This window comes from Extensimonas perlucida (assembly GCF_007655255.1).
Classification (GTDB): Bacteria; Pseudomonadota; Gammaproteobacteria; order Burkholderiales; family Burkholderiaceae_C; genus Extensimonas; species Extensimonas perlucida.
In genome coordinates, this window is record NZ_VMYE01000015.1 from 1 (window position 1) to 57,170 (window position 57,170).

The 57,170-nt window shown below is 66.0% G+C and carries 49 protein-coding genes, 1 tRNA gene and 1 pseudogene (1 of these 51 running past the window's edge); 30 read left to right on the forward strand and 21 right to left on the reverse strand.

Annotation, left to right across the window (positions count from 1 at the left end; translation table 11 throughout):
* Positions 1-180: 180 nt before the first annotated feature.
* Positions 181-444 (forward strand): annotated as a pseudogene (locus FK527_RS12170) (transposase); the annotation flags it as partial.
* Positions 445-553: 109 nt separating this feature from the next.
* Here the strand turns inward: FK527_RS12170 and FK527_RS12175 are convergent.
* Positions 554-1,555 (reverse strand): pseudouridine synthase, encoded by a 1,002-nt coding sequence (locus FK527_RS12175; RefSeq protein ID WP_246072783.1) that lies wholly within the window; start codon positions 1,553-1,555, stop codon positions 554-556.
* Positions 1,556-1,835: 280 nt separating this feature from the next.
* On the opposite strand from FK527_RS12175, the gene FK527_RS12180 reads away from it, so the two are divergent.
* On the forward strand, positions 1,836-2,996 hold the full coding sequence (locus tag FK527_RS12180; RefSeq protein WP_144734195.1) for a porin: 1,161 nt from the start codon (positions 1,836-1,838) through the stop codon (positions 2,994-2,996).
* Between the two features lie 163 nt (positions 2,997-3,159).
* Here the strand turns inward: FK527_RS12180 and FK527_RS12185 are convergent, their stop codons facing one another.
* Both FK527_RS12185 and FK527_RS12190 read right to left on the reverse strand, forming a co-directional pair.
* Entirely contained in the window at positions 3,160-4,863 is a 1,704-nt protein-coding gene (locus tag FK527_RS12185) for a long-chain fatty acid--CoA ligase (RefSeq protein ID WP_144734198.1), read from the reverse strand.
* Between the two features lie 34 nt (positions 4,864-4,897).
* Positions 4,898-6,610 (reverse strand): long-chain fatty acid--CoA ligase, encoded by a 1,713-nt coding sequence (locus FK527_RS12190; protein WP_144734201.1) that lies wholly within the window; start codon positions 6,608-6,610, stop codon positions 4,898-4,900.
* A gap of 224 nt (positions 6,611-6,834) precedes the next feature.
* Here FK527_RS12190 and FK527_RS12195 point away from each other — a divergent pair, with 224 nt between their 5' ends.
* The 5 genes from FK527_RS12195 (at position 6,835) to FK527_RS12215 (ending at position 11,412) form a co-directional block, all read left to right on the forward strand.
* Complete coding sequence (locus FK527_RS12195) at positions 6,835-7,848, forward strand: sulfate ABC transporter substrate-binding protein (protein WP_144734204.1); 1,014 nt, start codon at positions 6,835-6,837, stop codon at positions 7,846-7,848.
* A 102-nt stretch (positions 7,849-7,950) separates the two neighbouring features.
* Entirely contained in the window at positions 7,951-8,796 is an 846-nt protein-coding gene (cysT, locus tag FK527_RS12200) for a sulfate ABC transporter permease subunit CysT (RefSeq protein WP_144734387.1), read from the forward strand.
* A complete protein-coding gene (gene cysW, locus FK527_RS12205) occupies positions 8,793-9,692 on the forward strand; it encodes a sulfate ABC transporter permease subunit CysW (RefSeq protein ID WP_144734207.1) in 900 nt (299 codons plus the stop codon). The genes cysT and cysW overlap by 4 nt, the downstream gene beginning before the upstream one ends.
* Before the next feature lie 7 nt (positions 9,693-9,699).
* The gene (locus FK527_RS12210; RefSeq protein WP_144734210.1) at positions 9,700-10,836 is read left to right on the forward strand and encodes a sulfate/molybdate ABC transporter ATP-binding protein; all 1,137 of its coding nucleotides are present in this window, start codon (positions 9,700-9,702) and stop codon (positions 10,834-10,836) included.
* 57 nt (positions 10,837-10,893) lie between these two features.
* Positions 10,894-11,412 (forward strand): disulfide bond formation protein B, encoded by a 519-nt coding sequence (locus tag FK527_RS12215; RefSeq protein ID WP_144734213.1) that lies wholly within the window; start codon positions 10,894-10,896, stop codon positions 11,410-11,412.
* A 22-nt stretch (positions 11,413-11,434) separates the two neighbouring features.
* Here the strand turns inward: FK527_RS12215 and argA are convergent, their stop codons facing one another.
* Genes argA through FK527_RS12230 form a run of 3 tightly spaced genes read right to left on the reverse strand, consistent with a single transcriptional unit; the run spans position 11,435 to position 13,563 of the window.
* The gene (argA, locus tag FK527_RS12220) at positions 11,435-12,781 is read right to left on the reverse strand and encodes an amino-acid N-acetyltransferase (protein WP_144734216.1); all 1,347 of its coding nucleotides are present in this window, start codon (positions 12,779-12,781) and stop codon (positions 11,435-11,437) included.
* A 15-nt stretch (positions 12,782-12,796) separates the two neighbouring features.
* Positions 12,797-13,210 (reverse strand): PIN domain-containing protein, encoded by a 414-nt coding sequence (locus FK527_RS12225; protein WP_144734219.1) that lies wholly within the window; start codon positions 13,208-13,210, stop codon positions 12,797-12,799.
* Positions 13,210-13,563, reverse strand: coding sequence for a hypothetical protein (locus FK527_RS12230; RefSeq protein WP_144734222.1), 354 nt, complete (start codon positions 13,561-13,563; stop codon positions 13,210-13,212). The genes FK527_RS12225 and FK527_RS12230 overlap by 1 nt, the downstream gene beginning before the upstream one ends.
* Positions 13,564-13,738: 175 nt before the next feature.
* Here FK527_RS12230 and hrpA point away from each other — a divergent pair, with 175 nt between their 5' ends.
* The 14 genes from hrpA to FK527_RS12300 all read left to right on the forward strand — a co-directional run bounded on the left by hrpA (position 13,739) and on the right by FK527_RS12300 (position 34,895).
* On the forward strand, positions 13,739-17,770 hold the full coding sequence (gene hrpA, locus FK527_RS12235; RefSeq protein WP_246072790.1) for an ATP-dependent RNA helicase HrpA: 4,032 nt from the start codon (positions 13,739-13,741) through the stop codon (positions 17,768-17,770).
* Between the two features lie 216 nt (positions 17,771-17,986).
* On the forward strand, positions 17,987-18,079 hold the full coding sequence (kdpF, locus tag FK527_RS12240) for a K(+)-transporting ATPase subunit F (RefSeq protein ID WP_144734228.1): 93 nt from the start codon (positions 17,987-17,989) through the stop codon (positions 18,077-18,079).
* Positions 18,076-19,863, forward strand: a complete 1,788-nt coding sequence (gene kdpA, locus FK527_RS12245; RefSeq protein WP_144734231.1) for a potassium-transporting ATPase subunit KdpA — start codon at positions 18,076-18,078, stop codon at positions 19,861-19,863. Before kdpF ends, kdpA begins: the two co-directional genes overlap by 4 nt.
* A gap of 16 nt (positions 19,864-19,879) precedes the next feature.
* Positions 19,880-21,943: a potassium-transporting ATPase subunit KdpB gene (kdpB, locus tag FK527_RS12250; RefSeq protein ID WP_144734234.1), complete on the forward strand. Its 2,064-nt coding sequence runs from the start codon at positions 19,880-19,882 to the stop codon at positions 21,941-21,943.
* 13 nt (positions 21,944-21,956) lie between these two features.
* The gene (kdpC, locus tag FK527_RS12255) at positions 21,957-22,532 is read left to right on the forward strand and encodes a potassium-transporting ATPase subunit KdpC (protein WP_144734237.1); all 576 of its coding nucleotides are present in this window, start codon (positions 21,957-21,959) and stop codon (positions 22,530-22,532) included.
* A gap of 75 nt (positions 22,533-22,607) precedes the next feature.
* Positions 22,608-23,603, forward strand: a complete 996-nt coding sequence (locus tag FK527_RS12260) for a magnesium and cobalt transport protein CorA (protein ID WP_144734241.1) — start codon at positions 22,608-22,610, stop codon at positions 23,601-23,603.
* A gap of 25 nt (positions 23,604-23,628) precedes the next feature.
* Positions 23,629-26,364, forward strand: coding sequence for a DUF4118 domain-containing protein (locus FK527_RS12265; RefSeq protein WP_144734244.1), 2,736 nt, complete (start codon positions 23,629-23,631; stop codon positions 26,362-26,364).
* Between the two features lie 25 nt (positions 26,365-26,389).
* Entirely contained in the window at positions 26,390-27,082 is a 693-nt protein-coding gene (gene kdpE / locus FK527_RS12270; RefSeq protein ID WP_144734247.1) for a two-component system response regulator KdpE, read from the forward strand.
* Between the two features lie 234 nt (positions 27,083-27,316).
* Positions 27,317-28,153 carry a GNAT family N-acetyltransferase gene (locus FK527_RS12275; RefSeq protein ID WP_144734250.1) on the forward strand — a complete coding sequence of 279 codons (837 nt, stop codon included), beginning with the start codon at positions 27,317-27,319 and terminating at the stop codon, positions 28,151-28,153.
* Entirely contained in the window at positions 28,153-29,046 is an 894-nt protein-coding gene (locus tag FK527_RS12280; protein WP_144734253.1) for a UDP-2,3-diacylglucosamine diphosphatase, read from the forward strand. Before FK527_RS12275 ends, FK527_RS12280 begins: the two co-directional genes overlap by 1 nt.
* Positions 29,047-29,210: 164 nt before the next feature.
* A complete protein-coding gene (gene ppk1 / locus FK527_RS12285) occupies positions 29,211-31,409 on the forward strand; it encodes a polyphosphate kinase 1 (protein ID WP_246072785.1) in 2,199 nt (732 codons plus the stop codon).
* Positions 31,406-31,870 (forward strand): SixA phosphatase family protein, encoded by a 465-nt coding sequence (locus FK527_RS12290; protein ID WP_144734256.1) that lies wholly within the window; start codon positions 31,406-31,408, stop codon positions 31,868-31,870. Before ppk1 ends, FK527_RS12290 begins: the two co-directional genes overlap by 4 nt.
* 140 nt (positions 31,871-32,010) lie before the next feature.
* Positions 32,011-33,399: a phosphomannomutase/phosphoglucomutase gene (locus FK527_RS12295; protein WP_144734259.1), complete on the forward strand. Its 1,389-nt coding sequence runs from the start codon at positions 32,011-32,013 to the stop codon at positions 33,397-33,399.
* 50 nt (positions 33,400-33,449) lie between these two features.
* Positions 33,450-34,895, forward strand: a complete 1,446-nt coding sequence (locus tag FK527_RS12300; RefSeq protein WP_246072788.1) for a 3-deoxy-D-manno-octulosonic acid transferase — start codon at positions 33,450-33,452, stop codon at positions 34,893-34,895.
* A 14-nt stretch (positions 34,896-34,909) separates the two neighbouring features.
* Here the strand turns inward: FK527_RS12300 and rsxB are convergent, their stop codons facing one another.
* Both rsxB and FK527_RS12310 read right to left on the reverse strand, forming a co-directional pair.
* Positions 34,910-35,581 carry an electron transport complex subunit RsxB gene (rsxB, locus tag FK527_RS12305; protein ID WP_144734262.1) on the reverse strand — a complete coding sequence of 224 codons (672 nt, stop codon included), beginning with the start codon at positions 35,579-35,581 and terminating at the stop codon, positions 34,910-34,912.
* 5 nt (positions 35,582-35,586) lie between these two features.
* Positions 35,587-37,263 (reverse strand): polyhydroxyalkanoate depolymerase, encoded by a 1,677-nt coding sequence (locus FK527_RS12310; RefSeq protein ID WP_144734265.1) that lies wholly within the window; start codon positions 37,261-37,263, stop codon positions 35,587-35,589.
* Between the two features lie 510 nt (positions 37,264-37,773).
* Between FK527_RS12310 and FK527_RS12320 the strand changes: the two genes are divergently transcribed.
* From FK527_RS12320 to FK527_RS12355, 8 genes are all read left to right on the forward strand, one after another.
* Positions 37,774-39,603 carry an FAD-dependent oxidoreductase gene (locus FK527_RS12320; protein WP_144734273.1) on the forward strand — a complete coding sequence of 610 codons (1,830 nt, stop codon included), beginning with the start codon at positions 37,774-37,776 and terminating at the stop codon, positions 39,601-39,603.
* Complete coding sequence (locus tag FK527_RS12325; protein WP_144734276.1) at positions 39,600-41,501, forward strand: 2-oxoacid:acceptor oxidoreductase subunit alpha; 1,902 nt, start codon at positions 39,600-39,602, stop codon at positions 41,499-41,501. Before FK527_RS12320 ends, FK527_RS12325 begins: the two co-directional genes overlap by 4 nt.
* The gene (locus tag FK527_RS12330; RefSeq protein WP_144734279.1) at positions 41,498-42,553 is read left to right on the forward strand and encodes a 2-oxoacid:ferredoxin oxidoreductase subunit beta; all 1,056 of its coding nucleotides are present in this window, start codon (positions 41,498-41,500) and stop codon (positions 42,551-42,553) included. Before FK527_RS12325 ends, FK527_RS12330 begins: the two co-directional genes overlap by 4 nt.
* A gap of 63 nt (positions 42,554-42,616) precedes the next feature.
* Entirely contained in the window at positions 42,617-43,138 is a 522-nt protein-coding gene (gene parS, locus FK527_RS12335) for a type II RES/Xre toxin-antitoxin system antitoxin (RefSeq protein WP_144734282.1), read from the forward strand.
* A gap of 67 nt (positions 43,139-43,205) precedes the next feature.
* Positions 43,206-43,685, forward strand: coding sequence for an RES family NAD+ phosphorylase (locus FK527_RS12340; RefSeq protein ID WP_144734285.1), 480 nt, complete (start codon positions 43,206-43,208; stop codon positions 43,683-43,685).
* Positions 43,686-43,814: 129 nt separating this feature from the next.
* Positions 43,815-44,204 (forward strand): holo-ACP synthase, encoded by a 390-nt coding sequence (gene acpS, locus FK527_RS12345; RefSeq protein ID WP_144734288.1) that lies wholly within the window; start codon positions 43,815-43,817, stop codon positions 44,202-44,204.
* Between the two features lie 68 nt (positions 44,205-44,272).
* Positions 44,273-45,361 (forward strand): beta-N-acetylhexosaminidase, encoded by a 1,089-nt coding sequence (gene nagZ / locus FK527_RS12350; RefSeq protein WP_144734291.1) that lies wholly within the window; start codon positions 44,273-44,275, stop codon positions 45,359-45,361.
* Between the two features lie 116 nt (positions 45,362-45,477).
* Positions 45,478-45,553 (forward strand) — tRNA-Asn (locus FK527_RS12355).
* Between the two features lie 137 nt (positions 45,554-45,690).
* Here FK527_RS12355 and FK527_RS12360 read toward each other — a convergent pair.
* The 13 genes from FK527_RS12360 to nifH form a co-directional block, all read right to left on the reverse strand.
* Positions 45,691-46,107, reverse strand: a complete 417-nt coding sequence (locus tag FK527_RS12360) for a nitrogen fixation protein NifQ (RefSeq protein ID WP_144734293.1) — start codon at positions 46,105-46,107, stop codon at positions 45,691-45,693.
* A 39-nt stretch (positions 46,108-46,146) separates the two neighbouring features.
* Positions 46,147-46,461, reverse strand: coding sequence for a ferredoxin III, nif-specific (gene fdxB / locus FK527_RS12365; protein WP_144734296.1), 315 nt, complete (start codon positions 46,459-46,461; stop codon positions 46,147-46,149).
* A 29-nt stretch (positions 46,462-46,490) separates the two neighbouring features.
* Entirely contained in the window at positions 46,491-46,691 is a 201-nt protein-coding gene (locus tag FK527_RS12370; protein WP_144734299.1) for a CCE_0567 family metalloprotein, read from the reverse strand.
* A gap of 2 nt (positions 46,692-46,693) precedes the next feature.
* On the reverse strand, positions 46,694-47,188 hold the full coding sequence (locus tag FK527_RS12375; protein ID WP_144734302.1) for a NifX-associated nitrogen fixation protein: 495 nt from the start codon (positions 47,186-47,188) through the stop codon (positions 46,694-46,696).
* Complete coding sequence (gene nifX, locus FK527_RS12380) at positions 47,185-47,595, reverse strand: nitrogen fixation protein NifX (RefSeq protein ID WP_144734305.1); 411 nt, start codon at positions 47,593-47,595, stop codon at positions 47,185-47,187. Before nifX ends, FK527_RS12375 begins: the two co-directional genes overlap by 4 nt.
* 31 nt (positions 47,596-47,626) lie before the next feature.
* Complete coding sequence (gene nifN / locus FK527_RS12385) at positions 47,627-49,078, reverse strand: nitrogenase iron-molybdenum cofactor biosynthesis protein NifN (protein WP_144734308.1); 1,452 nt, start codon at positions 49,076-49,078, stop codon at positions 47,627-47,629.
* Positions 49,079-49,100: 22 nt separating this feature from the next.
* Positions 49,101-50,564, reverse strand: a complete 1,464-nt coding sequence (nifE, locus tag FK527_RS12390) for a nitrogenase iron-molybdenum cofactor biosynthesis protein NifE (RefSeq protein ID WP_144734311.1) — start codon at positions 50,562-50,564, stop codon at positions 49,101-49,103.
* 176 nt (positions 50,565-50,740) lie between these two features.
* A complete protein-coding gene (locus tag FK527_RS12395; RefSeq protein ID WP_144734314.1) occupies positions 50,741-51,097 on the reverse strand; it encodes a hypothetical protein in 357 nt (118 codons plus the stop codon).
* A 106-nt stretch (positions 51,098-51,203) separates the two neighbouring features.
* Positions 51,204-51,689, reverse strand: coding sequence for a hypothetical protein (locus FK527_RS12400; protein ID WP_144734317.1), 486 nt, complete (start codon positions 51,687-51,689; stop codon positions 51,204-51,206).
* Between the two features lie 38 nt (positions 51,690-51,727).
* Positions 51,728-52,045 (reverse strand): hypothetical protein, encoded by a 318-nt coding sequence (locus FK527_RS12405; protein ID WP_144734320.1) that lies wholly within the window; start codon positions 52,043-52,045, stop codon positions 51,728-51,730.
* A 20-nt stretch (positions 52,046-52,065) separates the two neighbouring features.
* A complete protein-coding gene (nifK, locus tag FK527_RS12410; RefSeq protein ID WP_144734323.1) occupies positions 52,066-53,625 on the reverse strand; it encodes a nitrogenase molybdenum-iron protein subunit beta in 1,560 nt (519 codons plus the stop codon).
* A 122-nt stretch (positions 53,626-53,747) separates the two neighbouring features.
* Entirely contained in the window at positions 53,748-55,211 is a 1,464-nt protein-coding gene (nifD, locus tag FK527_RS12415; protein WP_144734326.1) for a nitrogenase molybdenum-iron protein alpha chain, read from the reverse strand.
* Between the two features lie 87 nt (positions 55,212-55,298).
* Positions 55,299-56,183 (reverse strand): nitrogenase iron protein, encoded by an 885-nt coding sequence (gene nifH, locus FK527_RS12420; protein WP_144734329.1) that lies wholly within the window; start codon positions 56,181-56,183, stop codon positions 55,299-55,301.
* A gap of 499 nt (positions 56,184-56,682) precedes the next feature.
* Here nifH and FK527_RS12425 point away from each other — a divergent pair, with 499 nt between their 5' ends.
* Positions 56,683-57,170, forward strand: the 5' portion of a protein-coding gene (locus FK527_RS12425; RefSeq protein ID WP_144734332.1) for a hypothetical protein. Its footprint extends 121 nt past the window's final position; only the first 488 of its 609 coding nucleotides appear in the window; its start codon is at positions 56,683-56,685; the stop codon falls past the right edge of the window.

A 57,170-nucleotide genomic window follows, 5' to 3' on the forward strand; every position in this document is an offset into this window, starting at 1 on the left:
GGCTCACGGTGGGCGCCTTGCCGGGAACCGGCGGCAAGTCGGGAGCCGTCAGGCCAATCGCTTGAACCCCTGGCTTCTCATCGACGCTGACCGTGTAAATCGGATTCGGCCGCCCATCATGAACGGCGAGCCTGTCAGAAACTTTGTGTGTGAGGCATAACATTGCCACAAGGAGCATGTATGCCAAGCAAGACAAAGACAGCCGCAGCAGCGGACAAAGTGACGCATCCGGCCATCCCGGTAGAACTGCTGGAAGAGTTGATTCCTGGGCCGGTGACGCCGGCGCAGCTCGAAGACGTTTTCCAGCGGTTCAAGAAGGCCTTCATCGAACGCGCACTGGGGGCCGAGCTGAGCCAGCATCTGGGCTACGCGACGGGCCACGCCAAACCCGCAGGCGTAACCAACCACCGCAATGGCAAGAGCGCCAAGACGGTATTGACGGACCTGCGCTATGTCTATGAAGAGATCCTAAGCTTGGCCGAGCTCCTCAACCCACGCTCGCTCACCAGCCATGGGGACGCTTGGATCGGAAAAAACGTTCGTAATAAACGAGTTAGCGACCGGGTGCTGTTCCCATCGCCCGCTCCAAACCAACATTTCGTTTGTCTTCGCCCAAAGTGCCCGCAGGCCCTTGCTGCGGCCCTGCGTCCAACGGTAGCAATTGGCGCCGACTCTCGAAGCAGCGCGGCGCACCCGTGAACGGGTCGGTAAAGTGCAGGGTGCGCGCGAGCAGCTGCAGCGGACGAGAAAAGTCTCCCTCGGGCGGGTCGTTGACCTCGGGGTAGAACGCATCGTGGCGCAGCGGCAGGCCCAGCGCGGCCATGTGCACGCGCAGCTGGTGGCGTTTGCCGGTCACGGGCTCGAGCCGGTAGCGTGCCCAGCGGCCCGCCACTTCGAGCAACTCCATGCGCGTGCAGCTGTTGGGCGCGCCCGGCACCTCGTGCATGCGAAAGAACTGCGGGCTTTCCTCGAGGCGGCTGTGGTGCTCGCGCGGGAAGGCCAGGTCCGCACGCCAGCCAGCCACGGCCTCGTACTGCTTGGTGATGCGCCGCTCGCGAAACAGCGCCTGGTACACCCCGCGCGTGCGCTGCTGCACTGAAAACAACACCAAGCCGGCGGTGTCGCGGTCTATGCGGTGCAGCGGCGAAAGCTCTGCCAAGCCGAGCCGGCGTTTGAGGCGCACCAGCAGGCTGTGCTGCACATAGCGCCCGCCCGGCGTCACGGGCATGAAATGCGGCTTGTCCGCGATGAGCAAATGCGCGTCCTGGTAGAGCACCTCTTCGGTAAATGGAATCTCCGGCTCCGACTCCAGGTGGCGGTAATAAAAAATGCGCAAGCCGGGCTCGAAAGGCCGCTCCGGCGTAACCGTTGCACCGCGTTCATCGACCACTTCACCGGCCTCCATGCGCTGCTGCCACGCGGCGCGGCTGAGCGCGGGCAGGCGCTCGGCCAGGTGGTCCAGCATGGTGCCACTGCCGCGTGAAGGCAGCGCCAAGCAACTTGGACTCACGCCTGCACGCATGGGCAAAGGGGCAGGAGGGCGTTGGCGGGACATGGGGCGGAGATTGTAGGAAGCCTGTGCATGTGTTGTTTTTGTGACAAATCTTCTGCCGACCTAGGGATTGCCCCAGCATGCCTGGGTTGGAGGATCGCCTATCTTCGCGGTGTCAATTTTTGCCTGCGCTCTCCGGGATCGGGCGTGTTGCAGTGGCCCACAAGGTCTGCATCGCTAAGCCTGACCTGGTCTCCTCCCAGAGCAAGTGGCGCGGTCAATGATTGTTCATCCATAGGTTTTTTCCAAGCAGCGTTCTCTCTCAGAAAGGCAGGAGACATCAATGAAACATACCCAAAAATTCCAGCGCAGCGCTCTGATGGCAGCCGTCTTGGCGGCAAGCGCCGTGGGTGCGCAGGCGCAGTCGGCTGCATCCAACGTCCGCATGTACGGCGTGCTCGACGTGGGCGTGAGCACGTTCTCGCGTTCGGCCACCGTGGACAAGCGCCTCACGAAGATGAACACCGACACCAACAGCTCTTCGATCTGGGGTATCACGGGTTCCGAAGACCTGGGTGGCGGCCTGGCCGCGCAGTTCGGCCTCGAAGCCGGGCTCGATCCGAAAAGCGGCGGTGCCACGGGTGGCGCCGCCACAGGTGCACAAACCCCGGTTGCCAACGTGCTCTGGCGCCGGGGCTCCTGGGTGGGCCTCAAGAGCAACAGCTGGGGCTCGCTGCGCCTTGGCCGCGACTACACCACGCACACCCTGGCGCAGCTCGTCAACGGCACGGGCATGCCCGACGTCGCGATCAACTCGAGCACTGCCAACCTCATGGTGGCACAGGGGATCGGCAACGATTTCTGGAACAGCAACATGATCCGCTACACGAGCCCGAGTTTCGCGGGTTTCGATGTGGGCGTGCAGTACATCCTGGGCGAGCAGCCGGGTGATTCTTCGGCCGGGCGTGGCATGGGTGGTGTGGTCAGCTATACCCAGGTACCTTTCAAAGTGGCGCTGAGCTACACCAAAAACAATGGCGTCAATGATCCCTCTCAGGGCGCTTTAGGCAACCACGCGAACGACGACGTTCATTACTGGATCCTGACGGGTTCTTATGATGTGGGCAAATACCGTCTGGCTTTCCTGTACGACAAGGTCAGCAACAGCAACAAGATCCCCTATGGCTGGCTCGATTCCAAGGCTTGGTTGATCGGCGGCAACTATGCCTTTACGCCTGAGTTGCGCGTGGGCCTGCAATACAGCGAAATCAATGCCAGCGACGACGCGGTGGCTGGCACGACTTATAAGAAAAAGAGCAAGTACACGGTCATCACCGCGCACTACAGCCTGTCCAAGCGCACTTATCTGTTCTCCACCTTCGGCCACGCGGACAACGGTATCGCTCCGATCCAACCTTTGTGGGGCGGCAGCCAGGGCGGTCAGCAAGCTGTGAAGGGTGACAGCATCAACGGCTTCGTCGTAGGTATGGTGCACCGCTTCTAAGCGACGGCGCTCTTTTTTACTGCGAACCACTCCTTGCCAGCGCTTCCGGGGCAGCCCGGGCGCTGGCTTTTTGTTGGGGGTGGCGTGGGATGGGGAAAATCCACCGAGCTTGCCTGCGTCGCGGTCGCGCTCGGTGGGTCTTGAAACGTATCCGGACTGATTTTTACGACGCTTGCTGCTCTTTTTCTTGCAGCAGTCGCCACATCACCTTGCCGCTGCCGCTCTTGGGCAGGGCGTCGACGAATTCGACGATGCGCGGCACCTTGTAGGCGGCCATGTGCTCGCGGCACCAGGCGATGATGTCTACGGCGCCGACCTTGCCGCGGTATTCCTGGCGCAGCACGACCACAGCCTTGACGGTTTCGCCGCGGTAGCTGTCGCGCGCGGCGATCACGCAGGCTTCGGCGATTGCGGGGTGGCGGAACATGAGCAATTCGACCTCGGCGGGCCAGACCTTGAAGCCGCTGGCGTTGATCATGCGCTTGAGGCGGTCGGTGATGAAGAAGTAGCCGTCCTCGTCCATGCGGCCGAGGTCCCCCGTGCGGAAGAATCGCTTGCCTTCGAACTCGAAGAAGGCTCTTTCAGTGGCCTCGGGCTGCTTCCAGTAGCCACTGAAGACCTGCGGGCCGTGGACGATGATCTCGCCGGATTCGCCTATGGGTAACTCTTGCAAACTTTCCGGGTCCACGATGCGCGCATCCGTGCTCATGAATGGGATGCCCAGGCATTGCTGCTTGGGATGGTCGGGTGGGTTCGAGTGTGAGGGCGCGGCAGTTTCGGTGAGGCCATAGCCTTCGGAATAACGCAATCCATACTGGTCCAGCAGGCGCTGTGCCACGGCTTGGGGCATGGCGGCGCCACCACCGCCGATATAGAGCAGGCTAGAGAGATCGTATTGCGCAAAGTTCGGGCTTGCGAGCAGGTCTATGACCATGGTGGGGATGTTGGTCCAGCTGGTCACGCGCCAGCGCGAAATCAAACGCCCCGCGAGGTCGCGCTCCCAGCGCGGCATGACCACGATTGTGGCGCTGCTGTAGATGGACGAATGCATCATGCTCACCATGCCCGTGATGTGGAACATGGGGACGACCGCGAGGGTGACGTTCTCGGGCGTGCTCGTGCCCCAAAAGCTGCCGGCCACGGCGTTGTGCATGAGGGTGCGGTGCGGGTGCATGCAGCCCTTGGGCATGCCCGTGGTGCCGCTGGTGTAGGGCAGCACGGCGAGGTCATGGGGCCCGACCTCGAGCGCGGGTGGCGCGGCGCTGCACGCGAGCGCCTGCGCCCAGCCGTGCACGCTGCCGCCTTCGAGCGCGGGCAGCGGGTGCTGCGCGGTGAGCCAGCCGGCCCAGGCAGCGGGCGGCGCGTCGGGGCCGGTGACGCCCGCGTCGAAGGCGTCGGTGTAATGCGTCACGAGCAGGTGCTGCAGGCGCTGCGCGGGCGCCAGGCCGTTGCTGGCCTTGGCGAGCTCGGCGGCCAGTTCGGCACTCACGATGGCCGTGCGCGCTTCGGAATCCTGGATGTAGTGCTGCAGCTCGTCGGCCAGGTTCATGGGGTTGACGGGAACGACGACGGCATTCGCGCGCAGGATGGCGAAGTGCGCGAGCACCAGCTGCGGGCAGTTTTGCATGAGCAGGATCACCCGGTCGCCCTTGCGCACGCCTATCGAATGCAGATAAGCCGCCAGGCGCTCGGTGCCGTCGCGCAGCGCGCGGTAGCTGGTCTGGCGGCCGAAGAAGATCAGCGCGGCTTTGTCGGGGTAGCGGCGCGCGCTGACGGCGAGGTTATCCCACAAGGATGTTGCGGGCGGCGTGATGGCGTGGGGCAGGCGGCGCGGCCAGTGTTTGTAGTGGAGACGGGTGGTTTGCATGGTCAGTGATGCATTGCGGGGCTGAGGTTCGTCTTCATGGTTTGTTTTGCTCGGCTTCCTGTAGCAGGCGCCACATCACCTTGCCGCTGCCGCTCTTGGGCAAGGCGTCGACGAATTCGACGATGCGCGGCACCTTGTAGGCGGCCATATGCTCGCGGCACCAGGCGATGATGTCTTCGGCGCTGACCTTGCCGCGGTATTCCTGGCGCAGCACGACCACGGCCTTGACGGTTTCGCCGCGGTAGCTGTCGCGCGCGGCGATCACGCAGGCTTCGGCGATCGCGGGGTGGCGGAACATGAGCATCTCGACTTCCGACGGCCAGACCTTGAAGCCGCTGGCGTTGATCATGCGCTTGAGGCGGTCGGTGATGAAGAAGTAGCCGTCCTCGTCCATGCGCCCGAGGTCGCCCGTACGAAAGAATCGTTTGCCTTCGAGCTCCACGAAAGCCTGCGCCGATGCCTCGGGCTGCTTCCAGTAGCCGTGGAACAGCTGCGGGCCGTGGATGATGATTTCGCCTTGTTCGCCGATGGGCACTTCCTGCAGCGTTTGCGGGTCCATGATGCGCGAATCGGTGCTGAGCCAGGGAATGCCCATGCACTGCAGTTTGGCCTCGTCGGGCGGGTTGAAGTGCGAAGGCGCGGCGGTTTCGGTCAGGCCATAGCCTTCGGCAAAGTGCAGTTGGAATTTTTCGAACAGGCGCTGCGCCACGGCTTGCGGCATGGCCGCGCCGCCGCCGCCGATGAAAACCAGGCTGGAGAGGTCGTATCGATCGAGATGGGGGCTCGCCATCAGGTCTATGACCATGGTCGGGATGTTGAGCCAATGCGTGACACCGTAGTGCGAAATCAGATGGCCGGCGAGGTCGCGGTCCCAGCGCGGCAGGAGTACGACGGTGACGCTGCTGAAGATGGAAGCGTGCAAAAGTGCCACCATGCCCGTGATGTGGAACATGGGTACGACGCCCAGCGACACGGTTTCGGGCGTCATGGTGACCCACAGGCCGGTGGCTTCGACGTTGTGCATCACGCTGCGGTGGGTGTGCATGCAGCCTTTGGGCAGGCCCGTGGTGCCGCTGGTGTAGGGCAGCATGGACAGGTCGTCGGGCCCGATCTCGAGCGCGGGTGGCGCGGCGCTGCACGCGAGCGCCTGCGCCCAGCCGTGCACGCTGCCGCCTTCGAGCGCCGGCATCGGGTGCTGCGCTGTGAGCCAGCTCGCCCAGGCAGCGGGCGGCGCGTCGGGGCCGCTGACGCCCGCGTCGAAGGCGTCGGTGTAATGCGTCACGAGCATGTGCTGCAGGCGCTGCGCGGGCGCGAGGCCATTGCTCGCCTTGGCGAGCTCGCTGGCGAGCTCGGCGCTCACGATGGCCGTGCGCGCTTCGGAATCCTGGATGTAGTGCTGCAGCTCGTCGGCCAGGTTCATGGGGTTGACGGGCACGACGACGGCATTTGCGCGCAGGATGGCGAAGTGCGCAAGCACCAGCTGCGGGCAGTTTTGCATGAGCAGGATCACCCGGTCGCCCTTGCGCACGCCGATCGAATGGAGATACGCCGCGAGGCGTTCGGTGCCCTCGCACAGCTCGCGGTAGCTGGTCTGGCGGCCGAAGAAGATCAGCGCAGGCTTGTCGGGGTAGCGGCGCGCGCTGACCGCGAGGTTGTCCCATAGCGAGGTTGCGGGCGGCGTGATGGCATGGGGCAGGCGGCGCGGCCAGTGTTTGTGATGCGGGCGAAGAGTGGTGGTGCTGGTCATGGGTGTTGGCTCCGAATGAAGAACGGGGTGAATCTGACTTGGTAGGCTAGACCGACATGGACGCGGCAGGCATCAGGGTTGCCCCTGATGTCGCGTCACTTTGGAGACCTTTTCGACCTTCTTTATGCTTTTTTGGGGATTTATTAACAAAAATATATTCGTTTGTGTTTGAACGGGTGCTGCGGACAATGCGTCGATCGCAGATTCCAGCAGGTAGCGCAGACATGATTTCGCTTCGTTTCAGAGCCCTCAAAACCATTCTGGCCAGCGCAGCGCTGGCCGCCAGCACGCTCGCGGCCGCGCAGCAAAGCCTGCTCAACGTGTCTTACGACGTGGCGCGCGAGTTTTACAAGGACTACAACGCTGCGTTCGTCGCGCATTACAAAAAGACCACGGGCCAGGACGTGAAGATCGACCAGTCGCACGGCGGCTCGAGCGCGCAGGCGCGCGCCGTGGCCGACGGGCTGGCCGCCGACGTGGTGACCATGAACACGACCACCGACGTGGAGTTTCTGGCCAGCCAGGGCGTCGTGGCCAAGGACTGGGCGCAAAGGTTCCCGCACAACGCCGCGCCCACGGCTTCGACCATGCTGTTTCTGGTGCGCAACGGCAACCCCAAGGGCATCAAGGACTGGGAAGACCTCGTCAAGCCCGGCGTGCAGGTGATCGTGGTCAACCCCAAGACGGGTGGCAATGGCCGCTACGCCTACCTCGCGGCCTGGGGTGCGGTGCGCGAAAAGGGCGGCAGCGAGGCGCAGGCGGCTGAGTTCGTGGGCAAGCTGTTCAATAACGTGCCCGTGCTCGCCAAGGGCGGGCGCGATGCCACGGCGATATTTTTGCAGCGCAACATCGGCGACGTGCTGATCACCTTCGAGTCCGAGGTGCTGTCCATCGACCGCGAATTCGGCGTGGGCAAGGTCGATGCGGTGTATCCGTCGGTCAGTATCGTGGCCGAGAACCCGGTCGCGGTGGTCGAGCGCACGGTGGCCAAGAAGGGCACGGCGGCGCTGGCCAAGGCGTATCTGGACTATTTGTATTCGGACGAGGCGCAGGAGATCGCGGCCAGGCACGCGATCCGCCCGCGCTCGGAAGCCGTGCTCAAAAAATACGCCGCCACCTTCAAGCCGATCCGCCAGTTCACCGTGGCCAAGTATTTCGGCAGCCTCTCGCAGGCGCAGAAAGTGCACTTCAACGACGGCGGCCAGTTCGACAAGCTCTACACGCCGGGCGCGCGCTGAGCCGCTGGACACAGATCACGTTTGCACATGCTTGCTGCGCATTCCACACTGGCGCCCGAAGCGGGGGCTGAATTTCGCTCCGGGCCGCGGCCTGCTGCACCCATGCCGCGCGCCGCGCGCCGCCGGCCACGGCGCGTGCTGCCGGGCTTTGGCCTGACGCTGGGCTACACGCTGTTTTATCTGAGCGCGATCGTGCTGCTGCCGCTCGTGGCGCTGGTGACCAAGTCTTTCACGCTGAGCTGGGAGCAGTTCTGGCTCGCCGTGAGCGCGCCGCGCGTGCTGGCCTCGTACCGGCTGACCTTTGGCGCGTCGCTGATCGCTGCGCTCGTGAACCTGGTGTTCGGCCTGCTGATCGCCTGGGTGCTGGTGCGCTACGCTTTCCCGGGCAAGAAGATCGTCGATGCGCTCGTCGATCTGCCGTTTGCGCTGCCCACCGCCGTGGCCGGCATCGCGCTTACGGCGCTGCTCGCGGGCAATGGCTGGGTGGGGCAGTACCTGGAGCCGCTGGGCATCGTGCTGGCGTTTCGGCCCGCGGGCATCGTGGTGGCGCTGATCTTCATCGGCCTGCCTTTCGTGGTGCGCACGGTGCAGCCGGTGCTGCAGGACATGGAAAAGGAACTCGAAGAGGCCGCCGCGTGCCTGGGCGCATCGCGCTGGCAGACCTTCAGCAAGGTGATTCTGCCCACCATCGCGCCGGCGCTGCTCACGGGCTTTGCGATGGCGTTCGCGCGTGCCGTGGGCGAGTATGGCTCGGTGATCTTCATTGCGGGCAACATGCCCATGGTGTCCGAGATCACGCCGCTCATCATCATCGGCAAGCTCGAGCAATACGACTACGCCGGCGCGACCGCGGTGGCCGTGGTGATGCTGCTGATCTCGTTCGTGCTGCTGCTGCTCATCAACGCGCTGCAGGCCTGGCAGCGCCGGCGCGCGGGGGTGCTGGCATGAACCCGGCAGCGGCTTCCTTGCGCACTGCCGCGCGCGCCCACAGTGGCACCACCGAGGCGCCTTGGGTGCGCTGGGCGCTGACGGCGCTCGCGCTCGGCTTCATGGTGCTGTTTTTGCTGCTGCCGCTGGCCGCCGTGTTCACCGAGGCGCTGCGCCAGGGGCTGAACGCCTACCTGGCGAGCCTGCGCGAGCCCGATGCCTGGGCGGCGATACGCCTGACGCTGCTCACGGCGGCCATTGCCGTGCCGCTGAACCTGGTGTTTGGCGTGGCCGCGGCCTGGTGCATTGCGAAGTACGAATTCCGCGGCAAGGCGCTCTTGACCACGCTGGTGGACTTGCCGTTTTCCGTCTCGCCCGTGGTGGCGGGGCTGACGTACGTGCTGCTGTTTGGCGCGCAAGGCTGGTTCGGGCCGTGGCTCGCAGAGCACGACATCAAAATCATTTTTGCCGTGCCGGGCATCGTGCTGGCCACGGTGTTCGTGACCTTTCCGTTCATTGCGCGCGAGCTGATTCCGCTGATGCAGGCGCAGGGCAGCGACGAGGAGCAGGCTGCCATCGTGCTGGGCGCCTCGGGCTGGCAGACCTTCTGGCATGTGACGCTGCCCAACATCCGCTGGGGGCTGCTGTACGGCGTGATTTTGTGCAATGCGCGCGCCATGGGCGAGTTTGGCGCGGTGTCGGTGGTGTCGGGGCATATCCGGGGGCAGACCAACACGATTCCGCTGCACGTGGAGATTCTCTACAACGAATACCAGTCGGTAGCGGCGTTTGCCGCGGCCTCGCTGCTCGCGCTGCTGGCCCTGGTCACTTTGGTCATCAAGACCTGGGCCGAGCACCGCAACGAACGCGCGCTGCGCGCGGCGGCGGCCCTGCCGCCCGAGCGGCCCAACACATAGACTTTCCATGAGCATCGAAATCCGCAACATCAGCAAACGTTTCGGCGACTTTCAGGCGCTGCGCGACGTGAGCCTGGACATCGCCTCGGGCGAACTCATCGCGCTGCTGGGCCCCTCGGGCTGTGGCAAGACCACGCTGCTGCGCATCATCGCGGGGCTCGAGACGCCCGACGCGGGCAGCATTGCCTTTGCCGGGCAGGACAGCACCGACGTGCATGTGCGCGAGCGCAAGGTGGGCTTCGTGTTCCAGCACTACGCGCTGTTTCGCCACATGACGGTGTTCGAGAACGTGGCCTTCGGCCTGCGCATGAAGCCGCGTCGCGAGCGCCCGAGCGAGGCGCAGATCCGCGCCAAGGTCATGGACTTGCTGCAGCTCGTGCAGCTCGACTGGCTCGCCGACCGGCATCCCGCGCAGCTCTCGGGCGGGCAGCGCCAGCGCATTGCCCTGGCGCGCGCGCTGGCCGTGGAGCCGCAGGTGCTGCTGCTCGACGAGCCCTTTGGCGCGCTCGATGCCAAGGTGCGCAAGGAGCTGCGCCGCTGGCTGCGCCGCCTGCACGACGAGCTGCACGTGACCAGCATCTTCGTCACGCACGACCAGGAGGAGGCGCTCGAAGTGGCCGACCGTGTGGTGGTCATCCACCGTGGCCGCATCGAGCAAAGCGGCTCGCCGCAGCAGGTGTGGGAACACCCGGCCAGCCCCTTTGTGTATGGCTTTCTGGGCGACGTGAACCTGTTCCACGGCCGCGCGCACGCGGGCCTCGCGCACCTGCAGGGCATGCAGATCGAAGTGCCAGAGCACGCGCAAGCCGACAATGCCAAGGCCTACGCCTACGTGCGTCCGCACGAATTCGACGTGCAGCGTTACGCGCCCGGCGCCGAGCCAGCGGATGCGGGCCGCACGCGCGGCATCGTGGCGCAGCTGGAGCGCGCCATCGTCGTCGGCCCGATCGCGCGGCTGGAACTCGTGCCCAGCGACGAACACCAAGCAGTGCAGAATACGCCCCCCGGGGCGCAGCCGCAGCACGTGATCGAGGCGCAGATCCCCGCGCAGCAGTTCCACGACATGGGCCTGCGCGAGGGTGAAGCGCTGCTGCTCACGCCGCGCCGCGCCCGGGTGTTTCTCGAAGAGGCCGCGGGGATTTGACGCCTTGCTTCATGGCGTTCATTGCGCCTGCGGCGGGCCGATACCACAAGGACGCATATGTTTTGGAACTGGATAGACGCCGCGCCGCGCCGCGTGCTTGCGCTGCTGGCCGCGGTGTGCGTGGCCATGCTGGGCTTTGGGCTGTACCTGCAGTACGGCGTGGGCCTCACGCCCTGCCCGATGTGCATCGTGCAGCGCTACGCTTTGATATTGGTAGCTGTTAGCGCAGGAATGGCGGGCGCTAGAGGCCAAAAAGGCTGGATATTTTCGTGGGCCGCGCTGGGCTTGCTTGCGGCGGGCTTCGGGGCTTTCGTGGCGGCGCGCCAGAGCTGGCTGCAGTGGTATCCGCCCGAGGTCGTGAGCTGCGGGCGCGACTTCTACGGCATGATCGAAAACTACCCGCTGAGCCGCGCCCTGCCCATGATCTTCCGCGGCTCGGGCGACTGCACGGCGGTCGATTGGACTTTTCTCGGCGGCTCGCTCGCGAACTGGGCCTTCGTGGGCTTCGTCGGCCTGGGCGTGGCTTTGCTCGCCGTGCTCGCGCGCGTGGGGCATTGGCGCTTGAAATCCCGCTGAAAGGGGCGCCGGTTTTTGCGTTTCAGAGCTTTTTCACGAGCACCTGGCTGCGCCGGTCCCAGTTGTACTTGCGCTTGCGCGCCTCGGGCAGCCAGTCCGGATCCACGGGCTGAAAACCGCGTTTGAGGAACCAGTGCATGGTGCGTGTGGTGAGCACGAAGATGCTTTGCAGCCCCATGGCGCGGGCGCGCTGCTCGATGCGCTTGAGCAGCTTTTCGCCGTCGCCCTGACTCTGGCTTTGCGGCGAGACGGTGAGCGCGGCCATCTCGCCCGTCTTGGCCTCGGGGTAGGGGTAGAGCGCGGCGCAGCCGAAGATCACGCCGTCGTGCTCGATGATGGTGTAGTGGTCTATGTCGCGCTCGATCTCGGTGCGGCTGCGCTTGACCAGCGTGCCGTCTTTTTCAAAGGGCTCGATGAGCTGCAGGATGCCGCCCACGTCGTCGGGCGTGGCCTCGCGCAGCGCTTCGAGCTTTTCATCGACGACCATGGTGCCTATGCCGTCGTGCACGTAGATTTCGAGCAGCAGCGAGCCATCGACGGCAAACGGGATGATGTGGCTGCGCGCCACGCCGCCCTTGCAGGCTTTGATGCAGTGCTGCAAATAAAAGCCTATGTCGGTGGGCTGCTGGGGCGGCGGCAGCCGCGCGAGCAGCGCCTCGGCGTCGGCCAAAGGCAGCTCGGTGTCTATGGGGTTGTCCTCGCTCTCGGGTTCTTCGGGGTGCACGCGGATACCGGGGATTTCGGTGATGAAGATCAGCTTGTCGGCCTGTAGCGCCAAGGCCACGCTGGTTGCCACCTCTTCCATCGCCAGATTGAAGGCCTCGCCCGTGGGCGAGAAGCCAAACGGCGACAGCAGCACCAGCGCGCCCATGTCGAGCGTGCGCGTGATGCCTGCCACATCGACCTTGCGCACCACGCCCGAGTGTTGGAAGTCCACGCCATCGACGATGCCCACGGGCCGCGCGGTGATGAAGTTGCCCGAGAGCACGCGCACCGTCGCGCCCGCCATGGGCGTGTTGGGCAGGCCCTGGCTGAACGCGGCTTCGATCTCGTAGCGCAGCTGGCCCGCGGCCTCTTGCGCGCAGTCGAGCGCGACCGAGTCGGTGATGCGCATGCCGTGCGAATATTTGGCCTCGTGCCCCTTGGCGCGCAACTGCTCGTTGACCTGCGGGCGAAAGCCGTGCACGAGCACGATCTTCACGCCCATGGCCTGGATCAGCGCCAAGTCCTGCACGATGCTTTGCAGCTTGCCCGCGGCAATGGCCTCGCCCGTGAGCCCGATCACGAAGGTCTGGTGGCGGAACTTGTGGATGTAGGGCGCGACCGAGCGGAACCAGGGCACGAAGGTGAAGTTGAAGACGGCGGACATGGGCGGTGGGGCAAATCAGAGGAAAGGATTTTCCACCACGAGCTTGCCAAAGCGTTGCCCGTGCTGGCCGTCCTCGGTCAGCAGCAGGTCGGCGTTGGCGCGCAGTGCGGATTCGAGGATCAGCGCGTCCCGCCATTGCAGTTGGTAGCGTTCGGCGAGTTGCGCTGCGGCGAGCACGCTTTGCGCCGTGCTGCCCATCACGTAAAAAGCGCTCAGGCGCTCGAGCTGCTGCAGGGCCTCGGCGGCGGGCAGGGGTGGGCGCAGTTTGCGCGTGGTGATTTGGTAGAACTCTTGCAGCACCTGGGTGCTGAGCACGACCGTGTCGCGCGCGCAGGCCTGCGCGATGCGCGCGAGCGCGGCCTCCTGGCGCACGCGGTGGCTCGCGTCCATGGCATAGACGAGCACGTTGGTGTCTATGAAGCAGATCATCAGGCGGCGTCGCCGGATGCGCCGGCAGGATCGGGCGTGGCCGAAGGCGTGGTGGAAGATGCGTTGGAGGATGCGTTGGAGGATGCGCTCGCAGATGCGGCGGAATCGGCAACTGCGGGATAAGGCCGCTCGTGCGCATCGGCGCGCGTCCAGCGTGCGCCTTCGCGGTTTGCCTGGCTGCGCCGCGCCGCTTCGATGAAGGCTTGTGCGGCGGCGCTTTGCCGGTCGTTGCCCAGCGCGTATTCGGCGAGGAATTCGCGCACCTTGGCGCTCACCGAGGTGCCTTCTTGGATGGCGCGCACACGGGCCATTTTGATGATGGATTCTTCCAGGGAGATGGTCAGATTGGCCATGGCAAGCAGCCCCGCGCAAAACACATGAACACGTGAAGCAGTGTAGCACGTGAATTCGTATGTTCTTCGTATAATCGCGCCCGTGCACGCTCCATCTTCCCCCAGCGCCAGCCGGCCGGCGCTGCAAATCGAATTCCCCGAGTCTCTCCCCGTATCGGCGCGCCGCGACGAGATCATGGCCGCCATGCAGGCGCACCAGGTCATCATCGTGTGCGGCGAGACGGGCTCGGGCAAAACCACGCAGCTGCCCAAGATGGCGCTGGCCTTGGGGCGCGGCAAGTGCAACGCCGCGCCGGGGCAGCGCGGGCGGCTCATAGGCCACACGCAGCCGCGCCGCATCGCCGCGAGCAGCGTGGCGCAGCGCATCGCCGAGGAACTGCACACACCGCTGGGCGAGGTGGTGGGCTACAAGGTGCGCTTTCACGACCGGCTCTCCAGGGATGCCTCGGTCAAGCTCATGACCGACGGCATTTTGCTGGCCGAGACGCAGACCGACCCGCTCTTGCAGGCCTACGACACCATCATCATCGACGAGGCGCACGAGCGCAGCCTGAACATCGACTTTCTGCTCGGCTACCTGCGCCAGATATTGCCGCGCCGGCCCGACCTCAAAGTGGTGGTGACCTCGGCCACCATAGACGCCGAGCGCTTCGCGCGGCACTTTGCCTCGGCCCAGGGGCCCGCGCCGGTGATCGAGGTGTCGGGGCGCACCTACCCGGTCGAAATCCGCTGGCGCCCGTTCGAGGACAGCCGCGACTACGGCCTCAACGACGCGATCGCCGACGGCGTCGATGCGCTCTGGGCGGGCAATGCGCCCGGCGACATCCTCGTCTTTTTGCCGGGCGAGCGCGAAATCCGCGAGGCCGCAGACCACCTGCGCAAGCACCTCGCGCACCAGCCGCTGCTGCGCAATGCTGAGGTGCTGCCGCTGTTTGCGCGCCTGTCGCAGGCCGAGCAGCAAAAAATCTTTGCACCCCACGGCCAACGGCGCATCGTGCTTGCGACCAACGTGGCCGAGACCTCGCTCACCGTGCCAGGCATAAGATACGTCATTGATGCAGGTACGGCGCGCGTGAAGCGCTACAGCTTCAGAAGCAAGGTGGAGCAGCTATTGATCGAGCCCATCAGCCAGGCCGCGGCAAACCAGCGCGCCGGGCGTTGCGGGCGCGTGGCCCACGGCATTTGCCTGCGGCTCTATGACGAGGCCGACTTTCAGAGCCGCCCGCGCTTTACCGACCCCGAAATTTTGCGCAGCTCGCTCGCGGGCGTGATTTTGCGCATGGCTGCGCTGCGCCTGGGCGACGTGGCGCAGTTCCCTTTCCTCGACGCGCCCTCAGGCCGCGCGATCGCCGACGGCTACCAGTTGCTCAGCGAGCTCGGTGCGGTCGATGAAGCGGGCGCGCTCACGCCCATGGGTGAGCAGCTCGCGCGCCTGCCGCTCGATCCGCGCGTGGGCCGCATGATTTTGGAGGCGCGCGAGCGCCAGGCGCTCGACGAGGTGCTCGTGATCGCGGCGGCGCTGTCCGTGCAGGATGTGCGCGACCGCCCGCTCGCCGCGCAGCAGCAGGCCGACCAGGCGCACGCCAAGTTCGACGACGACAAGAGCGAATTCAGCAGCTACCTCAAGCTCTGGCGCTGGATCCACGAGGCGCGCGGCGGCAGCCTGCCCACGCTGCCCTCGGCGCGCGCCCAAGCCAAACAGCAAGCCGCCGCAGCGCGCCAGGGCCGGGGCGCGCACGCCGCGCTGCCCGTGACGCAGCGGACGCTGGCGGCGGCAGCGGCACCGTCCGCAGCGCCTGCGCCCGCCGAAGCCGCTGCGCACCCCACGCACAAACTCAGCCACCGCCAGTACGAGGCGCTCTTGCGCCAGAACTTCATCAGCGTGCGCCGCCTGCGCGAGTGGCGCGACATCCACAGCCAGCTGCTCACCGTGGTCACCGAGCACGGCTGGCACCTCAACACGCAGCCCGCGAGCTACGAGCAAGTCCACTGCGCGCTGCTCAGCGGCCTGCTGGGCAACGTGGGCGTCAAGAGCGACGAGGACGACTGGTATCTGGGCGCGCGCGGCATCAAGTTTTACCGCCACCCGGGTGCGCACTTGTCGAAAAAGCCGGGGCGCTGGATCGTCGCGGCCGAGCTGGTCGAAACCACGCGCCTGTATGGCCGCGGCATCGCGGCGATCGAGCCGCAGTGGCTCGAACAGCTTGGCAGCCATTTGCTCAAAAAACAGCTGCTCGACCCGCACTGGGAGAAAAAACGTGCCGAGGTCGTCGCCTTCGAGCGCGCCACGCTCTACGGCATCGTCGTCTATAGCGGCCGGCGCGTGAACTTCGGCAAGGCCGACCCGCACGCGGCGCGCGAGATTTTCATCCGCGAGGCGCTGGTCGCGGGCGAGTGGGATACGCGCCTGCCTTTTCTGGCCGCGAACCGCAAGCTGATCGCGCAGGTGCAGGAGCTCGAACACAAGGCGCGCCGCCAGGACGTGCTCGTCGATGAGGAGCTGATCTACGCCTTTTACGACCAGCACATCCCGCCCGACATCTGCAGCGGCGCCGAGTTCGAAGCCTGGTGGCGCACGGCGAGCCGCGCGCAGCCCGACTTGCTGCGCCTCACGCGCGAGGAGCTCATGCGCCACGAGGCCGCGGGCATCACGGGCAATGCCTTTCCGCGCAGCGTGCGCCTGGGCGGCGTCGATTGCGCGGCCAGTTACCTGCACGCGCCCGGCGACCCGCGCGACGGCATCACCGTCACCGTGCCACTGTTCGTGCTCAACCAGGTGAGCGAGGAGCGCTGCGAGTGGCTCGTGCCCGGCATGCTCAAGGACAAAATCCAGGCGCTGCTCAAAAGCCTGCCGCAGCGCCCGCGTTCGCGCTTCGTGCCGCTGCCCGAGTCTGCCGCGCGCCTGGCGGCCTTGCTCGGCACGCCCGAGCGCTTCGGCCAGGGCAGCCTGATCGACGCGCTGCTGCGCGAGGTGCGTGAGCAGACCTCGCTCGACGTGCAGCGCGCCGACTTCAAGCTCGACATGCTCGCGCCGCACCTGTTCATGAACTTTCGCGTGGTCGACGAGCACGGCCGCCAGCTCGGCCAGGGCCGCAACCTCGGCGCGCTCAAGGCCGAGTGGGGCGCGCAGGCGCGCGGCGCGTTCCAGGCGCTCGCGGCGCTGCGGCGTGCGGCGCCAGAGCCCGCTGCTGTGCCCGCGCCCGAAAAATTAGAGCCAAATCGGCCTCAAGCCAAGGTACAGCAAGCACAAGCAGCTAGCAAAAAAGGAGTTTCCGCCGCGCCGGTCGCGGCGCGCCCATCCGCCAGTGCCGCTGCCGCCGCTGCGCCAAGCCCCGAGCAGGCCGCGCGCGCTGGCGAACGCTACACCGCCTGGACTTTCGGCGCGCTGCCCGAGCTCATGGAGATCCGCCAGGGCGCGCAGACCCTGATCGGCTTTCCGGCGCTGATCGACGTGGGTGACGCCGTGACCATCGAAGTCTTCGACGAGCCCGAACTCGCTGCGGCCAAGCACCGCGCGGGCCTGCGGCGCCTGTTTGCGCTGCAGCTGCGCGATGCGCTCAAGTACCTCGAAAAAAACATCCCCGATCTGCAAAAAATGGCCATCGCCTACCTGCCGCTGGGCACGCAGGAGGAGCTGCGCGCGCAGATCATCGACCTGGCGCTCGAGCGCGCCTTCCTGCTCGAGCCGCTGCCCACCGACGCCGCGGCCTTCGCGCGCCGTCTCGAAGAAGGCCGCGCACGCCTCACGCTCATCGCCAACGAAGTCGCGCGGCTCGCGGGCGCGATCCTGCTCGAATACGCGAGTGCGCTGCGCAAGCTCAAGGACACGAAAAACGCCCCCGAGGCGGTGCAGGACGCGCAGCAGCAATTGCAGCGCCTGCTGCCCCAAAATTTCCTCGGTGCCACGCCCTGGGCGCAGCTCGCGCACTTTCCGCGCTACCTCAAGGCCATCGTGCTGCGCCTGGAAAAGGTGCGCAGCGACCCCGCGCGCGACGCCGCCAAGCTCGCCGAGCTGCGCCCGCACGAGCAGCGTTACTGGCGCCTGCTCGCCGAGCGCAAGGGCCGCGCCGACGCGCGCATGCAGGAGCTGCGCTGGATGCTCGAAGAGCTGCGCGTGAGCTTTTTCGCGCAAGAGCTGCGCACCCCCCAGCCCGTGAGCCTCAAGCGCCTCGAAAAACTCTGGGCGCAGGTGAGCGGGGCGGTGTAGCGGCTTCGGACAGGTCTTCTTGATGTCTTCTTGACACGCCCCGCGCGTAAATTTTCATCATCTTGACGCCCGGCTCCATAGCATCCTCATAGCCCGTCTTCGCACGGGCCAAGGAGGATGAAAAATGGACATCGCATATCTCGCACTCATGGCCCTGATGTGGCTCGCGCTGGTGGGCCTGACGCTGGGCTGCGCCAAGCTCGGAGGGCTCGAGCAATGACCTGGACCTATGTATTGGGCGGCATCATCGCCGTGGGCCTGCTGGTCTATCTGGTGGCTGCATTGCTGCATCCGGAGGACTTCTCATGAGCGCGCATGCCTGGACTTTGCTCGGGGTGTTCTTGGCGGTGCTGCTGCTCGCTGCGGTGCCGCTCGGGCGCTACATCGCCGACGTGATGGAGGGCCGCGGCTTTGCCGTGCGCCTGGGGGCCCGCCTGGAGGCTTTGCTGTACCGCGCGAGCGGCGTGCGGCCGCACGAGGAAATGGGTTGGAAGTCCTACGCGCTGGCCATTTTGCTGTTCAACCTGTGCGGCTTCGTGGCGGTGTACGCGCTGCAGCGCCTGCAAGCCTGGCTGCCGCTCAACCCGCAGTCCATGGCCAACGTGAGCGCGGACTCGGCCTTCAACACCGCCGTTAGCTTTGTCACGAACACCAACTGGCAGGGCTATGCGGGCGAATCCACGATGAGCTACCTCACGCAGATGCTGGGCCTGGCCGTGCAGAACTTCCTTTCCGCAGCCACCGGCATCGTCGTCGTCATCGTGCTGATCCGTGGCTTTGCGCGACGTACGGTATTGACGGTGGGAAACGCCTGGGTGGACTTGACGCGCGCCACGCTCTACGTGCTGCTGCCGCTGGCGCTGCTGTTCGCCGCGTTCCTGATGGGGCAGGGCGTGATCCAGAACTTCGATGCCTACCGTGAGGTGGCTACGGTAGAGGTCACGCACTACGATGCTCCGAAGCTGGATGCCCAGGGGCAACCGGTGCTGGACGCCCAAGGTGCGCCCGTCACCGAGCCCGCCGAAAGCCGCACGCAGACCTTGCCCATGGGGCCGGTCGCCTCGCAGGAGGCCATCAAGCTGCTGGGCACCAACGGCGGGGGCTTTTTCAACGCCAATTCTGCGCATCCTTATGAAAACCCGACGCCGCTGGCGAATTTCGTGCAGATGCTGGCGATCTTCATCATCCCCGCAGCGCTGTGCCTGAGCTTCGGGCACATGGTGGGTGACCGGCGCCAGGGCTGGGCCGTGCTCATTGCCATGGCGCTGATGTTCGTCGTGCTCGCCGTGGCCGCCATGTCGTTCGAGCAGCAGGCCAACCCTTTGCTGACCCAGCACGGCGTCAGTGCCGCTGCGGGCAACATGGAGGGCAAGGAAACGCGCTTTGGCATTGCCGACAGCGGTCTGTTCGCCACCGTCACCACGCTGGCCTCGTGCGGCGCGGTGAACGCGATGCACGACTCCTTCATGCCCTTGGGCGGCCTCGTGCCTCTTTTAGACATGATGCTGGGCGAGGTGGTGTTCGGCGGCGTAGGCACGGGGCTCTATGGCATGCTGGTGTTCGCCGTCATGGCGGTGTTCATTGCTGGCCTGATGATTGGCCGCACGCCCGAATACCTGGGCAAGAAGATCGAGGCCTACGACATGAAGATGGTGTCCATCGCCATCCTCGTGACGCCGCTGCTGGTGTTGGTCGGTACGGCGATCGCGGCGCTCAGCACTGCCGGCGTGGCGGGCGTCGCCAACCCGGGCGCGCACGGGTTTTCGGAAATTCTCTACGCCTTCACCTCGGCGGCCAACAACAACGGCAGCGCTTTTGCCGGTCTGTCGGCCAACACACCTTTCTACAACGTTCTGCTGGGGCTGGCGATGTGGTTCGGGCGCTTTGGCGTGATCGTGCCGGTGCTGGCGCTCGCGGGCTCGCTGGCCGCCAAGAAGCGCGTCGCCGTGCACGCCGGCGCCATGCCCACGCACGGCCCGCTGTTCGTCGTGCTGCTGATCGGCGTCGTGCTGCTGGTCGGGGCGCTCAACTACGTGCCTGCGCTCGCATTGGGCCCGGTGGTGGAGCACTTGATGCTTTTTGCAAGCCATTGAGCAGGAGGAACCTTCCATGTCACACCCTCAATTGCGCATGTTCGACCCGGCGCTGCTGATGCCGGCCATCTTGGACGCATGCAAAAAGCTCCACCCCGCTGCGCAATGGCGCAATCCGGTGATGTTCGTCGTCTATGTCGGCAGCATGCTGACCACCGTGCTCGGCGTGCAGGCGTTGTTCGGCCAGGGCGAGGCGCCGGTCGGCTTCATCCTGGCCGTGGCGCTGTGGCTCTGGTTCACGGTGCTGTTCGCCAATTTTGCTGAGGCCTTGGCCGAAGGGCGCAGCAAGGCGCAGGCGGCCGCGCTGCGCGGCCTGAAAAAAGACACCTGGACCAAAAAACTGCAAGGCCGGCATGCCGACGCGCAGTGGAGCATGGTGCCGGCGAGCGATCTGCGCAAGGGCGACATCGTGCGCGTCGATGCCAACATGCTCATCCCGGCCGACGGCCAGGTGATCGAAGGCGTGGCCTCGGTGGACGAGTCCGCGATCACCGGCGAATCGGCCCCGGTGATCCGTGAGTCGGGCGGGGATTTTGCCTCCGTCACCGGGGGCACGCGCGTGCTCTCGGACTGGCTGGTGATCGAGGTCACCGTGAACCCCGGAGAAACCTTCGTCGACCGCATGATCGCGATGGTGGAAGGCGCCAAGCGGCAGAAGACGCCCAACGAGATCGCGCTGACCATTCTGTTGGTGGCCCTGACCATCGTCTTTCTGGGTGTCACGGTGACGCTGCTGCCCTACTCGCTGTTCAGCGTCCATGCCGCCGGTGCCGGCACACCCATCAGCATGACGGCGTTGGTGGCCTTGCTGGTGTGCCTGATTCCGACCACCATCGCCGGCCTGCTCTCGGCCATCGGCGTGGCAGGCATGAGCCGCATGATGCAGGCCAACGTGATCGCCACCTCGGGCCGCGCGGTCGAGGCGGCGGGTGACGTGGATGTGCTGCTGTTGGACAAGACCGGCACCATCACGCTGGGCAACCGCCAGGCTTCGGCATTTTTGCCCACAGCCGGCGTGCAGGAGGCCGAACTCGCCGACGCCGCGCAGCTCGCCTCTCTGGCCGACGAAACGCCCGAAGGGCGCAGCATCGTGGTTCTGGCCAAGCAGAAGTTCCAGCTGCGCGAACGTGACGTGGCGGCGCTCGGGGCGCAGTTCGTGCACTTCACGGCGCAAACAAGGATGAGCGGCGTCGATCTGGCCGATGGGCGCTGCCTGCGCAAGGGCGCGGCAGATGCGATCCGCCGGCACGTGGAGGCGCTCGGGGGTCAGTTTCCGCCCGCGCTGCAAAGCGTGGTCGATGAGGTCGCGCGGCGCGGCAGCACCCCGCTCGTGGTGGCCGATGGCAAGCGTGTGCTCGGTGCGATCGAGCTCAAGGACGTTGTCAAGGGCGGCATCAAGGAGCGCTTTGCCGAACTGCGCCGCATGGGCATCAAGACGGTGATGGTGACCGGCGACAACCGCCTGACGGCGGCTGCCATTGCGGCCGAGTCCGGCGTCGATGACTTTCTGGCCGAGGCCACGCCCGAGGCCAAGCTGCAGTGCATCCGCGAGTACCAGGCGCAGGGCCGCCTCGTGGCCATGACGGGCGACGGCACCAACGACGCGCCCGCGCTGGCGCAGGCCGACGTCGCGGTGGCCATGAACACCGGCACGCAGGCGGCCAAGGAAGCCGGCAACATGGTGGATCTGGACAGCAATCCGACCAAGCTGATCGAAGTGGTCGAGACGGGCAAGCAGATGCTGATGACGCGCGGCTCGCTCACCACCTTCAGCATCGCCAACGACGTGGCCAAATACTTCGCGATCATCCCGGCAGCCTTCGTCAGCACCTATCCGCAGCTCGCGGCGCTGAACGTGATGGGGCTCGCGACACCGGGTTCGGCCATCCTCTCGGCGGTGATCTTCAACGCGCTGATCATCATGTGCTTGATCCCGCTGGCGCTCAAGGGCGTCAAGTACCGGCCGCTGGGCGCAGCCGTGCTGCTGCGCCGCAACCTGCTCATTTATGGTTTAGGCGGTCTGGTCGCGCCCTTCGTGGGTATCAAGTTGATCGACATGCTGCTGGCCGCATTCCACTGAAGGAGATCACGCCATGAAAACACTTCTGCGCCCGGCGCTCACCCTCTTCGTTTTGCTGACCCTGCTCACCGGGGTGTTCTATCCGCTGGTGGTAACGGGCATAGGCAAGCTGGCCTTTGCCGACGCGGCTGCCGGCAGCCTGATCTACCGGGACGGCAAATCCGTGGGTTCGGCCCTGATCGGGCAGAACTTCAGCGCGCCGCAATACTTCTGGGGCCGTCCTTCGGCGACCGGGCCGTATCCCTACAACGCCGCAGCGTCTTCGGGCTCGAACCAAGGGCCTTTGAATCCTGCGCTGGCCCAGGCCGTGCAGGCGCGCGTGCAGGCGCTGCGCGCGGCCGATCCGGGCAACCCGCTGCCCGTGCCCGCCGACCTGGTCATGGCGTCGGCCAGCGGCCTGGACCCGCACATCAGCCCCGAGGCGGCTGCGTACCAGGCGGGCCGCGTCGCGCGCGCCCGCGGCCTTGGCGTCGAGCAGGTGCGTGCCATCGTGGCGCAGCACACCGCAGGGCGCCAGTGGGGCTTCTTCGGCGAGCCGCGCGTGCAGGTGCTCGAACTCAATCTGGCGCTCGATGCCTTGCGCCGCTGAAAAAACCTGTGCCGAGGTCGGGCAATGCATACTCGATCTCCCGCCCCGTGGGGTGCCTGCGAACAAGGAATGCTCGTGCTGATCAACTGCGTCGTCTATCAGGAGGGGAAGAAACTCGCCGACATTCCCGTGCAGGAGATTCGGCACCATCTCGATCGCCCTGGCTGCTTCGTGTGGGTCGCCTTGCGCGACGCCACCGAGCCGGAGTTGCGCCAGATGCAGCAGGAGTTCAGCCTGCACGAGCTTGCCGTGGAGGACGCGCTGCATGGCCACCAGCGGCCCAAGATCGAGGAATACGGTGCCATGGTGTTCGTCGTCATGCACTTGCTCGAAATGCCTTCAGACTCCGCTCCTATTGCCGAGAAAGCTACTGAAGGCATAGCAATCGGCGAAGTGGCGATCTTCGTCGGTGCGAACTTCGTGCTCTCGGTGCGCAACCGCAGCAGCCAGAACTTTCTCGGTGTGCGCGCACGCTGCGAGCACGAGCCCCAGCTGCTGCGGCATGGCGCAGGGTTCGTGCTGTATGCGCTGATGGACGCGGTGGTGGACAGGTACTTTCCCATCCTCGAGCAAATCGAAACCGACCTCGAGGAGATCGAGTCGCAAATTTTCGAAGGCGGCGCGGCGCGCTCGAACGTGCAGCGGCTGTATGCGCTCAAGCGCCGCGCGAGTGTGCTGCGCCATGCCGTGGCGCCACTGCTCGAAGCCGCGGGCAAGCTGCACGGCGGGCGCGTGCCCGAGGTCTGCCTGAGCACCCAGGAGTATTTCCGCGACATTCACGACCACCTGGCGCGCATGAACGCAGCGATCGACGCGATCCGCGACACCATTGGCATGGCGATGCAGGTCAACCTTTCCCTGGTCACGATCGACGAGTCGGAGGTGACCAAGCGGCTCGCCGCGTGGGCAGCGATTTTTGCCGTCTCGACGGCGCTGGCCGGTATCTGGGGCATGAATTTCGAGCACATGCCCGAGCTCAAGTGGGCTTACGGCTATCCCTTCGCCCTGGGCCTGATCGCCACCGCTGCAGGCATCCTCTACTGGCGCTTCAAGCGCGCCGGCTGGTTGTGAAGCGGCGCGTTGATATTCGGCTGCCATGACGGATGCGCCCGAACGCCCCGATCCCGATGCCTTGCTGCAGCGCGTGCAGGCAGAGGAGGAGCATGCGCGGCGCGGGCGGTTGAAGATATTTTTCGGCGCTTCGCCGGGCGTGGGCAAGACCTGGGCGATGCTGGCCGCCGCGCACGTCGCGCAGGCGCAGGGCTTGGCGCTCGTGATCGGCGTGGTCGAGACGCATGGCCGCGCCGACACCGAGGCCATGGCCAGGGGGCTGCCGCGGCTGGCGCTCAAGGCAGTGCCGTACCGCGATCGCGTGCTGCGGGAATTCGACCTCGACGCAGCGCTGGCCTTTGGCGCCGCGCACCCGCAGGCGCTGGTGCTGCTCGACGAACTGGCGCACAGCAACGCGCCCGGCTCGCGCCACCCCAAGCGCTGGCAGGACGTCGAAGAACTGCTGCAGGCGGGCGTGGACGTCTGGACGACGATGAACGTGCAGCATCTCGAGAGTTTGAACGACGTCGTCAGCGGCATTACCGGCATCCGCGTCTGGGAGACGGTGCCCGATCGCGTATTCGACGAAGCCGACGAGGTGGTGGTGGTCGATCTGCCGCCCGACGAGCTGCTCGATCGCCTCAGGGCAGGCAAGGTGTATCTGCCGCAGCAGGCCGAGCGCGCGGCGGCCAATTTCTTTCGCAAGGGCAACTTGCTGGCGCTGCGCGAACTGGCCTTGCGCCGCACCGCCGACCGCGTCGATGTCGAAATGCAGGTCTATCGGCGCCAAAGCGCCGTGCAAGCGGTGTGGCCCAACCGCGAGGCTTTGCTCGCCTGCGTCGGTGCGGGCGGGCACGCGGAAAAAGTGGTGCGCAGCTGCGCGCGCCTGGCGGCGCAGCTCGACGTGCCCTGGCATGCAGTGCATGTGGAAACGCCCGCGATGCAGCGCCTGCCGGAAGCCCAACACGAGCGTGTATTGCGGGTACTGAAGCTGGCCGAGGAACTTGGGGCCGTCACCGCCACGCCCAGCGCGCCCGAACTGGCGCCTGCACTGGTGCGCTACGCGCGCGAGCACAACCTCGTGCGGCTGGTGGTCGGCCGCAGCGAGCGGCGCCGGTACTGGCCGTTGGCCGCGCCACTGGCAGAGCGTGTTGCTGCGCTGGCCGATGATCTCGATGTGTTGCAGGTTGCATTGCCCGTGATGGGAGCAAGCAAGCGTCCGCTGCGGCACGCGCACCGCCCAGCCGAGGACGCTCCCCTGCACTGGCAGGGTTATGTGGCGGCTGCCGGGGCCTGCGCGTTGGTGGCTGCGCTCGCCACGCCCCTGACGGGTATGCTCGAGCTGACCAACATCGTGATGCTGTTTTTGCTTGCGGTGGTTGGTGTGGCGCTGCGCTGGGGGCGCGGGCCAGCCGTATTGGCGGCCTTCCTCGGTGTCGGCTTGTTCGATTTTTTCTTCGTCGCGCCGCACTTCTCATTTGCGGTGAGCGATGTCCAATACCTCGTCACTTTTGCCGTGATGCTGGTCGTAGCCCTCGTGGTAGGCCAACTCATGGCCGGACTGAAGGTACAGGCCGAGGCGGCCACCTTGCGCGAGCACCGCGTGCGCGGGCTCTATGAAATGTCGCGCGACCTGTCGGCGGCGCTACTGCCCGCACAGGTGGCTGAGATCGGGGCGCGCTTTCTTGCGGCGGAATTCGGCGCGCGCGCTACCTTGCTTGAAGCTGACGACGACGAGCGCCTGCACCCACTGCCCGGCGGCGAGGTCGAGGTCGATGATGGGGTGGCGCAATGGGCTTTCGACCATGGCGAGGCTGCCGGTCATGGCACCGATACGTTGCCGGCCAGCCGCTGCCTGGTGCTGCCGCTGAAAGCGCCAATGCGCCAGCGCGGTGTGCTCGCGATCGAGCCGGCGGCAGGTGCGCAGGCGCTGGGGCCGGAGCAACGGCGCCTGCTCGAGACCTGCGCGTCGCTGCTCGCGATTTCGCTCGAGCGCATCCACTACATCGACGTGGCGCAAAAGAGCACTTTGCAGATCGAGTCCGAACGCCTGCGCAATTCGCTGCTGTCGGCGATCTCGCACGACCTGCGCACGCCGCTGGCCGCATTGGTGGGGCTTGCGGATGCGCTGCTCATGGCACAAGCGTCAGGACGCGATCCCAGCGGGCAGCACGAGATCGCGCTTTCGATCCGCGCATCGGCGCTGCGCATGAGTGCGCTGGTCAATAACCTGCTCGACATGGCACGGCTGGAGGCCGGCGGGGTGCAACTCCACCGTGCCTGGCAGCCGCTCGAAGAAGTGGTGGGGGCAGCGCTCGCGGCCTGCGCGCCGGCGCTGCGCGAGCGGCCCGTGAGCGTGCAGTTGGCCGATGACCTGCCGCTGCTCGAATTCGACGCCGTGCTGATCGAGCGCGTGCTGGTCAATCTGCTCGAAAACGCCGCCAAATATACGCCGCCCGGCACGCCCGTGCGCATTGCGGGCAAGCCCTCAGGGGCTTACGTCACCATCACCATAGACGACGACGGGCCGGGTCTGCCGCCGGGACGCGAGGAGGCACTCTTCGAAAAATTCGAACGAGGCACGCGCGAGAGTGCGACACCTGGTGTGGGTCTGGGCCTCGCGATCTGCCGTGCCATCGTGCTTGCGCACGGCGGTCGCATCCGCGGGGAAAACCGCATCGAACAGGGGCGGGTGGCGGGCGCACGCTTCACCATCGAGCTGCCGCGTGGCACGCCGCCTGCAGACGACGGCAGTGTGGAAGGAGTAAAAACCTGTTCATGATCCTTTCATGAACAGGTTCTAGACCATGACCGCATTGCGCAGCCGCATCCTGGTCGTCGAGGACGAGGCGGAAATCCGCCACTTCGTGCGCCTGGCGCTGGAGTCCGAAGGGTATGAGGTGTTCGAGGCCGACAGCGTGAAGCGCGGGTTGATCGAGGCCGCAACGCGCCGCCCGGACCTGCTGGTGCTGGACCTCGGGCTGCCAGATGGCGACGGCGTGGAAGTGGTGCGAGCGCTGCGCCAGTGGTCGGCCGTGCCGGTACTGGTGCTTTCGGCACGCAGCCAGGAGGCAGACAAAATCGCCGCACTCGACACCGGCGCGGACGACTATCTGGTCAAGCCCTTTGGCGCCGGCGAACTGCTGGCGCGCGTGCGCGCGCAGTTGCGCCGCCATCTGCAGCAGTCCCCCGCAGGTGAGCCGGTACTCACATTCGGTGACATCCGCATCGATTTGGTGGGGCGCGTGGTGGAGCGCGCCGGCCAGACACTGCACCTCACGCCCATCGAATACAAACTGCTCACCTATCTGGCAGCGCAGCCAGATCGGGTGATCACGCACCGTCAACTGCTAAAGGCCGTCTGGGGACCAGGCCACGCCGAAGACACCCACTACGTGCGCGTGCACATGGCCAACCTGCGCAAAAAGATCGAGCAGGTGCCTGCGATGCCCAAGCACCTGCTGACCGAGACCGGTGTGGGGTATCGCTTCAAGCGGTGAATAAACAGCGTAAATCTCAGATTTACTCCGTCTTTCAGGCGTAAGGCGCTCTATTTTACGAAGCGTTCGGCAGCGTCTCGAATGGGCACGGACCCGCGGAACTGTCATGCAACCGCCATCGCATTGACACCATCTCGTCATTCGTGACAACCACACTGGGATGACGAAAAACCATATTCCCCGCGAATGGCTTGGTTTTTGCCTTGATCACCGTTTTCCAAAGGAGAGTTGTCCATGAACGAGTTGCCCAGCCCTACGCTGCCCCTGTCGCCCATTTCCCTGCCCAGGGGGTCACTTCACCGCCCGGGCCATGCGGATGGTGCGGCGCAGCCTGCGTCTGCGGGCAAAGGGATTGAAGTGGCGTGGGCGCGGCACCTCGACGAAGTCCGCGCGGCGCAGCGGCTGAGGTACGAGGTGTTCGTGCGTGAAATGGGCGCACGCCTGACGACGCCCGTGCCCGAGCACGACATCGACCTGTTCGACGACTATTGCGAGCACCTGGTGGTGCGCGCGCAGGCCACGCAGGAAGTCATAGGCACCTACCGCGTCCTGACCCCGGCGCAGGCGCGGCGCGTGGGCAGCACCTACAGCGATACCGAATTCGACCTCACGCGCCTGCGCGGCCTGCGCGAGCGCATGGTGGAGCTGGGCCGCAGCTGCGTACACCCCGATTTCCGCCAGGGCGGCGTGATCATGGCGCTGTGGGGCGCGCTGGGCGACTTCATGGTGCGCAACCAGCTCGACACCATGATAGGCTGCGGCAGCATCCCCATGATGCACAACGGCGTGGCCGGTGGCGACGTGGCCGCGAGCATCTGGGCGCAATTGCGCCAAACGCATCTTGCGCCCATCGAATACCAGGTGCGCCCGCGCCTGCCACTGCCCGTGGAGCAGCTCGACGCCAGCCTGCAGGTCGAGCCGCCCGCGCTCATCAAAGGCTACCTGCGCATGGGCACGCGCGTGCTCGGCGCACCCGCGTGGGACCCGGACTTCAACACCGCCGACCTGCCCTTGATGATGCGCCTGGCCGACTTGCCCCAGCGCTATCGCAAGCACTTTCTGGGTGCCTGATGCGCGCTGCGTTCGACGCCCCCGCTGCCTGGAGCGCCGGCATGGCCTATGCGACGAACGAAGCCGCTGGCGCGCGAACCGAGGACGATGCACCCGCAGCGTCTGCGCCGCCGCAGCACTACCGCGCCGTGTTCATCTCCGACCTGCACCTGGGCACGCCGGGCTGCCAGGCGCATGCCTTGCTCGATTTTCTGCGCCACCATTCGAGCGACTACCTCTACCTCGTGGGCGACATCGTCGATGGCTGGCAACTGCGGCGCAAATGGTTTTGGCCACAGGCGCACAACGACGTCGTGCAAAAGCTGCTGCGCCGTGCGCGCAAGGGCTGCCGCGTCGTCTTCGTGCCCGGCAACCATGACGAATTCGCGCGTGCTTTCGTCGATCACTCGTTTGGCGGCATCGAGGTGGTGGAAGATGCCGTGCACCTGACGGCAGATGGCCGCCGGCTCTGGATCACGCATGGCGATTATTTCGATGGTGTGATCCAGTGCGCGAAGTGGCTCGCCTATGTGGGCGACAATCTCTATGAGTTCACCCTCAGGCTCAACCGCCACCTGAACACGCTGCGCGCACGCCTGGGCCTGCCGTATTGGTCGCTGTCGGCCTACCTCAAGGGCAAGGTCAAAAAAGCCCTGAATTACGTGACTGACTTCGAGGTTGCCGTAGCCACAGAGGCACGGCGGCGCGGGCACCAGGGCGTGGTCTGCGGCCACATCCACCGTGCCGAAATGCGCGAGATCGACGGCATTCTGTATTGCAATGACGGTGACTGGGTAGAGAGCCACACGGCCTTGGTCGAGCATGTGGACGGGCGGTTGGAGTTGCTGCAATGGCCGGTGCGGCGGGTCGCCACCGGCGCAGGCAAGGCCGTTGCGTTGCCTGTGCAGGCGTGACGTCCGGCTTGGGTTTTTTTCTGCACAATGCCAGTGCAGAAAAGACCCAATAAAGAAGGGACAGGAACAGCCTTGATCTGGTGTGTGACTTGTCATATGAATGACATTGAATTGTTCGACGATCGAAGGTTTGCGTTTCGACCCTTCTCGTTGCTTGCAAACCCATGGCCCACCCCAAAGAATCCCTCGCGCCCGCGCAACCCATGGACGACGCTCAGGTCGATCGTTCAGCAGAGCTGGAGGATTCGCCCGCGCTCACTGCAAAGACCACGAAAGCGCATGCGCCCCGCGCCGCAGGGGTAGTGGCCGTACAGCCCGTCACCTTGCTCGACCGCGACCACAGCATCCTTGCCTTCAACGAGCGCGTGCTCGACTGGGCCGTGCGCGACGACGTGCCTTTGCTCGAGCGCTTGCGCTTTCTGTGCATCGTCTCGTCGAACCTCGACGAATTTTTCGAGGTGCGCGCGGAGCCTCATGTCAACGCGGTCAAACACGGAGAAACCGAGGGGCTCTACACCGTGGCCTCGTTCGAGGCGCTCGCGGCCAAGGTGCATGACCTGGTGGCGCGCCAGTATGCGCTCTACAACCAGGTGCTGGTGCCGGCGTTCGCGGCGCATGGCATCCGTATCCTTGCGCACAGCGAGCGCAGCGCCGCGCACAAACGCTGGGTGAGCGCGTATTTCCGGCGCGAGGTGCGCCCGCTGCTGGTACCCGTGGGACTCGATCCGGCGCACCCGTTCCCGCAGGTGGCCAACAAGTCGTTGAACTTCATCGTGCGCCTCAAGGGGCGCGATGCCTTCGGGCGCGAAAACGAGGTCGCCATCGTCAAGGTGCCGCGCGCGCTGCCGCGCATCGTGCGCATCCCCGGCGACAGCCCCAAACAAATGCTGTTTGCGAGCATCTCGAGCATCGTGCGTGCGCATCTGGCTGACCTTTTCCCGGGGCGCGAAGTGACGGAGTTTTCACAATTTCGCGTCACGCGCCACTCTGACCTCGCGCTCGACGAAGAGGATGTGCGCAACCTGCGCACGGCCTTGCGCCAGGGGCTGCAGCAGCGGCATTACGGCGAGGCGGTGCGGCTCGAGGTATCGGCCGGTTGTTCGAAGTTTCTTTCGGACTTTTTGCTGCGCCAGTTCGACCTGCCAGAAGCCGCGCTGTACCGCGTGCACGGGCCCGTGAACCTGGTGCGGCTCACGCAGCTCGTCGATCTGGTCAACGACCCGGCGCTGCTGTTTGCGCCGTGGAATCCCGTGTGGCCGCGCCAGCTCGTCGCAGGCGCCTCGATCTTCGCGCAATTGCGCGAGCGCGACGTGCTGATCCACCAGCCTTTTGAGAGCTTCGACGGCGTGCTCGCCTTTCTGCGTGAGGCGGTCGAAGACCCGCAGGTGCTCGCGATCAAGCAGACCATTTATCGTACCGGCGGGCGCGACTCCGAACTCATGCGCCTGCTCGGCGAGGCTGTGCGCCGCGGCAAAGAAGTCATGGCGGTGGTGGAGCTCAAGGCGCGCTTCGACGAGGAGGCCAATATCAACTGGGCCGAGGCGCTCGAATCCGTAGGCGCGCAGGTGGTGTATGGCGTGGTCGGGCTCAAGACGCATGCCAAGATGCTGCTCGTCACGCGCCGCGAGGGGCGCCAGCTGCGCCGCTACGGTCATCTTTCCTCGGGCAATTACAACGCGCGCACCGCGCGGCTCTATACCGACTTGGGTTACTTCACGGCCGACACGCAACTGACCGCGGAGATGGACGGCGTGTTCAACCACCTGGCCAGCCAAAACCGGCCGCCGCGCCTGCGCAAGCTCATTCTGGCGCCTTTCCACCTGCACCGCCGCTTGTTGGCTTTCGTCGAGCGCGTGGGCCAGGCGGCGAGCCGTGGCGAGGACGCGCGCATCGTCGTCAAGACCAACGCGCTCACGGACGAGGCTTTGATCCACGCGCTGCTGCGCGCCGGCCAGCAGGGTGCGTGCATAGACCTGATCGTGCGCGGCGCCTGCATGCTGCCTGCGCAGGTGCCGGGCGTGAGCGACAACATCCGTGTGCGCTCCATCATCGGGCGCTTTTTGGAGCACAGCCGCGTGTTCTACTTCCGCGCCGGCTTGCAGGAGGACCTGTACCTTTCGAGCGCCGACTGGATGAACCGCAACATGCTGCGCCGCGTGGAGCTCGCCTGGCCTGTGACCGACGCGGCGCTGCGCCAGCAGATCATCGACGAATCCCTGGTTGCGTACCTGTACGACGACCGCGACGCCTGGACGCTGCAGGCCGACGGGCACTACGCGCCCCCGCCGCACCCGCAGACCGGCAAAGGCGCGCAAAACGCCCTCATGGCGCGCTATGGCGCTACGAAATCGGAAGAAGCATGATGGACTTGATTCTCTGGCGGCACGCCGAGGCCGAAGAAGCCGCCGACGGCATGGACGACGTGGCACGTGCCCTCACACCGCGCGGCGAGAAACAGGCCGAGCGCATGGGCGCCTGGCTCGACCGGCAGCTGCCGCAGGGTTTGCGCGTGTTTGCAAGCCCCGCGCGGCGCACCGAGCAGACCGCGCAGGCGCTGGGGCGCAAGTTCAAGTTGCGCGCGGAACTGCTGCCCGGCGCGAGCGCGCAGGACGTGCTCGAGCTCGCACGCTGGCCCGAGGCGCGCGGCGCAGTGCTTATCGTCGGCCACCAGCCCACGCTGGGCCAGACCATCGCCGAACTCATGGGCTTGCGCTCGGGCGAATGTTCGGTGCGCAAAGGGGCCGTGTGGTGGCTGCGCTACCGCGAGCGGCAGGAGCGCGGCGAGACCGTGCTGCTCACGGTGCAGTCGCCCGAATTCCTTTGACCTTGCCCCTATGCGGCGTGGGCAGGGGGCGCCGGCGCCGCGCTGCGCCGGGGCAGGGCGGTGCAGGGGCGCCGCCTACAATGCCGCTTCACCCTGACTCTGCTGATTTTCCCGACTCCTACGGAACGAAAGGCCCGCCCGTGCAAGTGAATCCCGCGATTTTCAAAGCCTACGACATCCGCGGCGTCGTGCCCGCGACCCTCGACGAGAACACCGCGCGCGGCCTGGGGCGCGCCTTCGGCATGGCGGTGCGCGCGCAAGGGGAGGGCACGGTGGCCGTGGGGCGCGACGGGCGCTTGTCTGGGCCGGCGCTCGCGGCGGCGCTGATCGCGGGCCTGGTCGATGTGGGCCTGGAAGTGATCGACGTGGGCATGGTGACCACGCCCATGCTGTATTTCGCCGCCGCCACGCTGTGCACGAGCGGCATCCAGGTCACGGGCAGCCACAACCCGCGCGACCACAACGGCTTCAAGATGGTGCTCGGTGGCCGCGCTATCTACGGTGACGACATCCAGGCGCTGCGTCGCAGCATGGAGTCTGAAAGCTGGCAGCTCGCGCCCGGCGGCGCGGTGCGGCAGGTGGATGTGCTGCCGGCGTACACCGCGCGCATCGTCGGCGACGTGCACCTCGCGCGCCGCATGAAGATCGTCGTCGATTGCGGCAACGGCGTCGCAGGCGCCTCGGCGCCGGGGATTTTCCGCGCGCTGGGCTGCGACGTGGTGGAGCTGTTTTCGCAGGTCGATGGCAGCTTCCCGAACCACCACCCCGACCCAAGCAAGCCCGAGAACCTGCGCGACCTCATCGCTGCGCTCAAGGACAGCGACGCCGAGCTGGGCCTGGCTTTCGACGGCGACGGCGACCGGCTGGGCATCGTCACCAAGGACGGCAACAACATCTTCCCCGATCGCCAGATCATGCTGTTTGCGCAGGACGTGCTGCAGCGCGTGCCGGGCGGCGCCATCGTGTTCGATGTCAAATGCACGCAGCGCCTCGCGCCCGCGATCGCGGCCGCAGGCGGAGTGCCCGTGATGTTCAAGACCGGCCATTCGCTCATCAAGGCCAAGATGCGTGAAATCAACGCGCCGCTGGGCGGCGAGATGAGCGGCCACATCTTCTTCAAAGAACGCTGGTACGGCTTCGACGACGGCACCTACGCGGGCTGCCGTCTGCTCGAGATTTTGAGCCGCAGCCCCGACCCGAGCGCCGTGCTCGATGCGCTGCCCACGAGCCACTCCACGCCCGAGCTCAACGTGGCGTGCGCCGAGGGCGAGCCGCACCGCGTCACGGCCGAGCTGCAGGCGCTTGCGCCGCAGTATTTCAGCCCGCCTGCGCAGATCAACACCATAGACGGCCTGCGCGTGGACTGGCCCGACGGCTTCGGCCTGATCCGCGCGAGCAACACCACGCCGGTGCTGGTGCTGCGCTTCGAAGGCCACACGCCCGAGGCGCTCGCGCGCATCGAGGCTGACATGCTCGCGCTGCTGCGCCGCGTCAAGCCCGATGCGCAGATCGGCGCGGCGGCGCATTGAGCGCACGCCTGGCTTTGCATTCTGATTGCCTCAGCGCAGGCGCTCCGGCCATGGAGCCCGCCACCACATCCGTGCCGCATCCCGTGATGGCCTGGCTCGCGCTGCGCCTTTATGCAGCGCTGACCTGGCTCGCCCAGCCGCTGCTGCGGCGCAAGCTGCGCCGCCGGGCACGCGCCGAGCCTGGCTACGCGCAGGCCGTGGGCGAGCGTTTCGGGCGTTATGCGCCTGAGGTGCTGCGCCCGCTGCGGCAGGCCGAGCCCGCCCACGCCGACGCGCCCTGGGTCTGGGTGCACGCGGTGTCGCTGGGCGAAACGCGCGCCGCGGCGATCCTGATCGCGGCCTTGCGCGCGCGGCTGCCCGGCATGCGCCTGCTGCTCACGCACGGCACCGCGACGGGCCGCGCCGAAGGCGCGAAGCTGCTGCAGCCCGGCGATGTGCAAGTCTGGCAGCCGTGGGACACGCGCGCCGCCGTGGGGCGCTTTTTGCGCACCTTTCGGCCCGCGCTCGGCATCCTCATGGAAACCGAGGTCTGGCCCAACCTGGTCGCGGGCTGCAAGGCGCTGGGCGTCCCGCTCGTGCTCGCGAATGCGCGGTTCAACGAAACGTCCTGGCGCCGCGCGCGGCGTTTGCGCGCGCTGGCCGTGCCCGCGTACCGCAGCCTCACGGCCGTATGGGCGCAGACCGAGGACGACGCGCGGCGCCTGCGCAGCCTGGGCGCGCCCGTGCAGGCGGTGCTGGGCAACCTCAAGTTCGACCTGCGCCCCGACGCCGCGCAGCTTGCACTCGGCCAAGCCTGGCGCGCGCACAGCCCGCGCCCCGTCGTCATGCTCGCGAGCAGCCGCGAAGGCGAGGAGGCGATGTGGCTGCAGGCCGTCGCCCCGATTTTTGAAAGAAAATGCCATTTAGCGCAGGTGTATCAAGCGCAAGCAGCTATCGATTCAGAAGTTTCCGCGCAGGCCTCAGGCCCCTCAGACCACGCGGCGCAAGTGCAATGGCTGATCGTGCCGCGCCACCCGCAGCGCTTCGACGAGGTGGCTGCGCTGATGCAGAGCTCGGGCTTGAGCGTCGCGCGGCGCAGTTCCTGGACGGATGCACCTGTGCCCGCAGACGTATGGCTGGGCGACTCGCTGGGCGAGATGCAGGCTTACTACGCGCTGGCGGACGTGGCGCTGCTCGGCGGCAGCTTTGCGCCGCTGGGCGGCCAGAATCTGATCGAGGCCGCGGCCTGCGGCTGCCCTGTAGTGCTTGGCCCCCATACCTTCAACTTTGCCGAGGCGGCGCAATGCGCCTGCGAAGCCGGTGCCGCGCTGCGCGTGGCAGACCTGCGCCAGGGTGTGCAGGCAGCATGCGCACTCGCGCTCGACGGTGCGCGGCTTGCACAGGCACGCGTGCAGGCGCAAGCGTTCGCCCAAACCCACCGCGGCGCAGCCGACGCCACGGCGCAGGCCGTGGCCGCTTTGCTCGCGCAACTGGGCAGGGGTGGTGATGTGGCGTGAGGGCGGCAACAGCTTCAGCTGCCCATACGCTTTTGGCGCGCACGCTCGAGGGCCGCGGCAATGGCCGCCTGGCGCGCCTGGGCAGAAGGCGGGGCAGAAGGGGCCGCTTGTGGTGCACCTGTCGTTGCGTGCGCTGACTCCGTGGCCGCAGGGCGGGGCGGGGGCACAGGAGCAACTTTCTGCGCCAGTCTGTGCTGGCGCCGCGCATAGCGCTCACGCGCAGCGTCGGCCTGCGCCTGCGACCAGGCAGCCCAGCCTGTAGCCGCGCCGCTGACGTTGGCGAGGTGTATGCAATCGACGGGGCATGCGGGCAGGCAAAGCTCGCAGCCGGTGCAATGCGCCTCGATCACGGTGTGCATGCGCTTGTTCGTGCCCACGATGGCGTCGGTTGGGCAGGCCTTGAGGCACAGGGTGCAGCCAATGCAGGCGCTTTCGTCGATGAAGGCCACGCTGCGCGCCGTTTCCTGGCCACACTCGGGGGCAAGCGGCAGCACCGGCTGGCCCGTGGCCGCCGCAAGCCGCGCCACGCCTTCGGCACCGCCGGGCGGGCAGCGGTTGATGGCCGCCTCGCCGACGGCAATGGCCTGCGCGTAGGCTGCGCAATCCGGGTAGCCGCAGCGTGTGCACTGCGTTTGCGGCAGTAGCGCGGCGATGCGTTGCACGACCTCGGCAGCCGCTGTATCCATTCCGCTCAGGATGAGGCGTCAGCGGACGAGGATGGCGAGGGCGTTGCAGTGCTCTGGGCGTCCGCTGCGCCTTCGGCCTGCGCCGGCGTGGGTGTGGCATCCACCCAGCGCGTGGCGACGGAGGGTGTAGGTGCTTCTGTCGTGGCCACGGAGGGTGCTGCGCTGTTGGCAGTGGGCTTTGCCGCGACCTTTTTGCTGCTGGCGGAGGTCCGTGGTGCTGTTGTGGCCTTGGCGCCTGCGGCAGCCGTGACGTGTGTGGGAGCAGGTTGTGCGGTGGTTGCCGCCGTTTTTGGCGCTGCTTTTTGCGACGCTTCTGCCGCAGCAGACACGGTCTTTTCTTCCGTTTTTACGGCATTTTTTTCTGTTACCGCGGCAGATGTGGCAATGGGCAGCGGTGTCGGCAGCGCAGTCTGGGGCACGGGTTGGTGCGCGCGGATGAAGTCACGCACCCTGGGGTACACCATTTCGCGCCAGCGCCGGCCACTGAAAATCCCGTAATGCCCGGCACCCGGCACGTCGTAGTGGAATTGCTCTTTCTGCACGATGCCGGTGCACAGATCGTGCGCGGCGCGCGTCTGGCCCGAGCCGGAAATGTCGTCGAGTTCACCCTCTACGGTGAACAAGGACGTGTTCTTGATGTCCTGCGGCCGCACGGGCTCGAGCTCGCCCGAGGGTGAACGCACTTTCCAGGTGCCGCGCACCAGTTTGAATTCCTGAAACACCGTGTGGATGGTTTCAAGGTAATAGTCCGCGTCCATGTCGAGCACGGCGTTGTATTCGTCATAGAACTGGCGGTGCGACTCGGCGCTTGCATCGTCACCCTTGATGAGGTCGAGAAAGTAGTCGTAGTGGCTGTTTGCGTGCTTGTCGGGATTCATGGCCACAAAGCCCGCGTGCTGCAAAAAGCCCGGATACACCCGTCGCCCCGCGCCCGGGAAGGTCTCGGGCACGCGGTAGATCACGTTGTTTTCGAACCAATCAAAGCTGCGCGTGGTGGCCAGGCTGTTGACCGCCGTGGGCGAGCGCCGTGCATCGATGGGGCCGCCCATCATGGTCATGCTCAGCGGCGTCTTTTCGCCGCGGCTCGCCATGAGCGAAACGGCCGCGAGCACCGGCACCGTGGGCTGGCACACACTCATGACGTGGCAGTTGCCATAGATGCTCTGCAGGTGACGGATGAACTCCTGCACATAGTTGACGTAATCGTCGAGATGGAATTCGCCCTGCGACAAGGGCACGAGGCGGGCGTTCTTCCAGTCGGTGATGTAGACCTTGTGGTCCTTGAGCATGGTGCGCACGGTGTCGCGCAGCAGCGTCGCGTAGTGGCCCGACAAGGGCGCAACGATCAGCACTGCGGGCTGGTTCTTGAGCTTGGCGAGCGTGGCCGGGTCATCGGTAAAGCGCTTGAAGCGGCGCAGTTCGCAAAAAGGCTTGTCGATCTCCACGCGCTCTGCAATCGCTACGTTCACGCCATCGACATCGACCATGCGGATGCCGAACTCAGGCTTTTCATAATCCTTGCCAAAACGGTAAAACAGGTCGAAACCCGCGGCCATGCGCTGAGCGAGGGGGTTCTCGCTCAGGGGCCACATGGGGTTGCTGAGCAGCTTGGAGGCCGCCAACGAAAAGTCGGCAAAGGGCTCCATGAGGGAGCGTTGGGCTTCGTAAAAGTGGTAGAGCATGTCTGCGCCGTCCAGTTATGTTGCAGTGCAGCAAAATATACCAGCACGCGACTTGTTGTGCATGGAAATATTTTGCACGCCAGAAGCAAAAAACCTGCCTGAAGATGCGTTATTGGTGATTTTGGTGCCAGCGGAAACGGAGGGAATTCAACCCTCGACGAGCCTCTACCCTGATCCGAAAAATCCAACCCAGATTGTCCATTAGGCGGCGCTACGCACCTACGCGGGCGCTGGCGGACGGCTGACGGTCATTTTGGCCGCTGCTTCGGCGTCCATGGCACCGGCCATGGAATTCTCACCCGCGACCAAACTGCCGCGCCAGCCGCCTCGCCATCATCCCGCGTCCTAATGAACAATCTGGGTTCAATCTTCATCGGGTCGAATCTATAGGCTGCACCAGCGCGGTGCAGCCGCGGTGAACGTCGTACACTGTAAAGCGCCGTCCGCCAAGACAAACAACAACGCAGAAGGTGGCCAGCGCAGCGCTCATCAAGCACAAGGAGACAAAGCTTGCAGCCGACCAATACGCAAGACCCGGCCTATTTCCACCAGGTCGTCGATTGTCAGTGGGCGTGTCCCGCGCACACGCCCGTTCCCGAATACATCCGCCTGATCGCGCAGCGCCGCTACGACGATGCGTACATGGTCAACTGGGTGTCCAACGTCTTCCCCGGCATCCTCGGCCGCACCTGCGACCGGCCGTGCGAGCCCGCGTGCCGCCGTGGCCGCGTGGAAGACCACAACCTGCCCAAGCCCGAGCCCGTGGCCATCTGCCGCCTGAAGCGCGTGGCCGCCGACTTCAAGTCCGACGTGCGCGCGCGCATGCCGCACCCGCTGCCGGCCAACGGCAAGCGCGTGGCCTGCGTGGGCGCGGGGCCGGCCTCGCTCACGGTGGCGCGCGACCTTGCGCCGCTGGGCTACGAGGTGACGGTGTTCGACGCCGAGGCGCGTGCGGGCGGCTTCATGCACCAGCAGATTCCGCGCTTTCGCCTGCCCGAGCACGTGATCGACGAGGAGACGGGCTACGTCTTCGCGCTCGGCGCCCAGTTTCGCCCCGGCGAGCGCATCGCCTCCATGCGCACACTGCTGGGCCAGGGCTACGACGCCATCTTCGTGGGCAGTGGCGCGCCGCGCGGGCGTGATCTCGACCTGCCGGGGCGCAAGGAGGCGGCTGCGCACATCCACATCGGCATCGACTGGCTGGCCTCGGTGTCGTTCGGGCACGTGACGTCGGCGGCCAGGCGCGTGATCGTGCTCGGCGGCGGCAACACGGCGATGGACTGCTGCCGTTCGGCGCGGCGCCTGGGGGGCGAAGACGTGAAGGTCATCGTGCGCTCGGGCTACGACGAGATGAAAGCCTCACCCTGGGAGAAAGAAGACGCGCAGCACGAGGGCATCCCCATCATCAACTTCCACGTGCCCAAGGCCTTCGTGCACGAGGGCGGCAAGCTCACGGGCATGCTGTTCGAGATCGTGCGCGCCGAGTACGACGCGCAGGGCCGGCGCCAGCTCGTGCCCACGGGCGAGCCCGAGGCGTTCTTTGCCTGCGACGAGGTGCTGATCGCGGTCGGCCAGGAAAACGCCTTTCCGTGGATAGAGCGCGACGTGGGCATCGCGTTCGACCGCTGGGGCCTGCCCGAGCTGGGGCAAGGCACCTTCCAGTCCAGCCTGCCGCAGGTGTTTTTCGGCGGCGATGCGGCCTACGGCCCCAAGAACATCATCACCGCGGTGGCGCATGGCCACGAGGCCGCCATCTCGATCGACCTGTTCCTGCGCGGGCAAGATGTAGCGCAGCGTCCGCCGCCGCACGTGAATCTGGTGTCGCAAAAAATGGGCATCCACGAGTGGAGCTACGACAACGACCCGAGCACTGACCCGCGTTACAAGGTGCCCTGGGCGCAGGCCGAAAAAGCGCTTGCGAGCATCGCCGTCGAGGTGGAGCTGGGCTTCGATCCGGCCACCGCCGCGAAGGAGGCGCACCGCTGCCTGAACTGTGACGTGCAGACCGTGTTCACGCCGCAGCTGTGCATCGAATGCGATAGCTGCGTGGACATCTGCCCCACCGATTGCATCACCTTCACCACCAACGGCGAGGAGGCCGAGCTGCGCCAGCGCCTCCACGCGCCCTCGCTGCACCCCGAGGAGCCGCTTTTCGTCTCGCTCCCGCTCAAGACCGGGCGCGTGCTCGTCAAGGACGAGGACATGTGTCTGCACTGCGGCCTGTGCGCCGAGCGCTGCCCGACCGGCGCGTGGGACATGCAGAAGTTCCTGCTGCTCACCGCGAAGGCCGGAGGTGCTTTCAAAGATATAGCTATGAGCGCAGAAAGGACGGGCGTATGAAGCCGATTGAAGCCATCAACGACTTTGTCATCAAGTTTGCCAACGTGAACGGCTCGGGCTCGGCCAGCGCGAACGAGCTGTTTGCCAAGGCCATCCTGCGCATGGGCGTGCCCGTGAGCCCGCGCAACATCTTCCCGAGCAACATCCAGGGCCTGCCGACCTGGTACGAGGTGCGCGTGAGCGAGCAGGGCTACCTGGGCCGGCGCGGCGGCACCGACATGATGGTGGCGCTGAACCCGCAGACCTGGGCTGCCGACCTGGCCGAGATCGAGCCCGGCGGCTACCTGTTTTACGACAGCACGCGCCCGCGCGCACCCGAGGAGCTGCGCGCAGACATCAGCGTCATCGGCATGCCGCTGACCGAGATCTGCAACGCCGTGTTTGCCGACCCGCGCCAGCGCCAGCTGTTCAAGAACATCGTCTATCTGGGCGCGCTCTCGGTGCTGCTCGACATGGACGCCGCGGCCATAGAGACGCTGCTGGGCGAGCAATACAAGGGCAAGGAAAAGCTGCTCGCCTCGAACGTGCAGGCGCTGCAGCTGGGGCGCGACTTCGCGCGCGAGCACCTCGCGCACCCGCTGCCCATCCGCGTGCGGCGCGCCGACCGCGTGGGCAACCGCATCTTCATCGACGGCAACACGGCCGCTGGGCTGGGCGCGGTCTATGGCGGCGCCACGGTGTGCGCGTGGTACCCGATCACGCCCTCGACCTCGGTGGCCGAAGCCTTCATGCAGTATTGCGCCAAGTTCCGCATCGACGCCGAAGGGCGCCACAACTACGCCATCGTGCAGGCCGAAGACGAGCTCGCCTCGATCGGCATGGTCGTGGGCGCCGGCTGGAACGGCGCGCGCGCGTTCACGGCCACCTCGGGGCCGGGCATTTCGCTCATGACCGAATTCCTTGGCCTGGCCTACTTTGCCGAAATTCCCGCCACCCTCATCAACGTGCAGCGCGGCGGCCCCTCGACCGGCATGCCCACGCGCACGCAGCAGGCCGACCTGCTGGCCTGCGCCTACGCCTCGCATGGCGACACCAAGCATGTGCTGCTGCTGCCCGATGACCCGCGCGAGTGCTTCGAATTCGCGGCCACCGCGCTCGACCTGGCCGACCGCCTGCAAACCCCCGTGTTCGTGATGAGCGACCTCGACATCGGCATGAACCAGCGCCTGTGCGCGCCGCTCGCTTGGGACGACCGCCGCGACTACGACCGCGGCAAGGTCATGAGCGCGCAAGACCTGGAGCAGCGCGAATTCGCCCGCTACAAAGACGTCGATGGCGACGGCATCCCCTGGCGCACGCTGCCCGGCACGCACCCCAAGCTCGGCAGTTACTTCACGCGCGGCACCACGCGCGACCCTTACGCGCGTTATTCCGAGCGCGGGCCCGATTACCTCTACAACATGGAGCGCCTGCAGCGCAAGTTCGCCACCGCGGCGACGCTGGTGCCGCAGCCCGTGCTGCAAAGCGCAGCCGCGCCCACGCGGCTCGGGGTGATTTATTTCGGCTCCACGAGCTGCGCCATGGCCGAGGCGCTCGATGCGCTCGCGGTAGCAGGCATCCACGTCGATGCGCTGCGCCTGCGCGCGTTCCCGTTCCCCACGAGCGTGCACGACTTCATCGCCGCGCACGAGCAGGTCTTCGTGGTCGAGCAAAACCGCGACGCGCAGATGCGCTCGCTGCTCGTCAACGAACTCGAGATCGACCCGGCGCGCCTGCGCCCCGTGCTGCACTATGACGGCACGCCGATCACCGCGCGCTTCATCACGCAAGCCATCACCAAACTCGCTGCAAATCTCGCCGCAAATGCGCCGCGCGGCGCTGCCGCTGCGCCGCAAGCCATTGCATCCGTGACCGCCAAACTAGCCGGCCAAGCCGCCGTGCCGGAGAGTACGCCATGACCTACATCGCCAAACCCCCGCTGCACCATCCCGCGCTCGCGCGCAACAAGGTCGGCTACACGCGGCGCGACTACGAGGGCAAAGTCTCCACGCTGTGCGCGGGCTGCGGCCACGACTCGATCTCGGCGGCCATCATCGAAGCCTGCTGGGAGATGAACATCGAGCCGCACCGCGTGGCCAAGCTCTCGGGCATAGGCTGCTCGTCCAAGACGCCCGACTACTTCCTCGGTGCGAGCCACGGCTTTAACACCGTGCACGGGCGCATGCCCAGCGTGCTCACGGGCGCCAATCTGGCCAACCGCGACCTGCTGTACCTGGGCGTGTCGGGCGATGGCGACTCGGCCTCGATCGGCCTGGGGCAGTTCGCGCACGCCATGCGGCGCAACGTCAACATGGTTTATATCGTCGAAAACAACGGCGTCTATGGCCTCACCAAAGGCCAGTTCTCGGCCACGGCGGACAAGGGCAGCAAGAGCAAAAAAGGCGTGGTCAACGCCGACAGCCCGGTCGATCTGGTGGGCCTGGCGATGCAGCTGGGCGCGAGCTTCGTTGCGCGCAGCTTCTCGGGCGACAAGGCGCAGATGGTGCCGCTCATCAAGGCCGCGATGGAGCACGGCGGCGCGGCCTTCATCGACATCATCAGCCCCTGCGTGACCTTCAACAACCACCCCGGCTCCACGCGCAGCTACGACTGGGTGCGCGAACACAACGAGGCCGTGAACCGCATCGACTTCATCACGCCGCGCGACCCCATCACGGCAAGCATCGCGCCGGGCGAGGTCGTCGATGTGCCGCAGCACGACGGCAGCATCCTGCGCCTGCGCAAGCTGCACACCGACTACGACCCGACCGACCGCGTCGCCGCCATGAGCTACCTGCACGAGCGCGCCGCCGAAGGCGAACTCGTGACGGGCCTGCTCTATGTCGAAGCCGGCGCGGACGACCTGCACACGGCCCAGCACACGAGCCGCCGCCCGCTCAACAGCCTGGGCAGGGCCGACCTGTGCCCCGGCGCGGCGGCGCTCGAAAAGCTGAACCAGGCGTTCCGCTGAAACTTGCGTTGTTGTCTTTTACGAGATATCATAAAGTCTCACTTAAGACATTAAGGACTCGCCATGGCAGCCAATTTCGTTGACGCCCAGGTGCCGCCTGCACCGGCGATGGTGGCGCAAGACCACTCGGCGAGCTACCTGCTGCAGCCGCGCGCGCTCGGCGCGCAGACTTATCTGCTGTCGCCGGTGGAGCGCGCGCAGCGCGTCAAGCAGGGCGTGCCCGCGCGCGAGCTGGTCACCGTGAGCCAGGCCATGGGCCTGCCGCGCGAGCAGCTCATGCGCGCGCTGGGGCTCGCGCGTTCCACGGTGGAGCGCAAGATCGCCCAGCGCGGCACGCTCTCGCAGCCCGAGGGCGAAAGGCTCATCGGCCTGGAGCGCCTGATCGGTCAGGTCGATGCCATGGTGCGCGACAGCGCGGCCGATGATGCGGCGGATTTCGACGCGGCGCGCTGGTTCGCGCGCTGGATGGTCGAGCCGGTCGCGGCGCTGGGCGGCATGGCGCCGCAGGACTTGCTCGACACGGCCGATGGCCGCGAGGCGGTGAGCACTTTGCTCTTGCAGATCCAATCTGGCGCTTACGCTTGATAGGCGTGCGCTTGCAGCTACCTAAAAAATAGTGATTGAAGCGACTTCAGCCGCCGCCGATGGCTCAGTGAGCGTCTGGCGCATCGCCACCGACACGCCGCACTACACGGCCGACGATCTGAGCGGGCAGGGCGCCGAGCGCAGCGGCGGGCGCTGGAACGAGCGCGGCACGCCCATGGTGTACGCGAGCAGTTCATGCGCGCTGGCGTGCCTGGAGACGGTGGTGCACCTCGCGGGCGGGCTGCCCCTGCCGCTGAACCGCTATCTGGTGCGCATAGACATCCCGCCCGCGCTCTGGGCCGCGCGCACGGTGTTCGACGCCGCGCAAATGGTGGGCTGGGACGCCATACCCGCAGGGCGCGTGAGCCTTGCCTGGGGCCGCGCCTGGGCGCACGCGGGCACGAGCGTGCTCGCGCAGGTGCCGTCGGCCATCGTGCCCGAAGAAAGCAACCTGCTCATCAACCCCTTGCATCCCCAGGCCGGCACACTGCGGGCGCGCAAGCTGCGGCGCTGGCAGTACGATCCGCGCGTGCGGCGCAAAAGCTGAAAACCGCAGTGGAATGCCCGAAGCCTGCTGCAAGTGACATGCGGATTAACGCCGCGGTCTTTTCCTCTTGACTCAAAGCGCGCCCCGCTCCGCAGAACCGCGCGTGGCTGGCCCAACAGGTACCAACCCATGATCTACGGCATAGGCACCGACATCTGCGACATCCGCCGCATCCGCGCGAGCCTGGAGCGTCACGGCGAACGTTTCGCATGCAAAGTGCTGACCGAGGGCGAACTCGCCACCTGGCGCGCGCGCTCCGAGCGCTGGCCCGAGCGCGGCGTGCGCTACCTGGCCACGCGCTTTTCCGCCAAGGAGGCCTTCAGCAAGGCCATAGGTTTGGGCATGCGCATGCCCATGACCTGGCGCCACTGCGAAGTCGCCAAGCTCCCCACGGGGCAGCCGGTGATCGTGCTGCACGGCGCGCTCAAAGACTGGTTCGAGTCCCGCGGCCTGCGCGCGCACCTGAGCGTGACCGACGAGAGCGACTATGCAGCGAGCTTTTGCGTCGTCGAAAAATAAGTGCCAAATCGCCATCAAATGCGCGTACAGTAAGCGTAAGCAGCTATTGTTACAAGAGTAAACTCGCCATGCAACATGCCCCCTTGATCCTCGACATCGCCGGCACCACGCTCAGCGCTGCCGACCGCCGCCGCCTTGCGCACCCGCTCACGGGCGGCGTGATCCTGTTCACGCGCAACTGGCAAAACCGCGCGCAGCTGCTCGAACTCACAAGCGCGATCAAGGCCCAGCGCGACGATCTGCTGATCTGCGTCGATCACGAAGGCGGGCGCGTGCAGCGTTTTCGCAGCGATGGCTTTACGCAGCTGCCGGCCATGGCGGCATTTGGCCGCATGTGGATGGACGACGGCCGCGGCGCCGCGGCCCGCCCCGGCAGCGGCGCGCTGCGCGCCACCAACGCCGCCACCGCGGCCGGTTACGTGCTCGGCGCCGAGCTGCGCGCCTGCGGCGTCGATTTCAGCTTCACGCCCGTGCTCGACCTGGACTGGGGCCGCAGCGGCGTCATAGGCGATCGCGCCTTTCACAGCGACGCGCGCGTGGTCACCTTGCTCGCCAAAAGCCTGATGCACGGCCTGTTGCAAGCCGGCATGGCGAACTGCGGCAAACATTTCCCGGGCCACGGCTGGGCCATGGCCGATTCGCACACCGACATGCCCGTGGATGAACGCAGCCTGCGCGCCATCCTCGCCGACGATGCCGCGCCCTACGGCTGGCTCAGCAGCACGCTTTGCAGCGTCATGCCTGCGCATGTGGTCTACCCCAAAGTCGACCGCCGCCCCGCAGGCTTTTCGGCGCGCTGGCTGCAAGACATCCTGCGCAACCAGCTGCGCTTTCAGGGCGCGGTGTTCAGCGATGACCTCAGCATGGAAGGCGCGCGCCGGCTCGATGGGCAGATCGTCAGCTACACCGACGCCGCCGTGGCCGCATTGCAGGCCGGCTGCGATCTGGTGCTGCTGTGCAACCAAAGCCTGGGCGATGGTCACGCGGTGGATGCCTTGCTCGACGGCCTGGAGTCGGCGCTGGCCGCTGGCCGCTGGCAGCCAAGCAGCGCGAGCGAAGCGCGCCGCCTGGCCCTGCTGCCCCAGACCGCGCCGCTGCCCTGGGACGAGCTGATGTTCCACGGCGCCTACCTCGAAGCGCTCGAGCTGCTGCCGTGAGCTGGGAAAGACCCGCATGGCGACGCCGCACGCCCAAAGCACGGTAGCGCGTGCCATGGCAAAAACACCGGAGTCGATAAAGTAGCCGATTTTTGCGTATATAATCGTGGGCTCATTCCTCGATAGCTCAGTCGGTAGAGCGCCGGACTGTTAATCCGTAGGTCCCTGGTTCGAGCCCAGGTCGAGGAGCCATATAAATCAAGCACTTAGCCCACATTTTAGCCCGCCTTTTGGCGGGCTAAGTGCTTTTGGGCGCAGCCTTTTTGCTGCCGCTTGATCGTTGGTTTCGGGGCGCTGGCTTCGCCAGCGTTTCCAGCGTCCGCCCAGGTTCAGCGTTCTTCCGCCCCGAAACACAGCGCGTAATCCGAGCAGACATCGCAGCTCGGCGCCTTGCAAAGGGTCAGGCCTTCGCGCAGGCACAGCTGCTTGTAGAGGAACTTCTTCCACTTCATGTTGCCGGTGTTGCGTGCGGCCAGCAGCGGGAACCAGTGCGCGATCAGCTGCGTGAGCTCGGCGCGTGAGGGCAGGCGCAGGTCTTGCCACAGGTGCTGGTCGCCCAGGCTCGCGCAGGCCAGCGCCCAGGCGACGGCCTCCATGTCGGCGGCGGAGCCGGCGGCGGGGTCGGCATGTTCACGCAGCAGGTTCAGCAAGTCCGTCACCTCGTCGTGGCGGCTGGCCATGCGCGTGGCCAGCGCCGCCCAATCGGGGGCGGGAATGCTGGGAAGGACAGGCGCGGGCGCAGCCATGGTGGGCTTCTCGGGGTCAGACGGGGGCTGAGAGACGGGTTACACGGCTGCGGGCGCGTGGGTGTAGCACTTCTTCGGGCAGATCCGGGCGCAGGCAGTGCAGCCTATGCACAGCTCCTGGTGCGCGATGGTCATGACCTTTTTTTCGTATTCGGCATCGTCGTCATCGTCGTCGTCGAGGTCCACATGGATGCGTTCGCCATCCTCGGTGAGGCCGACGAGTTCCAGCACGCCGCGCGGGCAGACTTTGAAGCAGCGGCCGCAGCCTATGCACTTTTCTTCATTGAGCGCGGCCACGAAGGTCGGGGTCCAGGTGGCGCCGCTGGGCAGGGTGACGTTGAAGGTGGTGCTCATGGAGTCCTCCGGTTCCTGGTGGCGTGGGCTCATCCGCCTGCGGCGGCCTGTTCCTGGCGGGCCTGCATGAGCTCGGCGTGCGCGGCGTAACAGCGCTGGGCCACGGTGAGGATGTTTTCCCAGTTCTGGGGCAGCTCCTCAGACAGGTCGTGCAAGTCCATCTTGGCCTGGGTGGCGCGCGCGTTGAGCTTTTTCAGCTGGGCTTTGCGGTCTTCGGTGTCGGTGGACATGTTCAGGCTCCGTATTGCGCCACCGCGGGGTAGGCGCGGATCATGGCGATGGCTTCGTCAAGAAACTTGTTGCCCGCTTCGGCCAGCTTGGCCAGCGAGGGAAAGCCGAAGCGGTGCACGTCACGCAGCTGTTTGTTGACCACCACGAGCCGCCCGGCGATCAGCACCATGCGGCCAAAGCCCTCGTGGCTCATCTTCATCATGGGCGAGACCATCTGCCCGGTGGCGCGTTCGATGGCGACGGCGATGGCGCTGTAGAAGAGTTCCAGGCGCCACAGCGTTTCCGGGTCCGGGTCGCCCAGAATGGGCAGGGCGCGACGCTCTTCGGCGCTGAGGAGGTAGGGCTTGAGCAGTTGCAGGTCGCTCTTGCCCTCCCAGGCGCCGTGGGTGTCCTGCGCGCGCAGCTGTTTGATGAGCTGCTGCACGAAGGGCGTGGCAAGCAGGGCTTCGTCCGTGTCTGCAGCTGCAGGGGGGGGCAGGGTATCGGTGGCGCTCATGGGGTGACCTCGTCGTCTTCAAAATCGAAAGTTCTCTCGCCGCTTTTGGCCATGGCCTTGCGCAGCCAGGGCGGTGGCGTGCCCTGCAGCACGGCCTGGAGCTTGTCCAGGATGTCGGCAATGGGCTCGGGCTGCGGCACTTTGATGGGGTGGATCTTCATGGCCACGACGCGCGCGGCGCCCGAGCCGCCGATGGCGGCCACGTACAGGATGGCTGCGTCGTGGATGGCTGCGAGCTTGGGCGCGAGCTTGTCTTCGTCGCCGTCTTCCTCGAGCTTGCCGCCGAAGTCGAAACTCTCGACGAAGTGGTGGCCCTGTGGGCCGACCTCGTACACGACGATGCTCTTGGCCCAGCCAAAGTGCGCATCCACATGCTGTTTGTCCTGGGTGGCAAAGGCGATTTTCATGGTGTTTCCTTTCGGGGTACGGGAGTCGTCATCAGGCGCTGGCTTCGGTCAAGGCGCTTGCTTCCAGGCTGGCGCTGGCCGGCGTGTCGCTGCAGGAGGCACATCCTGCGCTGACGCCGGCGGTTGCGCAGCCCGTGGCCGTCTGCGCGGCGCGCTGCGCCGCGGGGCTCAGGGGCCAGTCGCCGGGCTGGTGGTGCGGAATCTGCTCGATCATGAGGTTGGCGATCTCGAAGATCAGCGCCATGCTGCCGCGGTAGCCCACTTGCACGCGGTGCGCATTGCCGATGCGGTCGAACACCGGAAAGCCGATGCGCAGCAGCGGCTTTTGCAGGCGCGCGGCGGCCTGGCGGCCATGGGCGTGCGTGAGCAGCAGATCGCAGTCGGCGGCACCGGCTTCGAAGTCTTCGAGGTCGCCCAGCAGCACCTGCTCGGCGGGCAGCAGCGCGTGCGCGGGCGAGGGGGTGGTGCTCACGCAGCAGCGCAGCTCGGCCCCCATGTCGTGCAGCAGGCCGCCCACGGCCAGCAGCAGGTCGGGCTCTGCGCCTATGGCTACCTTGATGCCGCCGGTGTAGAAGTGGCCATCGAGCATGGCGTCGAGCAGCTGGCTGCGCTGGCGCCGGTACTTGGCCGGCACCGGCTGGCCCGAGAGCTGCGCCAGGCGCAGCAGCAGGCGGTCATTGCCCTCCAGCCCCGTGAGGCGCGCGAAAATTTCGAACGGTGCGCCGGTGCGCGCCTGCAGTGCCTGGGCTGCCTCGCGCGTCTGCTCACCTACGCCCAGGGTCAGGGCCGAGGCACCGGCGGCGCGGATGTCTTCGAGCGTGCTGCCGCCCAGCGTGGTGCCGCGCCAGTCGGGTGCGATGTGGCCGTCGAGCGAGCCCGAGAGGTCCGGCAGCACGACGGGCGTGAGGCCGAAGGATTCGATGATCTCGCGCAGCTCGTCGATGTCCGCCGGCGACAGGTGGCTGCCCGGCAGCAGCGTGACCTGCTTGGCCCGGGGCGGCAGCGGCTGCACCAGCGCTTGCACGATGGCCGTGAGCGCGTGCTTGTAGCCGTCTTCGAAGCCGCCCACGTAGTCGGGCGTGGAGACGTAGATGATCTCGGTGTCGTCGAGCTCGGGCTTGCGCTTGCGCACGGTGGCGATGTAGCCGGCCACGTCGTCGCCTTTGGTTTCGGTCAGGCCGGTGGAGCAGATGGCGATGATCTTGGGCGCGGCGCGCTGGCGGATGTTGAGCAGCGCGGCCTCGATGTTGTCGTAGCCGCCCAGGATGGAGGTGACCTCGTTCATCGCCGTGGTCTGCAAGGGGATGGCTTCCTTGAAGTGGCGCACCAGCAGCACCAGGCCGAACGAGGTGCAGCCCTGCGAGCCGTGCATCACCGGCATGCAGGCGTCCAGCCCCATGAAGGCAAGGCAGGCCCCGAGCGGCTGGCTCATCTTGAGCGGGTTGACGGCGCAGGCTTTTTTCGATTCGACGACGCGGGCCATGGTGGGCTCCTGGGGTGGGCGATCAGGCAGGAATTGCTGCGGGCGACAGTGCATCGGCGCTAGGGGCAACAGCGGCGTTGAATGCGCCCAGCGTCTCGCCATCGTCGCCCCAGGGTGCCGCGATGCGCACCTGCTGCCACACGGGGTTGGCGAGCGCGCGGTCGATTTCATGCACGAGCTCGACCATGCCCTCGTAGCCTGCGTAGGGGTGGTGGCGCTCCTGGTTGATGTCCAGCCAGGGCATGCGCGCCTTCAGCGCCACGAACTGCGAGCGCCCGCCCGAGAGCATGATGTCGGCCTTGGCGTCCTTGAGCAGCTGGTACATCTGGCGCGGCGTCATGTCGTCGATCATGTGCGCGTCGTCGCCCATGATTTCTTTGATCCGCTCCTTGTCCTCGCGCGTGCTTTTCTTGATGCTGGTGCCGACGATCTCGAGGCCCGCCTCCTGCAAGGCGGCGACTACCGACCAGGACTTGACGCCGCCCGTGATGAGCAGCACGCGCTTGCCGGCCAGGCGCGGGCGGTATTGCTCTATGCGCTGGTAGGCGCGCGCCTCCTCGACTTCGATCAGGCGCTCGGTGCGCTCCAGCAGGTCGGCGGGCGCCCCCTGGCGCACCAGCAGCCGCGCGATCTGGCGCAAGGTATCGCTCATGTCGCCGATGCCGTAAAACGAGCCTTCGAAGTACGGAATGCCCCAGCGCTGCTCCATCTTCGTGGCGATGTTGATCATGGACTTGGAGCAGACCATCATGTTCACCTTGGCGCGGTGCGCGCTGGCCACCTCCTGGTAGCGCCCGTCGCCCGAAATGCACGAGAGCACGCGCACGCCGAGCGCGTCGAGCAGCGGCTTGACCTGCCACAGCTCGCCGACCAGGTTGTATTCGCCGATGATGTTGATGTCGCAGGGCGTGGTGAACGCGGGCTCGCGCGTGCCGATCACGTAGTCGAGCAGCGCCTCGCCGCCGAGTTTGTTGCCCAGGTTCTTGGGGCCGGCGAACCCCGGCGAGTTGACCGGGATCACGGGCTTGCCGAACTTTTCGCTGGCGCGCTGGCACACGGCCTCGAGGTCGTCGCCGATCAGGGCCGTCACGCAGGTCTGGTAGACGAAGACCGCGGGCGGATCGTATTTTTCGATGACTTCACGGATGGACTTGAACAGGCGCTTTTCGCCGCCGTAGATCACGTCGAGCTCGTTGATGTCGGTAGTAAAGGCGGTGCGGTAGAGCTGCGAGCCCGAGGAGGCGCTGTGTCGGTTGTCCCAGGAGTTGCCCTCGCAGGCGATGGGCCCGTGGACGAGGTGGGCCACGTCGGCCACAGGCTGCAGCGCGATCTTGGCGCCGTCGAAGGCGCAGCCACCGGCCGCGGCGCCGGGCGAGAGCTGCTTGGTGCAGCCCTTCTTGCGCTCCTTTTCGCTTTTACCCTGGTTTTTTTCGCAGCCGGGTTCATCGAAGACTTGCGCGATCTTGGCTTTGAGCGAGGCGGACATGGAAGGTACTCCTGAGACAGCTTGCACACCTCAACGCATTTTTGGTGCCAGGGCTCCGCCCCTTTCAAAAGGGTTTTTTACGCCGTTTTGTCGGGTTGCTGCGGCGCACTGGGCCGGCGTTCTGGCCGTTTTGAAGCAATTGCGACAAGCAGCCTGCGACACGCGACGAAGCAGGGTCAAAAGCCAGGCTCGAACCACACGGGTTCCTGCCGGCGCAGCTGGGCCATGAGTTCCAGCGTGGCGGGCACCAGAGCGCGCAGGCCGTACCAGACTTCTTCCTGGCGGGGCTGCGCGTGGTGTTCCAGCAGCTGCTGCAGGCGCGCCCAGCCATGCCAGTCCAGCTTGACCAGGCGCAGGCGCAGTGGCTCGGGCAGATGTTCGAGGGTCTGGGCCATTTCCAGCAGATGGGCTTCGACGCGCGCCAGCGTGTTGGCGCTCGCGAACAGCTCCTGCTCGCTTTCCATGGGCGCGAGCAGCGCACGAAGCGCCTGGCCGCGGCTTTGCAGAATTTCGAATTGGATACGGGGCAGCATGGCGGAGCCTCGGAGGATGCCGGGCCTTGCAGCCGGGCGGTTGCATAAAGCGCCGGCCCACTGCAGGTCGCATGCTGCACGGCGGGGCGGGATTAGGGATTAGGGATTAGTTGTCGTCCGCCAGCACTTCGAGCGCGACGAGCTGCTCGTACAGCGCCCGGCGCGCGTGCCAGTGGGCCGGCCCGGCAATGCGCGGGTCGGCACCTTCGAAGGCACTGACTGCCGCACGCTCGTCCCAGTAGATGCAGTGCAGCCCCGCGCGGGCGTTCAGGGCCGCGGCCAGGGCGGCGCGTGCGCTGACGGGCTCGGCACGCAAGACGCCGCGCCCGAGCAGATAGTCGGCACGGTACAGCGGTGTGTCAAAACCGTGTTCATCGCCCAAGGCACAGAGGGCGGGGTAGTGCGCGCGCGCCTGAGCGCTCGTGGCCTCGTGACCTAGGGCTTCGAGCAGGCCGCGGGGCGTGACTTCGTCGTAGATTTCCCAGGGCTGCAGAGGGTCGCTGGCGGCCACCTTGCGCGAGAAGTCCGCATCGTCGTAGGCAAACCAGGCTTTGGGCAGCCCTTGCGCGGGCACTTCCAGCACGTAAATCATGGCCAGACTCCCCCGTTTTTGTTCTTAGCCGCGCCGTCTCATTCGACGCCTTCGGCCGCCGTCTTGGCCCACACGGCCTTGCGGATGCGCTGGGTGATGCCGGCGGGGCTGGCATCGAAGCTGCGCTGCGCCGCGCTCAATGCCCCTTGCGCGATGGCGGCCTGCTCCAGCGTGAGGGGCAAGCGGCCTGCGACATGGGTGGCGCCGGGCACGGCGCGCGCGATCGCCTGCCGGTTCGGGTGCTCGTCGAGCGGCACCAGGCTGCTCGCTTCGCGCACCCCCGCCAGGCAGACCCAGCCATCGATGACTTCCACTGTGCGACCGTCTTGCGTGGTCTTGATGTAAGTGGTTTCCATGGTCGGGCCTGCCAGGGTGCTCAGCGGATGATGTCGTAGCTGTAGTCGGTCTTGCCCGGGATGATGGTGTTGGCATCCAGAGCTTCGAAGAACTCGTCGAGCAAGGTCACGAGCAGGCGCAGGCCGCCGGCGTAGCCCCAGGTGGGGAAGCGGTGGTAGTGGTGGCGGTCGAAGATAGGGAACACCAGGCGGATCAGCGGCGTGCCGGTGTCGCGCTCCAGGTACTTGCCGTAGGTGTTGCCGATCAGGAAGTCCACGGGCTCCGTGAACAGCAGCGAGCGCATGTGCCAGAGGTCACGCGTCGGGTACACCTTGCAGCCCGCGCCATACGGCGAAGATTCGAACAGTGCGCGCACCTTGCCCGCCCAGGTTTCGTTGCCGTTGGTGGCCAGCACGTGCGCCGGCTCGGCGCCCAGCTCCAGCAGGAACTCGGTATAGCCCAGCAGCTGGTCGGGGTCACCGTACAGCGCGTAGCGCTTGCCGTGCAGGTGGGCCTGGCTGTCGGCCATGGCGTCGATCAGCTGGCCGCGTTCCTTTTCCAGTTCCGCAGGGATGGGCTTGCCTGTCAGGCGCGAAATGGCCATCAGGAAGCGGTCGGTGCCGGCCACGCCCACGGGGGCGTTGAGCACCACGACTTCCTGGCCGTGCTCGGCGATGAACTTGGCGGTTTTCTCGCAGCAGTATTCCTGGAACACGATCGTCGCCTTGGCGTGCAGCGCGGCCTCGACTTCTTCCTTGGTGGTGCCGCCGTCGTACATGCGGAATTCACCGTCGGTGGGCGTGTCCCAGTTGCCGGAGGGGTCGCAAATGATGTTCACCTTGGCGCCGAAGAGTTCGAAGATGCGGCGGATTTCCTTCATGTTGCCGACCACGAAGCCGTCGAAGCCGCCGATGAAGTTGATGCTGTCGTCGGGCACGCGCACCAGCGGTGCGGCCGTTTTCGACTTGCCGTCCCAGAAGTGCTTGAGCACACCCAAGAGCGCGTTGTCGTAGCCCGTGATGTGGCTGCCGACGAAGGCCGGCGTGTGCGCGAACGGCACGTCGAATTCGTCAGGCACCGAGCCTTTTTGCTTGGCGTTCTTGATGAAGGCGTCAAGATCGTCGCCGATCACCTCGGCCATGCAGGTGGTGGAGACGGCGATCATCTCCGGCTTGTAGAGGTTGTAGGCGTTGGCCAGGCCGTCGATCATGTTGTTGAGACCGCCGAACACGGCCGCGTCTTCGGTCATCGAGGAGCTGACGCACGAAGTCGGCTCCTTGAAGTGGCGCGAGAAGTGCGAGCGGTAGTAAGCCACGCAGCCCTGGCTGCCGTGCACGAAGCTCAGCGTCTTGGCAAAGCCGTTGGCCACATAGACGGCGCCCAGCGGCTGGCAGGCCTTGGCGGGGTTCACCGTGAGGGCCTCGCGGGCGAAATTCTTCTGCTTGTAGTCTTCGGTCTTGGTCCATTCGACGATTTGCTTGATGCTCTCGTCGGAATGGTTGAACTCGAAGTTCTCTTTCTTGCTGCGAAAGAGGTCCTGGTATTCGGGCTCACGGAACAGCAGTTCGTGGTCCAGGATTTTGTCGGCGGATTGCGGCATGGTGGGACTCCAAAAAGTAAACGGGGCGTGGGGCCGGTGCGCTGCCGGGCCTGAACGCAGCAGGGAGGGCGGGTGCGGTGCCAGACTCCCTGCGCGCTGTTCAGGCGGCGTTACAGCGGCGTTCAGGCGGCTTTCTTCCAGGGGGCCTTGGTCAGGCCCCAGATCGGGCTGGAGATCGCCATGTCCATGTCACGGGCGAAGATGGCAAAGCCGTCGTAGCCGTGGTAGGGGCCAGAGTAGTCCCAGCTGTGCATCTGGCGGAAGGGCACGCCCATTTTCTGGAACACGTACTTTTCTTTGATGCCAGAGCCGACCAGGTCGGGCTGGATCTGCTCGACGAACTTCTCGAACTCGTAGCCGGTCACGTCGTCGTAGATCAGCGTGCCGTCTTTCACGTAGTGCGTGGTGCGCTGGTAGTCGTCGTTGTGGCCGAACTCGTAGCCCGTGCCGACCACCTCCATGCCCAGGTCTTCATAGGCGCCGATCACGTGGCGCGGGCGCAGGCCGCCGACGAACAGCATCACCTTCTTGCCCTGCAGGCGCGGCTTGTATTTGGCGATCACCGCATCCATCAGCGGGCGGTACTTGGCGATGACCTTTTCGGCGTTGGCCTTGATGGTGTCGTCGAAGTGGCTGGCGATCTCGCGCAGGCTCTTTTCGATCATGGTCGGGCCGAAGAAGTTGTATTCGACCCACGGAATGCCGTACTTTTCTTCCATGTGCCGGCTGATGTAGTTCATCGAGCGGTAGCAGTGCAGTACGTTGAGCTTGGCCTTGGGCGTGTTTTCGAGCTCGGCGATCGTGCCGTCGCCCGACCACTGGGCGATCACGCGCAGGCCCATCTCTTCGAGCAGGATGCGGCTGGACCAGGCGTCGCCGCCGATGTTGTAGTCGCCGATGATGGCCACGTCGTAGGGCGTGCTGACGAACTCGGGGCGCTTGTTCGGATCGGCCTTGTCGAACACCCAGTCACGGATGGCGTCGTTGGCAATGTGGTGGCCCAGCGACTGGCTCACGCCGCGAAAACCCTCGCAGCGCACCGGCACGATGGTCTTGCCTTCGTATTCCTTGCTCTTTTTCTTGGACACGGCTTCGATGTCGTCGCCGATCAGGCCGATTGGGCATTCGCTCTGGATCGAGATGCCCTTGTTCAGCGGGAACAGGTCCTGGATCTCGTCGATGATCTTGTCGAGCTTCTTGTCGCCGCCGAAGACGATGTCCTTCTCCTGGAAGTCGGAGGTGAACTGCATGGTCACGAAGGTGTCCACGCCCGTCGTGCCGATGTAGTAGTTGCGGCGTGCGGCCCACGAATACTGCCCGCAGCCCACGGGGCCGTGGCTGATGTGGATCATGTCCTTGATCGGGCCCCACACGACCCCCTTGGAGCCCGCATACGCGCAGCCGCGGATGGTCATCACGCCGGGCAGGGACTTGATGTTGGACTTCACGCCGCAGTCGGGCTTGCCGTCTTCGAACGTGCCCAGGTGTTTGGCGCGCCGCTTGGCCATTTTTTCGGGATAGGCCTTCAGCACTTCTTCGATCAAGGCCTTGTTGGCGGCCTTGCGCTCTTCAACGGTGGCGGTCATGGGGGACTCCAGTCACAGTGGGGGTTGTGGTCGGGCGGCCGCCCGGATCGCGCTCTTGCGCAGCGACGATCCGGGCTGCGCGCTTCTTCAGGCGACGGCCAGCTCGGCAGCGGTCTTGCCGACTTGCGACTCGTCGATGGTCTTCATGATCCCGTGCTCCATCAGCAGGTCTTCGAGCTGGTCCATGGTGATGGGGGTGGGGATGGTGCCGTTGCCGGCATTGGCATGAACCTTTTGTGCCAGGGTGCGGTACTCGCCGGCCTGTTTACTTTCGGGCGCGTACTCGAGCACGGTCATGCGGCGCAGTTCGGCGTGCTGCACGATGTTGTCGCGCGGCACGAAGTGGATCAGCCTGCTGCCCAGCATGCCGGCCAGCGACTCGGCCAGCTCCAGCTCCTTGTCGGTCTGGCGCTCGTTGCACACCAGGCCGCCCAGGCGCACGCCGCCGGAATTGGCGTACTTCAGAATGCCCTTGGAGATGTTGTTGGCCGCGTACATGGCCATCATCTCGCCCGACATCACGATGTAGATCTCCTGCGCCTTGTTCTCGCGGATGGGCATGGCAAAGCCGCCGCACACCACGTCACCGAGCACGTCGTAGGAGACATAGTCCACGCCGTCGTAAGCGCCGTTTTCTTCGAGGAAGTTGATCGAGGTGATCACACCGCGGCCAGCGCAGCCCACGCCCGGCTCGGGGCCACCGGACTCCACGCAGCGGATGTCGCGGTAGCCGATCTTCATCACGTCCTCGAGCTCCAGGTCCTCCACCGAGCCGGCTTCGGCTGCCAGCGACAGGATGGTGTCCTGCGCCTTGGCGTGCAGGATCAGGCGCGTCGAGTCGGCCTTGGGGTCGCAGCCGACGATGAGGATTTTCTGGCCCATCTCCGCGAGGGCGGCCAGGGTGTTTTGCGAAGTGGTGGACTTGCCGATGCCACCTTTGCCGTAGAAGGCGATTTGTCGAAGTGAAGCCATGTCAGTACTCCGTTGAGGAAAGGGTGAAAAAGCCAAAGGTTCCAAAGCCGCGAGGAGGTCAGCCTTTCGTGCCTGCTGCTCTTCTTCTGTAGGTTCACGTTTGGCGGAACTTGTGTTCGCGCAGCCTTGCTCTGCAGCTTCCGTGCCAAGCCCTTCGTGCCGCCAGCGCGCAGTGGCGCAAAAGGGCTTTTCTCCTAGGAAAAACGCCGCGTGAGGGGCATTTGCACCAGGGCGCGGGGGTGGGTTTGCGGGCGGCCAGAGCTTTGTCCGCTTCCCGACAAAACTGCGAATCGCGTCGCAAAAAACGGGGGGAGGGCGGTCTGTGCCCGGCGTTGTGTCGCATTTGCACGCGGCGGCATGCAGGGCACCAAGGCAGGCGCGCCTGGTACGGCGATTGCTGGTAAGAGGTGCATGCAATCTTTGCGGCGCGGCGGGCAGTGCATGGCAGTGCCCGCGCCCGGCTTGCATGCCCCTCACACACCCCACCCAAGGAACACCCATGACTGCCACGCTTGCCCGCCCGGAACTCGACGACACCGCATTCGCCCGGCTCGAAGCCGAGGGGCGCCTGCTCAACCCCGTGCTCAAGGGGCCGACCAACAAGTTCGGCCGCGTCGGCTTTCGCGGCGAGCTGGCGCTGCGCTTTGCGCCCAAGCTGGCCGACGAGGCGCGCCCGCCCGAATTGGCGTGCACCCAGGTGCTGGCCATCGCCAACGTGGGCGAAAAGCACCTGCCGTTTTTTGCCGGCTACCTGCTGAGCTTCGAGCACCTCAAGGACGTGGCCGAAGTGCTGGGCGAAGCGCTCAGCGCCGGGGGCAAGTATTTCTTGTATTGCAACAACATCGACCTGTCGAAAAAGTACCAGGTGCCCTATAAGGGCGCCATGTTTTACGTGCTGCCCATAGACGAGGCCACGGTCTATAACGAGCTGCTCGAGCTTTTCTACATCGACAAAGGCGATCTCAAGAAAAAAGACACCGCGGGCAA

Bases quoted from the DNA above. Each gene is read 5' to 3' on its own strand.
- FK527_RS12175 (WP_246072783.1), bottom strand. From the start codon at position 1,555: ATGTCCCGCCAACGCCCTCCTGCCCCTTTGCCCATGCGTGCAGGCGTG.
- FK527_RS12180 (WP_144734195.1), top strand. From the start codon at position 1,836: ATGAAACATACCCAAAAATTCCAGCGCAGCGCTCTGATGGCAGCCGTC.
- FK527_RS12185 (WP_144734198.1), bottom strand. From the start codon at position 4,863: ATGCAAACCACCCGTCTCCACTACAAACACTGGCCGCGCCGCCTGCCC.
- FK527_RS12190 (WP_144734201.1), bottom strand. From the start codon at position 6,610: ATGACCAGCACCACCACTCTTCGCCCGCATCACAAACACTGGCCGCGC.
- FK527_RS12195 (WP_144734204.1), top strand. From the start codon at position 6,835: ATGATTTCGCTTCGTTTCAGAGCCCTCAAAACCATTCTGGCCAGCGCA.
- cysT (WP_144734387.1), top strand. From the start codon at position 7,951: ATGCCGCGCGCCGCGCGCCGCCGGCCACGGCGCGTGCTGCCGGGCTTT.
- cysW (WP_144734207.1), top strand. From the start codon at position 8,793: ATGAACCCGGCAGCGGCTTCCTTGCGCACTGCCGCGCGCGCCCACAGT.
- FK527_RS12210 (WP_144734210.1), top strand. From the start codon at position 9,700: ATGAGCATCGAAATCCGCAACATCAGCAAACGTTTCGGCGACTTTCAG.
- FK527_RS12215 (WP_144734213.1), top strand. From the start codon at position 10,894: ATGTTTTGGAACTGGATAGACGCCGCGCCGCGCCGCGTGCTTGCGCTG.
- argA (WP_144734216.1), bottom strand. From the start codon at position 12,781: ATGTCCGCCGTCTTCAACTTCACCTTCGTGCCCTGGTTCCGCTCGGTC.
- FK527_RS12225 (WP_144734219.1), bottom strand. From the start codon at position 13,210: ATGATCTGCTTCATAGACACCAACGTGCTCGTCTATGCCATGGACGCG.
- FK527_RS12230 (WP_144734222.1), bottom strand. From the start codon at position 13,563: ATGGCCAATCTGACCATCTCCCTGGAAGAATCCATCATCAAAATGGCC.
- hrpA (WP_246072790.1), top strand. From the start codon at position 13,739: ATGGCCGCCATGCAGGCGCACCAGGTCATCATCGTGTGCGGCGAGACG.
- kdpF (WP_144734228.1), top strand. From the start codon at position 17,987: ATGACCTGGACCTATGTATTGGGCGGCATCATCGCCGTGGGCCTGCTG.
- kdpA (WP_144734231.1), top strand. From the start codon at position 18,076: ATGAGCGCGCATGCCTGGACTTTGCTCGGGGTGTTCTTGGCGGTGCTG.
- kdpB (WP_144734234.1), top strand. From the start codon at position 19,880: ATGTCACACCCTCAATTGCGCATGTTCGACCCGGCGCTGCTGATGCCG.
- kdpC (WP_144734237.1), top strand. From the start codon at position 21,957: ATGAAAACACTTCTGCGCCCGGCGCTCACCCTCTTCGTTTTGCTGACC.
- FK527_RS12265 (WP_144734244.1), top strand. From the start codon at position 23,629: ATGACGGATGCGCCCGAACGCCCCGATCCCGATGCCTTGCTGCAGCGC.
- kdpE (WP_144734247.1), top strand. From the start codon at position 26,390: ATGACCGCATTGCGCAGCCGCATCCTGGTCGTCGAGGACGAGGCGGAA.
- FK527_RS12275 (WP_144734250.1), top strand. From the start codon at position 27,317: ATGAACGAGTTGCCCAGCCCTACGCTGCCCCTGTCGCCCATTTCCCTG.
- FK527_RS12280 (WP_144734253.1), top strand. From the start codon at position 28,153: ATGCGCGCTGCGTTCGACGCCCCCGCTGCCTGGAGCGCCGGCATGGCC.
- ppk1 (WP_246072785.1), top strand. From the start codon at position 29,211: ATGGCCCACCCCAAAGAATCCCTCGCGCCCGCGCAACCCATGGACGAC.
- FK527_RS12290 (WP_144734256.1), top strand. From the start codon at position 31,406: ATGATGGACTTGATTCTCTGGCGGCACGCCGAGGCCGAAGAAGCCGCC.
- FK527_RS12300 (WP_246072788.1), top strand. From the start codon at position 33,450: ATGGAGCCCGCCACCACATCCGTGCCGCATCCCGTGATGGCCTGGCTC.
- rsxB (WP_144734262.1), bottom strand. From the start codon at position 35,581: ATGGATACAGCGGCTGCCGAGGTCGTGCAACGCATCGCCGCGCTACTG.
- FK527_RS12310 (WP_144734265.1), bottom strand. From the start codon at position 37,263: ATGCTCTACCACTTTTACGAAGCCCAACGCTCCCTCATGGAGCCCTTT.
- FK527_RS12325 (WP_144734276.1), top strand. From the start codon at position 39,600: ATGAAGCCGATTGAAGCCATCAACGACTTTGTCATCAAGTTTGCCAAC.
- FK527_RS12330 (WP_144734279.1), top strand. From the start codon at position 41,498: ATGACCTACATCGCCAAACCCCCGCTGCACCATCCCGCGCTCGCGCGC.
- parS (WP_144734282.1), top strand. From the start codon at position 42,617: ATGGCAGCCAATTTCGTTGACGCCCAGGTGCCGCCTGCACCGGCGATG.
- acpS (WP_144734288.1), top strand. From the start codon at position 43,815: ATGATCTACGGCATAGGCACCGACATCTGCGACATCCGCCGCATCCGC.
- nagZ (WP_144734291.1), top strand. From the start codon at position 44,273: ATGCAACATGCCCCCTTGATCCTCGACATCGCCGGCACCACGCTCAGC.
- FK527_RS12360 (WP_144734293.1), bottom strand. From the start codon at position 46,107: ATGGCTGCGCCCGCGCCTGTCCTTCCCAGCATTCCCGCCCCCGATTGG.
- fdxB (WP_144734296.1), bottom strand. From the start codon at position 46,461: ATGAGCACCACCTTCAACGTCACCCTGCCCAGCGGCGCCACCTGGACC.
- FK527_RS12370 (WP_144734299.1), bottom strand. From the start codon at position 46,691: ATGTCCACCGACACCGAAGACCGCAAAGCCCAGCTGAAAAAGCTCAAC.
- FK527_RS12375 (WP_144734302.1), bottom strand. From the start codon at position 47,188: ATGAGCGCCACCGATACCCTGCCCCCCCCTGCAGCTGCAGACACGGAC.
- nifX (WP_144734305.1), bottom strand. From the start codon at position 47,595: ATGAAAATCGCCTTTGCCACCCAGGACAAACAGCATGTGGATGCGCAC.
- nifN (WP_144734308.1), bottom strand. From the start codon at position 49,078: ATGGCCCGCGTCGTCGAATCGAAAAAAGCCTGCGCCGTCAACCCGCTC.
- nifE (WP_144734311.1), bottom strand. From the start codon at position 50,564: ATGTCCGCCTCGCTCAAAGCCAAGATCGCGCAAGTCTTCGATGAACCC.
- FK527_RS12395 (WP_144734314.1), bottom strand. From the start codon at position 51,097: ATGCTGCCCCGTATCCAATTCGAAATTCTGCAAAGCCGCGGCCAGGCG.
- FK527_RS12400 (WP_144734317.1), bottom strand. From the start codon at position 51,689: ATGATTTACGTGCTGGAAGTGCCCGCGCAAGGGCTGCCCAAAGCCTGG.
- FK527_RS12405 (WP_144734320.1), bottom strand. From the start codon at position 52,045: ATGGAAACCACTTACATCAAGACCACGCAAGACGGTCGCACAGTGGAA.
- nifK (WP_144734323.1), bottom strand. From the start codon at position 53,625: ATGCCGCAATCCGCCGACAAAATCCTGGACCACGAACTGCTGTTCCGT.
- nifD (WP_144734326.1), bottom strand. From the start codon at position 55,211: ATGACCGCCACCGTTGAAGAGCGCAAGGCCGCCAACAAGGCCTTGATC.
- nifH (WP_144734329.1), bottom strand. From the start codon at position 56,183: ATGGCTTCACTTCGACAAATCGCCTTCTACGGCAAAGGTGGCATCGGC.